The organism is Actinomadura sp. 21ATH, from assembly GCF_041951345.1.
Classification (GTDB): domain Bacteria; phylum Actinomycetota; class Actinomycetes; order Streptosporangiales; family Streptosporangiaceae; genus Spirillospora.
In genome coordinates this window covers 1-57,180 of record NZ_JBGNUR010000025.1, presented here as the reverse complement: position 1 = coordinate 57,180, position 57,180 = coordinate 1, and the positions used below count along the sequence as shown (strand labels likewise).

The following is a 57,180-nucleotide window of genomic DNA, read 5'->3' as shown; positions in this document are numbered from 1 at the left end:
GGGTTCAGCTCGTACATCCCGCAGATGCCGGCCGACCAGGGGCGCAGCAGCGGCCGGTCCTCCCGCGGCACGCCCAGCATCTCGGCGATCACGTTCACCGGCAGCGGCTCGGCCACCTCGGCCAGCAGGTCGCCGCCGCCCTTGGCCGCCAGCTCCCCGGCCAGTTCCCGAGCCAGACCGCGGATCATCGGCCGCAGCCCCTCCACCATCCGGGCCGTGAACGCCTTGGACACCAGCCGCCGCAGCCGGGTGTGCGCGGGCGGCTCCACGTCCAGCATCCCGGCCCTGACCAGGTCCCAGAACGGCGCCAGGAACGCCGCCTCAGGCTCCCGGCCGAACTCCTCGTGCGTCGCCACGTGCAAATACGACCGGCCCAGCCGGCGGTCGCGCAGCAGCGCGTTCACGTCCGCGTACCGCGAGACCACCCACTGCCCGGTCGGTTCGTGGAAGAACACCGGGCGCTCGGCGCGCAGCGCCGCGAGCGCGGGATAGGGGTCCGCGACGAAGTCCGCGGACCAGGGGTCATAGCCGAGATCGCTCATACCCGGACAATATGCCCAGCCCGGGCGGCTACCTCGCCCAGCGGCCCGGTTCCTTCGTGGTCCGGCGGGCCGCCAACGCGCGGTACGCCGTGGACTCGACGATCGCGCGGGCCTCGCCCAGTTCCCGGTCGGCCGCCGCCACCTGCACCGGGCCGGGCGGGGCGTCCACCCGGACGGTCGCCAGCCGCAGCATCCGCTGGAGCGGGTTCACCGTCATCCGGACGCTCTGCGCGCGGGCGTGCGCGATCACGTCCGTACGGCGGCAGAGCCAGCCGCGCCGGGTCACGAAGATCTGGGCGTCGGTGCCCGCGCCGTCCGCCCGTTCCAGCGCCACCGAACGGCCCGACGCGGGCAGCAGCGGCACCGCGTCCACGTTCGCGCCCGGGAAGATCTGCGAGATCAGGTGGACGGCCACCGGGCGCGGCGCCAGCGGCAGCAGCACCGACGACAGCGCCTGCCGCTCGCCCGCGTACCCGGCGACGGTCACGTCCAGGCGGGCCCAGCCGAACGGCCGCCACAGCAGCGGCTCGACGATCCCGATCGCCTGCACCCGGCCGGGCGGCAGGGTCTGCATCCGGGTCTCCAGCAGGCCGTACCGCAGCCGCACGCCGTCCGGCGACATCGCGACCGAGTGGTTGACGTACATGACCATCGGCGCGATCACCGCCCGGATCAGCCCGAGCAGCAGCAGGATCAGCACCACCAGCATCCCGCCCTCGGCGAACACGAGCAGGAAGAACAGCGACGCCAGGAAAGCCACCGCGGTACCGATCACGGGCAGCTTGAGCACCAGCGAGCCGAGCAGCGGCCCGAACGGCACCCTCCACAGCGGCCGCTCGGGCGCCTCGGGGGTGTGGCCCGGGAGCCCGGCCGCCAGGGCGAGCAGCTCGGCGCGCAGCTGCTGGGCCGTGTGCCGGCCCAGGTAGCGCAGCACGATCCCGCTGGCCTCGCCGCCCGCCAGCTCCACCCGTACCTCGGCCAGCGCGAACATCCGCGTCACCAGCGGCCGGACCAGGTCGATCGCCTGAACTCGCGACAGCGGGATCCGCCGCTTGCGCTTGCGCAGCAGGCCGGACTCCACGACCAGGTCGTCGCCGTCCACCCGGAAGCGCAGCGCCAGCCAGCCCCACAGGCCCGCGCCCACCGCGATCACGCCGACCACCGCGGTCACGACCGTGAACCTGACCAGCACCTCGGGCGACAGCACCAGCGCCACGCCCTGGTCGGTCTGCGTCAGCAGCAGCGGGAAGCCCAGCAGCACGAAGTAGATGACCAGGATGAGGAGGGCGCGCAGCGGCGCGGTCGCCCAGTGCAGCCGGTGCGTGCCCTCCGAGAACCGCACCGGCGGCGGCACGGGCCGGTAGCCGCCCGGCGGCTGCACGTAACCCGGCTGCACGTGCCCCGGCTGCACGTAGCCCGGCTGCGCGTACGGGCGCTGCGGCCCCGGGCCGTACCCGGGGTGCGGGGGCGGCGGGCCGTACGGCGGCCGTCCCGGCGGCGGGCCCGGGCGCGGGCCGTACGGCGGGCGCGGCCCCTGCGGCGGGGGCGGGCCGTACGGGCCGCTCACAGGCCCATGCTCCGTTCCTCGCCCTTCCGCGCCAGCCGGTCGCGGAGCTGCGCGGCCTCGGCGGCGGGCAGCCCGGGGATCCGGGCGTCGGTGGCCGCGGCCGCGGTGTGCATCCGCACGGTCGCGATGCCCATCCACCGCTCCAGCAGGCCCGCGGTCACGTCCACGAACTGCATCCGCCCGTACGGGACGACGATCAGCCGCTTGACGAACACGCCCTGGGTGACGATGAGGTCGTCGCCGCGCTCGGCGTACCCGTACGAGCGGTACGTCAGCTCGGCCACGATCCACGCGAGCACGACCGCCAGCAGGACCACGGCCGCCCACAGCACCATCGCGACGGCCCCGCCGCCGCGGAACACCACCAGCGCCCCGATCAGCCCCACGGGCACCGCCGTGAGCAGGCTGGACACGCCGCGGTGCCAGGTGAAGCGTCGGGAGACGGGAGCCCAGGCCAGGCCCCCTCCGGGCGCGAAGGCGTGGTCGGCCGGGTAGCCCTGCTGGGCGCCCGCCGCGTGTACGGGGACTGCCGCGCCCGGCTGCGCGGGCGGCTGCGCCGGCGCCTGCGGCGGCGGCTGCTCGTGGCCCGGGTTCATCTCACTCCGGCGGTGGTCGGTCGGTCGGTTGATTCCGATTACCGGACCAGTCAACAGGAAACGGACCCGGTACCGCGAGCCTTGAGCATGGCACGATATGACGCGTGACGCGTTGGTACCCGGCGGAGCGGGAGGGGGCACGGCCATGACCACCGAACGGATCGTCGGGGTCGGCGCCGGCGCCGGCGAGCTGGCCACCGAGGACATGATCCTCAACATCGGCCCGCAGCACCCGTCCACGCACGGCGTGCTGCGGCTGCGGCTGGCCCTGGACGGCGAGCGCATCAAGGCGGCCGAGCCGATCATCGGCTACATGCACCGCGGCGCCGAGAAGCTGTTCGAGGTGCGCGACTTCCGGCAGATCATCGTGCTCGCCAACCGGCACGACTGGCTGTCGGCGTTCTCCAACGAGCTGGGCGTGGTGCTGGCCGTCGAGCGGATGCTGGGCATGGAGGTCCCGCCCCGCGCCGTCTGGACGCGCACGCTGCTGGCCGAGCTGAACCGGGTGCTCAACCACCTGATGTTCCTCGGCTCGTACCCCCTCGAAGTGGGCGCGATGACGCCGATCTTCTACTCGTTCCGGGAACGGGAGACGCTCCAGCGGGTGATGGAGGAGATCTCCGGCGGCCGGATGCACTACATGTTCAACCGCGTCGGCGGGCTCAAGGAGGAGCTCCCGGCCGGCTGGCGCGACCGGGTCCGGGCCGCCGTCGCGGGCGTCCGCGCCGGGATGGCCGACATCGACGACCTGATCATGGGGAACGAGATCTTCCGCGCCCGCACCCGCGGCGTCGGCGTCCTCACCCGCGACCAGATCCTCCAGTACGGCGTCTCCGGCCCGATCGCGCGGGCCTCCGGCGTGGACTTCGACCTGCGCCGCGACGAGCCGTACCTGGCGTACGGCGAGCTGGAGACGCGGGTGGTGACCCGCACGGAGGGCGACTGCCTGGCCCGCTTCGAATGCCTCCTCGACCAGGTGCACGCCTCGCTCGACCTCGCCGACGCCTGCCTGGACCGGCTCGCCGAGCTGCCCGCCGGGCCGATCAACCAGCGGCTGCCGAAGGTCCTCAAGGTCCCCGAGGGGCACACCTATGCCTGGACGGAGAACCCGCTCGGCATCAACGGCTACTACCTCGTCTCGCGGGGCGAGAAGACGCCGTGGCGGCTGAAGCTGCGCTCCGCCTCGTACAACAACGTCCAGGTGCTGTCGGAGCTGCTGCCCGGCAACCTCGTCGCCGACATGATCGCCATCCTGGGCTCGATGTTCTTCGTCGTCGGCGACATCGACAAGTAGCGGCGGCCGGGCCGCACCGGTCAGGCGCGGGAGCGGCCGCGGTCGCGCGCCTCGTCCTCCGGGTCCTTGGGGACGCGGCACGCGTACTCCAGGAAGAACGCCGCGCCGACCAGCACCATCGCCGACAGGAACGTGCCGACGCTCACGACGAAGTCCTCGCGCGGCGTCTGCTTGTCGAGCGAGTCGGCCAGCGCCAGCGCGAACCCGCCGAACACGCCGCCGAGCACCGCGGCCGCGTGCGCGCTCGCCTTGGCCAGCGCCGCCATCCGCGCCACCACCATCGGCTCCACCGGGCGGGTGCCGGGCTTGCGGCGGAGGCGGCGCAGCACGTTCCAGCCGCTGAAGCCCTCACCCAGGGCCAGCAGCAGCAGCGTCGGCACGGCCGTCCACGGCAGCGGCGGCAGCGAGACGTAGGCGGTGTCCAGCACCGCCCAGGTGATCGCCGCCGCGACGACCACCAGAGCGAGCAGGAACGCCGGTCGGGTAGCCCTCATGAATCTTCCGGCCCGCTCACTGGGGCGGCTGGAGGCTCAGGTCGTCGCGCCGGCGGAGCTCGGGGGCGGCCACGGCCGCGGCCAGGTCGCCCACCCGGCCGTGCCCGGCCAGCAGCACGTCCGGCTCGATGTCGGCCCACGGCACCAGCACGAACGCGCGCTCGTGCGCGCGCGGATGCGGCAGCGTCAGGTCGGGGTCGTCGGAGGTCACGTTGCCGAACACCACGATGTCGATGTCCAGCGTGCGCGGCCCCCAGCGGACCTCGCGGACGCGCTGCATCGAGTTCTCGATGTTGAGGACCCGCTCCAGCAGGTTCTCCGGTGGCAGCCGGGTGTCGGCCACCAGCACGATGTTGAGGAAGTCGCCCTGCTCCGGGATCTCCTGGCCGGGGGGCGCGAACGGCGCCGTCTCGTACACCGGTGACATCGCCACGAAGGAGAGCCCGGGCGCGTCGAACAGCGCGTCCACGGCCTCCTGGATGTTGTCCAGGCGATCGCCGAGGTTGCTGCCGAGCGAGAACACGACGCGGTGGGCGACGAGCATGTGGCCACCGGTCGCGGTGCGGTCGGGCATGCGATCGGACGCTGTCATGGGCGACTCCTCCTGATCCTCACGGCCACGTCCGTGAAGGGGTGCGGCACCGGGGCGCCGGGCTTGTGGACGGTGACCTCGGCCTCCATCACCGCCGCGTCTTGCAGGCAGACCGCGGCCAGCCGGTCGGCCAGGGTCTCGATGAGGTCGACGGGCTCCCCCTCGACGACGGCGACCAGCCGGCCCGCGAGCGATCCATAGTCGACCGTACGCGACAGGTCGTCGCCGGCCGCGGCCGGACCGGTGTCGAGGCCGAGCGACACGTCCACCACGAACTCCTGCCCCAGCTCACGTTCTGCGGGCAGGACACCGTGCCGCCCCCGGGCGCGCAACCCGCGCAGCTCTATGCGGTCGAGAGTCATTCTTCCTCTGTGCCGTTCAGGATGGGAGACCCATGGTGCAGCAAAAGCCGCCATTCACCGTCGTAACGCACGAACACGTTGGTGGACACGATGCTTCCCCCGGCGAGGAACCCCGAATCGGTTCCCTCTTCGGCGGTGAGAATGTTCTCGTTGCACGTGACCACGGCCTGGTCTCCGTAGACGGACGTGTGGACGTCGGTCAGCACGAACTGGATGTAGCCCGTGTTCGCCATGATCAGCGCCCAGGAGCGCAGCACCTCGTCCCGGCCGCGCAGCATCGCCCAGCCCGGATGGACGCAGCTCACCCCGGAGGCGTACGGCCCGTCCGCCCACACCGCGGACATCCGGTCGTAGTCGCCCTCCTCGAACGCGGCGTAGAACTCGGCGTTGACCTCCTCGACCTGGCCGCGGTCGACGGCGTTGCTCATCGGGCGGCCCCTTCGCGCGCGGCGGCGCGCACGGCGGCCGCGACCCGTACGGCGTCGGCGTTGGGCCGGACCCGGTGGACCCGGACGCACCAGGCGCCGGCCGCGGCGGCGAGCGCCGTGACCGCGACGGTCGCGTCGTCGCTGCCGGTGAACGGGCGCGGCGCGCCGTCCGGACCGGCCAGCAGCCGGCCCAGGAAACGTTTGCGGGACGCGCCGACGAGGACCGGGTGGCCCGTGCTCGTGAGGGCGTCCAGTTCGGCCAGCAGCGACCAGTTGTGACCCGCCTCGGGGCTCTTGGAGAAGCCCAGCCCCGGATCCAGGACGATCAGCGAGGGGTCGACGCCCTCGGCCAATACGGCGTCCACGCGACGCAGCAGTTCCTCCCGCACCTCGCGGACGACGTCGGCGTACACGGCACGGGACTGCATGTCGTGGCTGTGCCCGCGCCAGTGCATGACCACGTACGGGACGCGCGCCGCCGCCACCGCGCGCGGCATGTCGGGATCGGCGAGCCCGCCGCTGACGTCGTTGACCAGCTTCGCCCCGGCCTCGACCGCGGCCGCCGCGACCTCGGCGCGCATGGTGTCGACGCTGACCGGCACGCCGCCGGCCGCCAGCGCCTCGATCACCGGGACGACCCGCCGCAGCTCCTCCTCGCGGGAGACGCGCTGCGCGCCGGGACGGGTGGACTCACCGCCCACGTCCACGATGTCGGCGCCCTCGGCGACCAGGTCGAACCCGTGCCGGATCGCCTTCTCCCGGTCGAACCAGGCGCCCCCGTCGGAGAACGAGTCGGGCGTCACGTTGACCACGCCCATCACCAGGCAGCGCCCGGCCGCGGGCAGTCCCGGGACGGGCTGCGGCGGGAGCGGGCGCCGGATCGTCATGTCCTCCAGCCTATGCCCCGCCCGCAACCGTCCGGCGCTCCGCCCCGGCCCGCCGCGATCAGCCGCGGCCCAGGATGAGGCCCATGGCCTCGGCCCGGGTCTCGGCGTAGTCGCGGAAGTCGCCGCGGACGGCCGAGGTCACGGTCTTGGCGCCGGGCTTGCGCACGCCGCGCATGGTCATGCACAGGTGCTCGGCCTCGATCACCACGATGACGCCGCGCGGTTCGAGGATGTTCATCACCGCGTCGGCCACCTGGCTGGTGAGCCGCTCCTGCACCTGCGGCCGCCGCGCGTACACGTCGACCAGCCGGGCCAGCTTCGACAGCCCGGTGATCTGCCCCTTCTTGTTGGGCGTGTACCCGACGTGCGCCAGCCCGTGGAAGGGGACTAGGTGGTGTTCGCAGGTGCTATATACCTCAATGTCCTTTACGAGCACCATCTCGTCGTGGTCGGCCTCGAAGACCTTGTTGAGGGCGTCCTCGGGGATCTGCCGCAGGCCGGCGAACTGCTCGGCGTACGCGCGGGCCACCCGGGACGGCGTGTCGCGGAGCCCGTCGCGGTCGGGGTCCTCCCCGATGGCGAACAGGATCTCGCGCACCGCCCGCTCGATGCGGGCATGGTCGAAACCGGAACCGTCCGCGGGGGGGGGCCGAGCGCCCTCCCCCGCGGACGGACCGTCGAACGAGTCGGTCACGTGGTCAGCTTTCGCCCTTGGACACGTCGGGCGACTGCTCGGGAGCGGTCGTCCCCTGCCCGTTGTTCTTGGTCAGGTCGGTGACGTCCTGCGGGCCCATCAGGGCCAGCTCCTTGGGCGTCAGCACCGGCGGGCGGTCGGACGGGAGCCGCTTGCCGTAGCCGGTGTAGGAGTTCTGGTGCGGCCGCTTGGTGATCGGCGCGAAGATCTCCAGCACCTGGTCCTTGGACAGGGTCTCCTTGTCCATGAGGTTGACCACGAGGTCGTCCAGGACGTCCCGGTACTCGACCAGGATCTCCCAGGCGGTGTCGTGCGCGGACTCGATGTAGCGGCGGACCTCGTCGTCGATCGCGGACGCGATGTCCTCGGAGTAGTCGCGCTCGTGGCCCATGTCGCGGCCGAGGAAGACCTCGCCGGCGCCGGTGCCGAACTTGCGGGCGCCGAGCCGCTCGCTCATGCCGTACTCGGTGACCATGTTGCGGGCGATCGAGGTGGCCTTCTCGATGTCGTTGGCCGCGCCGGTGGTCGGCTCGTGGAAGACCAGCTCCTCGGCGGTGCGGCCGCCCAGCAGCATCGCCAGCTGGTCGGACATCTCCGACCGGGTGGTGAGGAACTTGTCCTCCATCGGCAGCGTCATGGTGTAGCCCAGGGCGCGGCCGCGCGGCAGGATCGTCACCTTGTGCACGGGGTCGGAGTTCGGCAGCGCGTGCGCCACCAGGGCGTGCCCGCCCTCATGGTAGGCGATGATCTTCTTTTCCTTCTCCGACATCACCCGGGTCTTGCGCTCCGGCCCGGCCATGACGCGGTCGATGGACTCCTCCAGGGTGTCCATGTCGATCAGCTTCTGGTCGAACCGGGCGGTCAGCAGCGCCGCCTCGTTGATCACGTTGGCCAGGTCGGCGCCGGTGAAGCCGGGGGTACGGCGGGCGATCACGTCCAGGTCGACGTCCGGCGCGAACGGCTTGCCGCGGCCGTGGACCCGCAGGATGCCCTTGCGGCCCTCCAGGTCGGGACGGTCCACGGTGACCTGCCGGTCGAACCGGCCCGGGCGCAGCAGCGCCGGGTCGAGGATGTCGGGACGGTTGGTCGCCGCGATCAGGATCACGCCGCCCTTGACGTCGAAGCCGTCCATCTCGACCAGCAGCTGGTTGAGGGTCTGCTCGCGCTCGTCGTGGCCGCCGCCGAGCCCGGCGCCGCGGTGCCGGCCGACGGCGTCGATCTCGTCGATGAAGATGATCGAGGGGGCGTTGGCCTTGGCCTGCTCGAACAGGTCGCGGACGCGGGACGCGCCGACGCCGACGAACATCTCGACGAAGTCCGAGCCGGAGATCGAGTAGAACGGCACCCCGGCCTCGCCGGCGACCGCGCGGGCCAGCAGCGTCTTGCCGGTGCCGGGCGGGCCGTACAGCAGCACGCCCTTGGGGATCTTGGCCCCGATGGACTGGAACTTCGCCGGGTTCTGCAGGAAGTCCTTGATCTCTTCCAGCTCCTCCAGGGCCTCGTCGGCCCCGGCCACGTCGGCGAAGGTGGTCTTGGGGGTGTCCTTGGTGATCAGCTTGGCCTTGGACTTGCCGAAGTTCATCACCCGCGAGCCGCCGCCCTGCATCTGGTTCATGATGAACAGGAAGATCAGCACGATGACGACGATGGGCAGCAGGCTGAACAGCAGGTTCAGGAAAACGCTCTGCTTGGGAACCTCGACGTTGTAACCGCCGGGCAGCTTGCCCTGCTGGGCCTGCTGCTGCAGCTGCTCCTGCAGGCGGACTCCCTGGCCGTCGACCCAGGACGCCTGCTGCTGCTTGCCGTCCTTGAGGGTGACCTCGATCCGCTGGTCCTTGTCAATGATCTTGGCGGACTTCACCTGGCCCGCGGCGATCGACTGGACCACCTTGGAGGTGTCGGTCTTCTCGTAGGAACGGCCGGGGTTGACGCCCCACATGATGAGGGCGACCAAGAGGCCGAACAGCAGGATCCACAGCAGCGGCCCGCGAAAATAGCGCTTCACGTCCATTTATCCGGTTACCCCTTCGGGGCCCGTCCCTCCTGACCTTGCGATTCGCCCGTCCCGAGGGACGCGCGCCACTGTGAACCGGGTCCTTGCTCCGCGGGCTTCGCGGCCGGCTCGCCCGGCCGCCCGCGTGGATGCGTAAAGGTCCACCGTGACGGCCTCCTTAATGGCCTCCCGACACGAAGCCCGGGATATCGACGGTACACCGCAGGGCACAGCGGACGCAGCCAGGCGGCTGGGCCCTCCTCGCCTTCGATGTACCCGCATCTGATGTTCCCGCCGACGTTCCATGCAACGATCCGGTACGTCCCGTTGTTCCCTGGGGGTCACGTTCCCACGCTCCCGCCCCTTGCCAAACGGCACCCGGCCACGCTAGGGGGCCGGGTCAGCCGCCGTAAACATGCGGGGCGAGCGTTCCGACGAACGGCAGGTTCCGGTACTTCTCGGAGTAGTCGAGGCCGTAGCCGACGACGAACTCGTTCGGGATGTCGAAGCCCAGGTAGCGGCACTCGATCTCGGTCTTGACCGCTTCCGGCTTTCGCAGCAGCGCGCAGATCTCCAGCGACGCGGGCTTGCGCGAGAGCAGGTTGCTGACGAGCCAGGACAGCGTGAGACCGGAGTCGATGATGTCCTCGACGATCAGCACGTGGCGGTCGAGGATGTCGGTGTCGAGGTCCTTGAGGATCCGCACCACGCCGGACGACTTGGTGCCCGAGCCGTACGACGACACGGCCATCCAGTCCATCGAGGCCGGGGTGTGCAGATCCCGCGCCAGATCGGCCATGATCATGACGGCGCCCTTGAGGACGCCCACCAGCAGCAGGTCCTTGCCGGCGTAGTCGGCGTCGATCTGCTCGGCCAGCTCGCGCACCTTGGCCCGCAGCCGGTCCTCGGGGATCAGCACCTTCGCCAGGTCGGCGCCCAGGTCCTTCTCGTCCACGAATCCCACCCTCTTGTGACGGTCGCGGCCCGCGGGTCACGCCGGGCCGAAGAGCAGCCTGCCATATCGCCGGAACGCCCTGACGCTCCCGGGCAGGTCGACGTGCCGCTGCCCCCGCCACGCCGTGACCAGCCGGTCCACCTCCTCGACGTGGACCGCGGCGAGCGTCCCCGGCGGGCTGCCCGCCTCGATCGCCGCCATGCGCAGCACCCGCGTGCGGACGGCCCGCGGCAGTCCCGCGAGGCGCTCGACGTCGAGCTCGCCGGGCGCGGCCGCCGCCTCCGCGTGGGCGCCCGCGGCGAGCTCGTCGAGCGCGTCGGCGTCGTCGCGCAGCATCCGGCCGGTACGGGCCAGGGCCTCGGCGATCCCGGGTCCGAGGGCCTTCTCCAGTGCGGGCAGGGCATCGTGCCGCACGCGCACGCGCGCGTAGGCGCGGTCGTCGTTGTGGGGGTCGTCCCAGGGGTCCAGCCCCATCGCCTCGCACGCGCGCCGCGTCGTCGCCCTGCCGAGGTCGAGCAGCGGCCGCGCGTAAAGGACCTCCGCCCCGTCCCCGGCGGACCTGCGCACGAACGACGGCGGCATCCCGGCCAGGGAACGCGCCCCGGACCCGCGCGCCAGGCCCAGCAGGACGGTCTCGGCCTGGTCGTCCCGCGTATGCCCGAGGAGCACGGCGGCGGCCCGCAGCCGTACGGCGGCGCCGTCCAGCGCCTCGTAGCGGGCCTCGCGCGCCGCGTTCTCCGGCCCGCCGCGCTCGCCGACGGTCACCGCGACCGAGCCGGCCGGGTCGAGTCCGAGGTCGGCCAGCGTCCGGACGACCCGCGCGGCCCGCGCGTCCGAGCCCTCCTGAAGTCCGTGGTCGATCGTGACGGCCCCGGCGGGCCGCCCGTCCGGGCCCGACCGCGGCGCCTCGAACGCCAGCGCGCCCGCGAGGGCCAGCGAGTCGGCGCCGCCGCTGCACGCCGCGAGCACCATGGCGCCCGGCGGCAGCCCGTCCAGCACCCGCCGGACGGCGCTCCGTACCTGGGCCACCGCGGGGTCAGGCCCCATGGGCCTCCTCCGCCCGCGCCGGCCGCATGCCGTCGATCACGCGTCCATGCTGCCGTACGGGCGGGGGCGCGGGAAGCTCAGCCCTCCCCGGCGGCGGGCGGCGCGTCGATGGCGGGCGTGGCGGCGACCCGCGCGATCCACAGCGCCGGCTCCTTGATCTCGGCGTGGGTGGGGAGCGTCTCGGGCGACTCCCAGACCTTGTTGAAGCCGTCCATGCCGACCTCGGCGACGACGCGGCGGACGAAGCGCGAACCCTCGGCGTACTGCTTCATCTTCAGGTCGATGCCGAGGAGCCGGCGGATGGTCTTGTCCATCCGGCCGCCGCCCTCGCGGCGGCCCTGGAAGCGGGAGCGGATCTGCTGGACGGACGGGACGACCTCCGGGCCGACCGCGTCCATCACGTAGTCGCCGTGCCCCTCGACCAGCGTCATCACGGCGGTGAGGCGGTCGAGGATCTCGCGCTGCTCGGGCGACTGGATCGCGTCGATCAGGTTGCCCTCGCCGCCCCGGACGGCGTCCACGACGGCGTCGGCCGCCTCCTTGATCCGGTCGAGCATCGCGCCGGGGTCGAGGTCGGAGGCCAGCAGGAACCGCGTCATCTGGTCCTGCACGTACTCGCGCAGCCACGGCACCGCGGTGAACTGCGTGCGGTGCGTCTCCTCGTGCAGGCAGACCCACAGGCGGAAGTCGCGGGCGTCCACGCCGAGCTCCTGCTCGACCTGGACGATGTTGGGCGCCACCAGGGTGAGCCGGCCGGTCGGGTTGCGGCCCGACGGGTCCGGCGGCAGGAACAGCTCGTACTGGCCGAGGACGCGGCCCGCCATGTACGCCAGCAGCGCCCCGACCTGCACGCCCGTCACCCGGGAGCCGACCGCCTGGACCACCACGCCGCCCGCGCCGCCGCTCAGGCCGCCGGAGCCGCGGCGCTCCTGCATCTGCTCCATGAGCGGTTCGAGCACCACGCGGAAGCCGTCCACGTTGGCGCGGATCCAGCCGGGCCGGTCGACGATCGTCGCCGGGGCCGGATCCTCCTCCGCCGACCGCATCCCGGTGAAGTCGCGGACGTGCCCCTGCGCGGTCCGGGACAGCTCGCGGAGCTGCTCCACCACCGCGCGGGCCTCGTCCTGGGCGACCTGCGGACCGGGCCGGAGCAGCCGGGTGCCGGTCTGGACGGCCAGGTTCCAGTCGATCATTGAGGCGCTCATGTACTCCACCGTACGTTCGGGTCCCGGCGCCGGAGCGCCCGTGCTCGATCGTTCAACGAACGACCGTTCTGGTTATCTCCCGTACGGCGTTCGCCACACGCGGAGACGGCACCGAACCAGCCCGAACCAGCCGGATATCGCATATTTCCGCAGGCACTCCCCGATGCGGCGTCAGCAGCCGCAGGAGGCGGCCGCGGCGGCCAGCCGGTCGAGGTGCCCGGGGTCCACCGCGCCCTCGCCGTCGCCCATCATGAACGCGAACGCCAGCAACCGGCCGTCGGCGTCGTACGCGACCCCGGCGAGCGTGCTCACCCCGGCCAGCGTCCCGGTCTTCGCCCGCACCACCCCGGCCCCGGCCCGGCTGGACGGGGCGGTGTAGCGCGGCATGTTCAGCGTCCCGGAGAACCCGGCGACCGGCATCCCGGTGATCGCCGCGCGCAGCTCCGGACGCGCCGCCGAGGCGGCCACGGAGATCACCTGGGCCAGCGCGGCCGGGGTGATCCGGTTGGCGGTCGACAGGCCGCTGCCGTCGTTCACCTGGATGCCGGACCGGACGCCGAGCCCGGCCAGGACCTCCGTCACCGCCCGGGACGCGCCGTCGAACGAGGCCGGCCGGCCCATCTTGATCGCGACCTGCCGGGCCATCGCCTCGGCCACGTCGTTGTCGCTCTCCGTCATCAGGTGCTCGACCAGCTCGGCCGCCGTGGGCGACTGGACGGCCCCCAGCCGCGCGACCCCCTCCGGCGCGGTGACCCGGCGTCCCGCCTCGGCCTTCACGCCGTGGCGCGCCAGCAGCCGCGCGAACGTCGCCGCCGCGGCCGCTGGCGGGTTCGCGACGCGCGTCGGCACGGTCGGGTCCCCCGGCCTGACGCGGCCCTCGTCCACGGTCAGCGCGGACGGCGGCGCCAGCTCCCCGTCCGGGAGGTAGTTGGGCTTCCAGCCCGCGGCGGTACGGGGACCCTCGTACGCCGACACGTCGAAGTCCACCCGGACCTCGCGCACCCCGGACGCCTTCAGCGCCGCGGCGGTCTGCCGTGCCAGGTCGGGGAGGGAGGCGTACACCGGGCGTTCACCGTCCGTACCGTCCCCCGGTGCGGGCGCGGGCCGCGCGGTCACGGTAGGATCCCCGCCTCCGACCAGCACGACGGCGCCGCCGGCGCCCCGGACCGTCCGCGTGGCGATCCGGTGGGCGGGACCGAGCGTGGCCAGCGCCGCCACCGAGGTGATCAGCTTGGTGGTGGAGGCGGGCGTCGCGGGCCGGCCGGCGTCCGCGGCGAACAGCGTGCGCCGCGTCTCGACGTCGGTCACCACCGCGCCGATCCGGGTGCGCGCGTCCCGTACCAGCGGGGTCAGCCGCCCCGCCAGGGTGGCGGGGTCGGGCATCGGCGCGCCGGCGGCGTACGGTGCGAGGCCGCCCGCCGCGGCGGCCTGGACGGGCTCGCGCCCGGCGACGGACGGGGGCTGCGGCGACAGATGGCGCGCCGGTGTGAGTTTCGCCACTGCCACCCCGGCGGAGGCGGTGAAGACGATGAGGAGGGACAGCGTGATCGACAGCAGGCGGGTGGCCTGTTCCGGCACCTGACCGCCCCTCTCCCACTCACCACTCACCAACGTGCGACATCCTTATATATGGGAACACCCACCGTGAGGGTCGGCCTCACCCGCACGGACCCCGAAAGACTATGCACTGCGACCGCGCAGGGAGCGGAGGACACCTTGGATTTCGACGTCACCATTGAGATCCCGAAGGGCCAGCGGAACAAGTACGAGGTGGACCACGAGTCCGGTCGCATCCGGCTCGACCGGATGCTCTTCACCGCGACCCAGTATCCGGCCGACTACGGGTTCGTCGAGAACACCCTCGGCGAGGACGGCGACCCGCTGGACGCGCTGGTGCTGCTCCAGGAGCCGACGTTCCCCGGCTGCCTCATCCGCTGCCGCGCGGTCGGCATGTTCCGGATGACCGACGAGGCCGGCGGCGACGACAAGGTGCTGTGCGTGCCCGCGACCGACCCGCGCCAGGAGCACCTGCGCGACATCCACCACGTGCCGGAGTTCGACCGGCTGGAGATCCAGCACTTCTTCGAGGTCTACAAGGACCTGGAGCCCGGCAAGTCCGTCGAGGGCGCCAGCTGGGTCGGCCGCGTCGAGGCCGAACTGGAGATCGAGCGCTCCCTCAAGCGCGCCGCCGAGCAGGGCGGCCACTGAGGCGTACCGGCGCGCTTCCGCTTCCTGCCGCCCGGTGAGCCGGAACACTTCCGTACAGCACGGCCGTACGGGAGTGTTTCGCTTCACGGGGCGGTTTTCAGCCCGCGGGGCGCACGGCGCCGATGAGCCCGTCGCGCCAGATGCTCGACACGCGGACGCGCGCGCCCGTGTACGGCGCCTCCACCATCCGGCCGTCGCCGACGAAGATGCCGACGTGGTGGATCGTCGCGGGGTTCGACGTGTCGCGGGCGAAGAAGACGAGGTCGCCCTTGCGGAGCCGGTTCAGCGGGACGCGCGGGCCGGACGTCCACTGCGTTCCGGTCCAGTGGTCGAGGCGGACGCCGGCCTTCGCCCACGCGTGGAGGGCGAGGCCGGAGCAGTCGAAGCCGTGGATGCGGGAGCCGTGCGCGATCCCGTAGCTGGGGCCGCTCGCGTTGCCACCGCCCCAGGAGTAGGGCGTGCCGAGCCACCGGAGCGCGGCCCGCACGACGACCGAGCCGCGGCGCGCCGCCGCCACCGGACGGCTCGCGGTGCCGGAGGCGGCTCCGGCTCCGGTCCCGTTGGACGGCGCTCTCGCGCTCCGGATCTCGGCTCTTTCGAGGGCCTCCTGGCGTTCCCGCTGTAGCCGCAGCGCGCGTGCCTGCGCCTCACCGAGGCTCTCCTGCAGCCGCCGCTGCTCCGCCTCGATGCGCCGCACGGCCTCCCGCTGCTGGAAGACGGCGCGTTCGGCGGCCTGCCGGGCCTGGGCGGCGCGGATCGCGGCGGCGCGGCGCTCGTCGAACGCCGCCCGCGCCTGCCGCTGGAACAGGCCGGCGACGGTGCGGGCCGCGGCGGCCCGCTCGATCATGCCGGTCCGCTGCCGCGCGAGCGCCTGCACCATCCCGGCGCGGTCCATGAACCCCTGCGGGCCGCCCGTGCCGGACACGACGGCGGGCAGGGACGGGTCGCCGATCCGGTACGCGTCGGCGGCGAACGCGGCCAGTTCCCGCCGGGCCTCCTCGGCGCGGCGCAGCGCCTCCTCCTGGCGGAGCCGCGCCTGGACGTATCCGGCCAGCGCCCGGCGCATCATGACGAGCTCGCCGTTGTAGCGCTCGACGGCCTGCGCGGTCGCCGCGGCGAGCCGGTCCAGTTCGGCGCTCGCCTGCGCCAGCCGCGCCTTGGTGCGGCCGGCCTCGGCGGCCCGTTCGCGGACGCGCTCCCTGCTCGCGGCGACGTCGCGGGCGCTGGGCGCCGGGTCGGCCGCCGCCCGGGCCGGTGCCGCGGGCGGTGTCGCGGCGGTCAGCGCCGCCAGGGCCAGCGCGAGGGCGGCCAGGCGTGCCCCGGCGCCGGTTGTCCTCAGGACCACGGTTCCCCCTACCGCGTCGCACCGCTGAGCGAGTGATCAAGTACTCAGGGTAGTCATCGCTCTACCCGGAGTGCGGCCGAGGCACACCGCATGATCGACTCGCGTCGGGTCAACCCGATCCGGCGGGGGCGGCCGGCGTGCCGCCGGAGCCGGGCGGGGTCCCCGGATCGGACGGGTCCGGCGGCGGCGCGGAGGGCGGCGGGCTCGACGGCTCCGCCGGGGGCCGGGTGGGCGAGGGCGTCGGGGTCGGCGTCGGCCGCGGCCCGGGCGCCGTCGGCGACGGGTCCGGCGACGGGCCGGGGCCCGGGTCCGGAGCGGGCCGCCAGGTGACGCGGACCTCCGCGCCGCCCGGCGTGAAGGCGAGGCCGCCCTCCCCCTGGGAACGGGCCGTACGGGACACGTGCACCGCGATCCTGGCCGACTCGCCGGCCTCCAGGCGGCCGGACGCGCGGCTCGCCCGTACCGGGCCCCAGGTCGTGGCCCGCCAGTCGACCGGGCCGCCCTCGGCGCGCAGCTCGACCGTGCCGTCCGAGCCGTCCGCCAGGTCGAGGAAGAGCGGCGAGACGGCGAGCGCCCCTTCGCCGGGACGCGGCGCGTGCTCCCCGTGCGCCCCTCCGCCGGTGCCGCCGCCGGCGGGCGGGGACGGCAGCGCGGTCGGCGGCGCGGACGTGGCCAGCGCCCCGAGCGGGAACGTCGCCGAGACCGGCACGCCCGGACCGCCGGCGGACCGTCCGGGCCGGGCCGGGGCCGCGCCGCCCGGCGACCCGAGATCGCCGGTGACGACCGCCTGCGGGCGTCCGGCTCCGTGCCCGCCCAGCCGGAGCAGCGCCGCCCCCGAGCTGAGCAGCAGGGCGGCCGCGACCGCGCCCACCGCCAGCCACGCGACCGAGCGGCGCCGCCCGGAGTCGTCCGGGAGCGGGACGTCCGGCCGCCGCCCGCGCCCGTGGCCGCCGCCCTGGCCGCGGCCCCGCCGCCTGGAGCGCCGGCGCCGCCGGGGCCTCTCCGCGGACGCGGCGGCCCGGGCGCGGCGGGACCGCAGCGGGAAGCCGCTCGGCGCCAGCCCGTCCACCCGCGTCGCCACGAACAGCCGGTAGCCCACCAGGTCGGGGTCGAGGAACGCGCTCATCACGCGCACCCGCAGCTCGGCGGGCAGGTCCGCGCGCGGCAGCAGCCCGAACACCTTGGCCGCCGAGACGGTACGGGGCAGCAGCGCCGCGCACGTCGCGCAGTCGCGCGCGTGCCCGGCCAGCCGCTCGCGCAGCTCCCGGTCGAGCCCGCCGCGCCGCTCGCGCAGGAGGCGGCCGCGCTCGTCGCAGCCGTACGGGCCGCGGTGCGCGACGATCTCGGCGGTCAGCGCCGTCTCCAGCGCGGCGTGCGCGGCGTCGAGGGCGTCCTGCGCGTCCCGTACGGGCAGGTCCTGGACGGCCGCCAGGTCGTCCACCGACAGCTGGTGCCGGATCCGCAGCTCCAGCAGCTCCCGCTCGTCGGCGGCCAGGCCGAGCACCGCCTGCCAGGCCATCATCCGCTGGTCGACGTCGTCCTGGTCGTGGCTGGCGACGGGCAGGTCGGGCTCCTGTCCGGGCCGCGGCGGGCGGCGGCCGCACTCCAGCCGGGCCAGCGCGTACAGCCACGGCCCGAACCGGTCGGGGTCGCGCAGCTTGGCGGCGTGCGCCTCGGCCACGATGAACGTGTCGCGCAGGGCCACCTGGGCGGCGTCCCGGCAGCGCAGCTGGAACCAGCAGTACGCGTACAGCCGGTCGGCGTAGGCGTCGTAGACGGCACCGGCCGCGCCGGGGTCGCGGGCGCGGAGGGCCTCGACCAGGTGGTGGTCGTCCATGGAAAGAAAACTAAAGGGTCGGCGGCCGCTTGACAGCCAATTTCACAGATTCGAACTCAGGGACGAGCGTCGTTATGAGGCCGTTCCCGGAAACGGTTTGTGGATTGTGCTATTTATTCGGTCTTGTCGTACTACGTCCGCTCGTGCCCACGCCCGGAATAACCCCGAGTCAGAATGGGATCATGGGCGGCAGCACCCGCTCCGCCGCGGCCGCGATGGTCGTGACCTGCGCACTCGTGAAGATCACCGGACGCCCCGCGATACCGCCGGGAAGGGACCGGACCGAACGCAATTCCACTTCTCCGTGGCGCAGCCCTTCCCGCGGCACCCGCGCCCCGTGCACGGCCACGACCGCCTCGACCTCGACGACATGATCCAGCTCGTCCGCCAGCAGTTTCTCCACCAGGGTCGCGGCGTGCGCCGCCACGTCCACGCCGGCCGCGGGCCTGCTCCCCGCCCACAGCCGCCCCTGCTCCGACCGCAGCCGGACGCCCCGGCGCCACCGGCGGCTCGCGATCGCGTACACCCCGGTGAGGCCGATGACGAGATGGTCGAGATTGCTCTTCGAGTCCGGCAGCACCCGGTCGTGCAGGACGTGGAAGGCCGCCGGATCCAGCCGGGCCAGCCGGCGGCCCGTCCGGCGCTCGGCCAGCGCGCCCCGCCGCCACTCGGTCGCCGCGCCCGGCCGTGCCCGCCCGTACACCGCCTGGCCGGCGAAGACCGCGGCGGCGACGGCGATCCCCGCCCACCACACCGCGACGCCGGCCGCCACGACCCCGGCCCCGGCCGCCAGCACGGCCTGGACGACCAGCCGCTCGCGCCGGTCCCGCCCGGCGAGCGCGCGGTAGCGCGACCACGCCGAGTCGCCGGCGCCGGACGTGCCGCCACCCCCAACGCTGCGCACCGAAAGCCCCTTCCCGCCCACCTCTCCCGGCTCCTGCAAGCGTGCGCCGATGCTCCGCCGCGTTCAAGGGCTTCACCGGACTCGCGATATTGACAGTGTCATAATGACAGTGTCACTATCGGGGCATGGAGAGCACGTGGACCATCGCGGAACTGGCGGAGCGGGCCGTCGAGGCCCTTTCCGCCGGCGACTCCGTGCAGGTCAACGGCCGGGTGCGGGACATGCCGAACGAGCGGCTGATCCGCTGGTACACCACCATCGGGCTGGTCGACCCGCCCTCGGGCCGCCGCGGGCGCACCGCCCTGTACGGCCCGCGCCACCTCCGCCAGCTCGTCGCCGTCAAGCGCCGCCAGGCCGAGGGCCGCACCATCGCCCAGATCCAGGCGGAGCTGGCGGGCGCGACCGACACCCACCTCAGCCGCATCGCCGCCCTCCCCGCACCCGGCCCCGCCCCCGCAGCGGCACCCCCGCCGCTTGAGGCACCCGCCGCCGCGCCCAGCCTCGGCCGTTCCCGCTTCTGGACGCCCGCGGCCGCCCCCTCTACGGCCGCCCCCACATCAGCGTTCGACGGCGGCGGGGCAGTACCGCGGCCTCCGGTCGTCCAGGGGGTGCGGCTCGCGGACGGGCTCACGCTCCTGCTGGACGTCCCCGCGCTCGGCGACGACGACCTCGCCGCCATCACGGCGGCCGCCGGACCGCTACTGGAGGAGCTACGGCGGCGCGGCCTGATCGAACCCGCTTCGCCCCCACCGCCCGAAACCCCTCCCACGGAGGCCCTTCCCACCGACATGGCGCCCCCTCGCGCCACGTCCGCCGACGCCGCGCCCGACGACCCATCCGGGAGTTCACAGTGACCGTTCGCATCGATCCTCTTCCCGAGACCGCCGTACCGCCGGCCCCCGACGAGGGCGGGCTGGGCGCGCTGAGCACCGGGCGGGGCAACCTGCCCCTCGACAGCGTCGACGTGCGCGCGAGCATCGCCGGCCTGGCGGCCGGCATCGAGGTGGAGCAGGGGTTCCGCAACCCGTACGACGAGCCCCTGGAAGCGACCTACATCTTCCCGCTGCCGGCCCGCGCGGCCGTGACCGCGCTCCGGATGGAGGCCGCCGACCGGGTGATCGACGGCGTCCTCAAGGAGCGCGGCCAGGCCCGCCAGGACTACGACACCGCCATCGCCGCCGGGCGGCGGGCCGCCATCGCCGAGGAGGACCGGCCCGACGTCTTCACGATGCGGGTGGGCAACATCCTGCCGGGCGAGCGCGTGACCGTGCGGCTCACGCTGAACCAGCCGCTGCCGTACGAGGACGGCGCGGCCACGTTCCGGTTCCCGCTGGTCGTGGCGCCGCGCTACGTTCCGGGCGCGCCGCTCGACGGCGAGCAGGCCGGGGCGGGCGTGCGGGCCGACACCGACGCGGCGCCGGACGCCTCGCGGATCAGCCCGCCGGTGCTGCTGCCGGGCTTCCCCGACCCGGTACGGCTGTCGATCGCCGTGGACGTCGACCCGGCCGGCCTGGAACTCGCCGGGATCCAGTCGGCGCTCCACGTCGTGACCGAGGACACCGGGGACGCCGGAGACACCGGGGACACCGCGGGAGGGCGCACGAGCATCCGGCTGCACCCCGGAGAGCGGCTGAACCGCGACTTCATCCTGCGCCTGGCGTACGCCTCCCCGGACGCCCCCGCCCTGGCCGTCACCCCGGACACGGAAGGCGACGAGGGGACGTTCACGCTGACCGTCCTCCCCAGCGGCGAGAGCCGTCCGGCGCCCCGGGACGTCGTGCTGATCCTCGACCGCTCGGGCAGCATGCACGGCTGGAAGATGGTCGCGGCGCGGCGCGCGGCCGGGCGGATCGTCGACACGCTGACGGGCGCGGACAGGTTCGCGGTGCTGTCGTTCGACAACGTCGTCGAGCGCCCGCGCGATCTCGGGTACGGGCTCGCCGAGGGGACCGACCGCAACCGGTTCCGGGCGGTCGAGCACCTGGCCGGGCTCGGCGCGCGCGGCGGCACCGAGATGCTCGCACCGCTGGAGGAGGCGTGCGGGCTGCTCGCCGACCCCGGCCGTGACCGGGTGCTCGTCCTCATCACCGACGGCCAGATCGCGAACGAGGACCAGATCCTGGCCCGGCTCCGGCCCCGGCTGGAGGGCGTGCGCGTACACACGGTCGGCATCGACCGCGCCGTGAACGCCGGGTTCCTGCACCGCCTGGCCGAGGCCGGGAACGGGCGCTGCGAGCTCGTCGAGTCCGAGGACCGGCTGGACGAGGCCATGGAGGCCGTCCACCACCGCATCGGGTCCCCGCTGGTCACCGGGCTGCGGCTGGCGGCCGCGGGGCTGGAGATCGTTCCGGACACGGTGGCGCCGCGCCGCATCGGCGCCCTGTACCCGGGCGTCCCGCTCGTCGTCTCCGGCCGCTACCGCGGTGCCCCGTCCGGCGGTATCACCGTGCGGGGATCGGCCGGCGGCACGGGCTGGGAGCGGCACGCCACCGCCACGCGGGCGGACTCTCCCGCGGCGGGCGCCGTCTGGGCCCGCGCGCACCTGCGCGACCTGGAGGACCGGTACGCGACGGGCGGCCCCGCCGACCTGGAGCGGCGGATCATCGACACGTCGCTGCGCTTCGGCGTCCTGTGCCGCTTCACCGCGTTCGTCGCCGTGGACGGCCGGGTCGTCGCCGAGGGCGGGCGGCCGCACCAGGTCGTCCAGCCGGTCGAGGCCCCCGACGGCTGGGGGGCGGCCCCGGCCTTCGGTGCCGCGCCGGCGGCGATGCCGATGGCGGTTCGCGCGGCGGCCCCGGCGCCTCCCGGCTACGGCGGTCCGCCGCCCGCGCCGATGGGCCGGGCGGCGTACGACGCGGCGGACGACCTCGACGTCCCCGACTTCCTGGCCGGCGGGACGGACCTCGCCCAGTCCGCGCCGCCGCCCCCGCCCGCCGCGCCGGCCCCGCAGGGCGGGAGCGCCCGGGGCGCGGCCCGCACCGGCGGTCCCGGCCGTCCCGGCGGCCCGCCGCGCCTGCGCCGCCCGGAGCCCGCGTCCGAGGACAAGGCGCGCGAGGCGCTGCGCGACCTTCTCCAAGACCTCCGGGCCGGGCGCCTGGGGCGGCATCGCGACCGCACGGACTTCCTGACCGCGGCGGCGCTGCCCGCCCTGGCCGAGGCGCTCCGTTCCCTGGAGTCCGCCGGCGGCGCCGACCCGGTGGCGCTCGCCCCCCTCCGCGCCCTCGCGCGGGAGCTCCAGGAACTGCGCGACCGGATCGACCCCGCCATCGCCCGTCCCGCCGGCGAGGCCGACGCCGTGTGGGAGCGCGCGATCCAGACCCTGGCCGCGTTCCTGGGGGACGCCCCCGCCCCCGAGCAGCCGAGGGGAACGACCCGGCGCGCCTTCTGGAAGCGCTCGTGACCCCGTGACGTGACACGGTCGCGGCCGTACGGCCGACGCACGGCGAGGGCGCCCTTCCTGAGTAGAAGGGCGCCCTCGTTCAGTGTTCGGGCAGCGGGCAGGAGGCCGTCAGGCGTGCTGCGGCCGGTGGCGGCGGCGCAGCAGGAGCGGCACGACGTTCAGGGCCAGCCCGACGAGCGCGATGGCGGTGACCAGGTTGACGCCGGGGTGGAACGGGCCGAAGTCCGTCCCGCCGCCCGTGCCGGTGTGGGAGCCGCCCGCGACCAGGGCCGTGACCAGGGCCAGCACCAGCGCGGCACCGGCCTGGGCGGAGGTGTGCACCAGCCCGGAGGCCAGGCCCTGCTCGGAGTCGTCGATGCCGTCGGTGGCCTGCGCCATGATGGAGCTGAACCCGAACGCGAACCCGCCGCCGAGCAGCAGCATCGCGGGCAGGATCGTGACCGTGTAGTCCGGCGAGTTCCCGGCGGTGGCCAGGAACCACACGTACCCGAGGCTCAGGGACGCCATCGAGGCGAGGATGAGGCGCGGCGTCCCGTACCGGTCGATCAGGCGGCCGACGAACGGGGACGCGAACGCCACCAGCAGCCCGGCCGGGAGCAGGCCGAGGGCCATCTCCAGCGGCGACCAGTGCAGGACGTCCTGGAGGTAGAGCGTCATCATGAACTGGAAGCTGAGGTACGACCCGAACAGCGCGATGATGCTCAGGTTGGCCCGGACGATCGAGCCCGCCCGCAGGATCCCGAGGCGGACCAGCGGGTGCGCGACCCGCTTCTCGGTGGCGACGAAGCCGGCGAGCAGCGCGACGGCCAGCACCATCGAGCCCACGGTGAGCGGGTCGAGCCAGCCGCGTTCGGGCGCGGAGACGACGGTGTAGACGGCGAGCAGCATGCCGCCGGTGAGGGTGACGGCGCCGACGAGGTCGTGGCCGCCGCCGGCGGCGGGACGGTCCCGCGGGATCAGCGCGTAACCCGCGACCAGCGCCAGGATCGCCAGCGGCACGGGGGTCAGGAACGTCCAGCGCCAGCCGAAGCTGGTGAGGAGCCCGCCCAGGATCAGCCCGGACGAGTAGCCGCTGGCGCCGAAGACGGAGAAGACCGACAGCGCCCGGTTGCGGGCCGGTCCCTCGTGGAACGTGGTGGTCAGGATGGACAGGGCGGTCGGCGCGGTGAACGCGGCGGCCAGGCCCTTGACGAAGCGGGTGGCGATGAGCAGCGCGCCGTTGTCGACGAGTCCGCCGATGAGGGACGCGATCGCGAACACGGCCAGGGCGATCAGGAAGACGCGGCGCCGTCCGAGCAGGTCGGCGGTGCGGCCGCCGAGGAGGAGCAGGCCGCCGTACCCGAGGACGTAGCCGTTCACGATCCACTGCAGCGCGGTGGTCGACAGGCCGAGTTCGGCGCCGATGGACGGCAGCGCGACGCCCACCATGGACACGTCGAGCCCGTCCAGGAACAGCACGGCGCACAGCACGGCGAGGACGCCCCAGAGGCGCGGCGTCCACGTCTGCTCGTTCCGTCCGGCCGGCCGGGCGGCCGCTGAAGCGGGTGGGGTCTCGGTGATAGTCACGGCGGAGGACATTACATGCACACGCATCCAATGTCTACGCACTTAATGCAGATGCATCTAATGCGAGCGCATGTTAGGATGCCCGCCATGGAGTTGGTGGACCGGTGGCGGTCGCTGCTGACCTGCTACAACGAGATCGCGTGCCATCTGGACCGCGAGCTTCAGGCGTCCCACGGGATCACGATGAGCGAGTTCGAGACCCTCGACCGGCTCGTCGAGACCGCCTGCGACGACTGCCGCATGCAGGACCTCCAGTCCGGCATGTACCTCAGCCAGAGCGCCCTCTCCCGCACGGTCGCCCGCCTGGAGAAGCACGGCCTGGCCGAGCGCACGATGTGCGCGGCCGACCGGCGCGGCGTGTTCGTCAAGATCACCGACGCCGGCCGCGACCTGCACGCGCGGGCCCGCGAGACCCACCTCGCCATCCTCGCCGAGCACCTGGACCGGGCGCCGGCCGACGCCTGAGCACGCCCCGGCCGTCCCGGCACGGGCGGAAGTGCGGAGGGCGCGAGCGACGGGGCCGCAAGCGGGCTCGCGCCCTCCGCACGCCTTGCGGTCAGCCGGTGGCGAAGGCCGCCAGCTCGACCGAGATCCGTTCCGGCCGCCCGCCGTTCTGGACGGCCGCCGCGGTCAGCACGTCGAGGTGCTGGTAACCGGGCGCGACCACCTGCTTCACGCCCTCCCGCGGCTCCGGCGGCGGCAGCACGCCGTCCCCGGCCAGCAGCAGGATCGTCGGGTTCGCGGCGATCCCGCCGGCATGCACCGCGTCCTCGTGCTCGCCGAACGCGATGTCGGTGACCAGCCGGGTCGGGAAGTAGTCCTCGGTGAAGTCCAGCGGATGCTCCGCGAGGCTCCGCGCCAGCTGCCCGATGTCGGTCACCTCGTCGGCCGCCGTCGTGAACGGCTTCCCGTCCCTGCCCTTGTGGACCGGATCGTCCGGGGCGCCCACGCGGTCGTAGTTGCGCCACGTGTAGAGCGGCCCGCCCGGCTCGTCCGGGATCGCCTTCCTGCCGGTGCCGACCAGGCGCTTCAGCGGCTCCAGCGGCGGCAGCCCGGCCAGGTCGTTCGGCAGCGGGAAGTCCTTGTCGGCGATCCGCCCGCCGTCGAAGAACCCCACGCTCGTCTGGACGAACCCCAGCGGCACCGAGTTGTCGTCCATCAGCCCGCCCAGCGCCGCCTCGTTGCTGAACCGGAAGTCGCGCACGGTCGGCGTCCCCCTCAGGAACGTCGCGTAGTCCTTGGAGAACAGCACCCGGTACGTGGTGTCCTGGTTGAAGCTCGCCGGGATGTACGTGGACAGGTCGGACTCCCCGTCCGGATCGTTGCGCGCCGCGAGGCCCGCGATGGCCAGCAGGTTCATGGTCTCGGCGTTGATCACCGCGGGTGCCGACAGGGTCCGCGGGATGATCCCCAGCTCCAGCCCGAGCCGGATCAGGTCCGGGGTCGTCCCCTCTTCGGGGAGCACGTTGGACGGTACGAGCCGTTCCAGCCCGATGCCGCCCGCCTGGATCCGGCTGTCGAGCGCGAAATACCCCGAGCACTGGTTGTGGCCCGCGTCGGCCGTCGTCGAATGGTCACCGTCGAAATCCCAGACGGCGAAGAATCCGGTCACCATGCCGCCGAGGGAATGGCCGCCGCAGAGCACCTTCTCCTTGCGCACGGCCGGGTCGGGCAGTTCCCTGCGCATCAGCTCGTACTGGTCGCGGACGGTCCGCTCGATACCGACGTCCTGAAGGAAGCGGACCTGGTCGTTGCCGAGATAGCCGGCGAACGTGCGACCGCCGACGGGCTTCTTCCGGTAGTAGTAGTCGACGGCCAGATGGGCGTCGCGGGCCGCGAGTCCCGCCCGTACCCCGGTGTTGTCCTCAAGGCAGTTGGAACGGCGGTCCAGGGCCCACAACTCCACGTACCGGCCCTTCCCGGCCGCCGCGACGATCGTGTTGCGCGCGACGCCGTCGAACGCCGCGGCCCCTTCGAGCACGCCGGGCTGCGCGACGAGGATCCGGTCCGCGCGGGCGGCCTCCGCGGGCCCGTTCCGGTGCCGGAACCGCAGGTACGACACCCAGTCGCACTCCGGCGGATGCCCGGTTCCCGGAAGCGGGATCCGCAGCCGCACGACCGACTCCACCACCTCCCGGACCGGCGATGAGGTGGCGACCGGCGTCTCCACCCGCGTCGTCGCGTACCCGGGCACCGCCAGGCCGGCGACGGCGAGCACGACCGCGCCGGCCAGGGTGGTCCGTCTTCGAGGGGCCATGGCCGTTCCTCCCGCTCGACGGAGCTTTACTCTGAAGTAAAGCCCGCCCGGCCCCTAGGGTTAACGGCGTGGGCGACAAACTTCCGGCCCGTACTCCACGGCGAAGCACACGTTCGCGCCCCACCGACGGGCAACTCCTCGACGCGGCCCGCGCCGTCTTCGCCGAACACGGCTACGAGCGCGCCACCATGGGCGCCATCGCCGCGCGCGCCGACTCCACCAAACCCACCCTGTACGCCCATTTCGGCGACAAGGCGGCGCTGTACCGCGCCGCCCTCGCCCGCGAAGGCGACCGCCTCCGCGCCTGGGTCACCGACGCCTACGCCTCGGCCGCCGGCCGGCCCGTCGACCAGCGCGTCCACGCCTACGTGATGGCGCTGTTCACGTTCGCCGCCGCCCACCCCGAGGGCTTCCGGATCCTCTTCGACGACCGTGCCCCCGGCGACCTCGGCCCCGTACGGGAACGGATCGCCGGCACCATCACCGATGCCGTCGCCGCGCAGATCCGCGACCACCTCGCCGCCGAGGGCCGCCCGCCCGGCCCCAGCGCCGGCCTCCTCGCCGCCATGCTCGTCGGCATGACCGGCAAGGCCGCCGCCCACGCCCTCCGCGCCGGGCTCGACCCGCTCGCGGCCGGCGAACTCACCGCCCGCGTCGTCATGGCCGCCCTCCACCACCTCGACCCGGGCGCACTAGACCTCGTCGACACCTGACGCGATCTTCAGCAGCACCGCCGCGTGGCAGACGTCCGGCCGCCCCTCCTCCGGCAGCGGGCACCAGCACGCCAGATCCCGCCCCTTGAGCTCGCGCCGGATCTCCTCGTCCCCCGGGTAGCCGATCTTGTCGGTCCAGTCCGGCGGCGGGTCCCGCCGGACCCGGATGTACTCGGTGAACCGCGCGACCGACTCCTCCCGGGTCATCCCCTTGCCGATCCGCCACGGGTTGCCCCACCGGGACGGCCGCGCCACCACGACGGCGCCCTCGGGCTTGCGCCACCCCTTCGTCCGCTGGAGCCGGATCCGCTCCGCCACCGCACACCTCCGTCCCGCCGGTACGCACCCCCTCGTACCCACCGGCCGCGGGAAGTTCACGCCGTACCGCCGCACACCTCCACGATCCGCCCCTCCGGATCCCGCAGCACCCGCCGCCCCTCCCCGTCCCCCAGCACGAACCCCAGCCGTACCGCCCCGGTCCGCTTCTCCTCCGTCGCCGGATAGAGCTCGAACACGCCCCCGCCAGGAAGAACGGCGGCGTAATGCACGGGCCCGCCCCCATGCCGCTCCCGAGCGAACTCCAGCCCGAGCCCGCCATAGAAATCCACGCAAGCCTCAAGATCCTGCACATAAACAACCACCAGCGAGACCATTTCCCACCTCCCCGACAGCGCCGCCCGGACGATCCGCGGCGCACCGGCCCGCCGCCTTACCTGCCGTCGCGCTCCAGCAGCAGATCGGCGGCGCGGACCAGAACGTCGACCCGGGCACGCCCCTCATGGTCGGCCGTAATGGAATGGTGGGCGATCGCCACGCAGAACGCGATGAAGCCGCGCGCCTCGACCTCGTCCGGATCCTCGCAGAACGTGCCGATCATCTCGCGCAGCAGGTCCATCCGCCGGTTGTCCACCCGCCGCAGCCGGGCGGCGACCGCCTCGTCCCGCCGGGCCCAGACCCGTACCGCCATGTCGATCGGCAGCAGCCGGTCACCGGAGAACGTGAGCATCCCCGCCCGATGGATCTTGGCCTTCGCGTCGCCGCCCTCGCGCTCGACCTGCTCGATCACCTCGTCGGTGCTCTCCCGTTCCCAGGCGTCGAGCATCGCCTCCAGCAGCGCGTCGCGGTCGGCGAAATACCCGTAGAACCCGCCCTTGGTGACGCCGAGCCGCTTGGCCAGCACCTCGACCCTGACGGCGTCCGGACCGCCGTCGGCCAGCACCCGCAGCCCCTCCTCCACCCACTTCCCACGCGGTACGCGAGCGGCTCCCACGTTGTGCCCCACCTCACTCCGCCATCGAATATACGGAACCGTATATCCGGTCTAGTCTCGCCTTATACGCGAGCGTATAGAAAGGCGGCAGCGGCCGATGAAGCTTCCTCGCACGGCACACACCGAGCGGCCATGGCGGATCCACGACCTCGCCCGCGACTTCGAGACCGAGGACGTGTGGTCGTTCCGCACCCCCGGCGCCGGACCCGACGACTTCCCCGCCATGCTCGCCGCGATGCGCACCGGCGGCGGCTTCGCCAACCAGAGCCTCCCCGTCCGCCTCCTTTTCGCCATCCGCTGGAAACTGGGCGCCCTACTCGGCTGGGACAAGGACAAGGCCGGCCTCGGAACGCGCGTCACCCCGCTCCGCGACCGCACCCCGCCCGACCTCCGCGCGACCGTCGACGGGGCGTCCGACGGCAGCCCGTTCACCCCGGTCTACGAACTCCCCGACGAGGCCGCCCGCGAACTCGCGAACAGGACCGTCCACACGATCATGCATCTGGGCTGGGTGCCGTCCGGCGACGGCGACCACGAACTCCGGATGGCCGTCCTGGTCAAGCCGAACGGCCGCTTCGGACGGCTCTACATGGCCCTCATCGCCCCGTTCCGCTACCTGATCGTCTACCCGGCCCTGACCCGCCAATGGGAGCGCGCCTGGCGCGACCGGTGACCGCTCCACGGCGCGCCCGATGGGCTACGGTCGGCCGATGCACGCCGCCCTGTTCCTGCTCTCGGCCGTGGCACTGGCTCTCCTGCTGCTGCTCGCCCTGGTGATCTACGGATGGCTCGCGGTCCGCAACCAGCGCAGGATCCTGGAGGCACTGCGCCGCAACGGCCCCGCGTTCCTGTGCCGTCCAACGCTCGGCATGCGGCACGTGGCCGGATTCATCCTCAGCGTCGACCAGAACGCGGTCACCCTGTGGAGGGTCGGGCTCGGTCGCCCAGCGCCGCTGCGGTCCTTTCCCAGCGCCGGCGCCACGGTCGCCCCGGCCACGGTGAGGGTCAACGCCGCACGCAGGACGTCCGGGCTGTCCGTCGTCTCCACCGCCGGAGAACGCGTGGACGTCGCCATCTACCCGGACCCGACGATGGCGTACTCGTCACCCGCCGACGGCGCTTTCCTCGACCTCGTCAACGACAGGATCCGCGAGCACCTGACACGTTGACGGGCTCCCCGCGCTCATCGGGCCGGCACGGCGACTCCCGAAACGCCCTGTCAGCAAGCGCCCGCAAGCAAAAGGCCCCCTCCCGAACTGGGAGAGGGCCTCTGGCCTGGAGCCGCCTATCGGAATCGAACCGATGACCTGTTCATTACGAGTGAACCGCTCTGCCGACTGAGCTAAGGCGGCGTTCGCCGTACGAGGACGGCGGGCAGCAGTCTACCGGGTCTTGGGGAGTGCGTGCATCAGCGGCAGACCGTGCCGTCCGCGGGCGGCTTCGTGGTGACCAGGTAGCGGTCGGTGGCCCTGCTGATGCAGGGGTTGGCCTGGAGGTACGCGGTGTGGCCGTCGCCCTCCAGGGTGAGGAGGACGCCGGAGTCCAGCTGGGAGGCGAGGCTCTGGGACCACTTGTACGGGGTGGCCGGGTCGCGGGTGGTGCCGATCACGACGATGGGGGCCGCGCCCTTGGCGGTGATGGCCTGGGGCCGCTCCTTGGTCTGGACGGGCCAGTAGACGCAGGGCAGGCCGCCCCAGACGACGAAGGGGCCGAACTGCGGGGACGCCTTCGTGGCGGTGCCCACGTACCTCTCGTAGCCGGCCAGATCCGCGGGGTTGGGCTTGTCCACGCAGTTGACGGCCATGTTGGCGGCGGTCTGGTTGCTGTACGAGCCGTCCTCCTTGCGCTCGACCATCTGGTCGGCGAGGACCATGAGGAGGGTGCCGTCGTTCTGGTTGGCGGCCTGGTCGATGGCCTGGCGCAGGAGATTCCAGGTCTCCTTGGCGTAGAGGGCGGTCGCGATGCCCGTGGCGGCCCAGGACTCGGTGACCTTGCGGGTGTCGCGGCGCTGCGGCAGCGGCGCCCTGTCCAGCTTGGCGAGGAAGTCCGAGACGTAGTCGACCGCTTCGTCCTCGGTCTTGCCGAGGGGGCAGTCGGCGCGCTTGACGCAGTCGGCGGCGAACGCGCGGAACGCGGTCTCGAAGCCCTTGGCCTGCTCGACGAGCGTCTGCGTCGAGGACACCTTGGGGTCGACCGCGCCGTCCAGGACGAGCGCGCGGACGTTCTTGGGGAACTGCTGGGCGTAGAACGCTCCCAGGTACGTGCCGTACGAGGCGCCGTAGTACGTCATCTTCGCGTCGCCCACCGCGGCGCGCAGGATGTCCATGTCGCGGGCGGCGTTGACGGTGCCGACGTACGGGAGGCTGGCGGACGAGTTGTTCCGGCACGCCTGGACGAAGTTCCTGCTCTCAGCGGCGAGCGTGTCGACCTCCTGCCGGTCGTCAGGGGACGAGTCGGTACTGAAGTACTTGTCGAGGCGCGGGCCGTCCATGCATTTCACGGGGTCGCTGGCGCCCACGCCGCGGGGGTCGAAGCCGACGATGTCGAACCGTTCCTGCAGGTCCTTGCCGAAGCCCGCGGCGGCCTGCCGGATGAAGTCGACGCCCGAACCGCCCGGGCCGCCCGGGTTGGTGAACAGCGATCCGATGCGCTGGGCCTTGTTCTTGGCGGGCTGGCGGATGAGGGCGATGCGCATCTTCCCGCCGGCGGGCTTGGTGTAGTCCAGCGGGACCTCGGCCTTGGCGCACTGGAAGCCGCCCCCGCAGTCGGACCAGGCCAACCGCTGCTTGTAGAACGCGTCCGTTCCCGCGGGCGATCCGGCCGGTGGCGTCTTGGGGGACGCTTCGGGCCGCTCGGCGGCGTCGCTGCACCCCATGGCGGCCAGCGTCAGCGCCATCGTCACGCCGATCACACTCGTTGCGCGCACCTGGTCGTCCCGTCTGTCGTCCCCGGCAGTAGGCCCACGCTACGTCCCGGCGCGAGAGGGATTCCAGCGGCGCTCCGGTCACCGCCCGTATTCGTCGCGTCAGGGAGTCCGCCGTGCGGGAAAGGGAGTTGACGCGCGAGCAAGTTGATCTATATGTTCGGCGGCGATGATGTCCTTCCTGTGATCAGTTGGCGCGCCGCCGCGTCGAGCCCTGCTCCGCCGCCCTCGCGCCCCATCCGCGCACCTGCCCCTTGCAGCCCGTTCCGGGACGGTTCTGGCGTGCGCGGATTCGCCTCCATCGTTCGTTCTGACGGCCTGGCCGAGAACAGGAGGGCGCTCTTCATGCGCACTCGCCAACTGGCACTCACCGACATCACCAAGCGGTACGACGACCGCGCCGTGCTCGACCGCGTCTCGTTCACCGTCAAGCCCGGCGAGAAGGTCGGCGTCATCGGGGACAACGGCTCCGGGAAGTCCACCCTGCTGAAGATCATCGCCGGGGAGGTCCGGCCGGACGGCGGGGAGGCGGCCGTCGTCGCGCCCGGCGGGGTCGGCTACCTGGCGCAGACGCTGGAGCTCCCGGCCACCGCGAGCGTCGGCGACGCCATCGACGCCGCCCTCGCCGACCTGCGCGACCTCGAAGCGCGGATGCGGCGGGCCGAGGCCGACCTGTCCGAGGACGGCCTCGAAGCGTACGGCGAGCTCGTCGCGCGCTTCGAGGCCCGCGGCGGGTACGAGGCGGACGCGAGGGTCGACATCGCCCTGCACGGCCTCGGCCTGCCCGGCCTCGACCGGGAACGGCCGCTCGGAACGCTGTCCGGAGGCGAACGGTCGCGGCTGGCGCTGGCGGCCACGCTCGCCTCGTCCCCGGAGCTGCTGCTGCTCGACGAGCCGACCAACGACCTGGACGACCAGGCCGTCACCTGGCTCGAACGGCACCTCAGGGCGCACCGCGGCACCGTCATCGCGATCACCCACGACCGGGTGTTCCTCGACCGGGTCACCTCGACGATCCTCGAGGTGGACTCCGGCGCGGTGACCCGCTTCGGCAACGGCTTCGACGGCTACCTCGCCGCCAAGGCCGCCGACCGGCGCCGCCGCCTGCGGGAGTACGAGGACTGGCGGAACGAGCTCGCGCGCAACCGGCGCCTCGTGGAGAGGAACGTCGTACGCCTGGACGCCATCCCGCGCAAGCTGCCGCTGGCCGTCTTCGCGGCCGGCCCGTTCCGCGCGCGAGGCCGCGGGCACGGCGCGATGAGCCGGATCCGCAACGCCAAGCAGCGCGTCGAGAGCCTGACCGGCGCGCCCGTCCAGGCACCCCCCGACCCGCTGCACTTCAGGGCACGACTCGCCCCAACCCACGCCGAAGACAGGAGCGCGCCACAGACCGAGTCCGACACCGCCGCAGAGCCGGCCACGCACCACGACAGCGCGGGTGTGTTGCGGGCGGAGCTCGGTGACGTGCGGGTGGACGGCCGTCTTCACATCCCCGGCCTGCGTATCAATGCCGGGGAGCGGCTGCTCGTCACCGGGCCGAACGGGGCCGGGAAGACCACGCTCATGCGCGTCCTGGCGGGCGAACTGCGGCCGGACGCGGGCTCCGTACGGGTGACGGGGCGGGTAGGTCTCCTGCGCCAGGAGGAGTCCGCGTGGAGTCCCGGGCTGACCGTGCTCCAGGCGTTCGCGGCGGGCCGGGGCGGCGTGCCCGAGGAGCGCGCGGAGGAGCTGCTGTCGCTGGGCCTGTTCCGGCCCGGTGACCTGCGGCGGCGGATCGGCGAGCTGTCGTACGGGCAGCGCCGCCGGATCGAGCTGGCCCGCCTGGTGAGCGACCCGGTCGACCTGCTGCTGCTCGACGAGCCGACCAACCACCTGTCCCCGGCACTGGTGGAGGAACTGGAGGACGCCCTGGCGATGTACGAGGGGGCGCTGGTGGTGGTCACGCACGACCGCCGGATGCGTTCCCGCTTCACCGGCTCCCGCCTGGAGCTCCGCGGCGGCCGCCCGTTCGAGGCGGCCGCCGCGTAAAGCGGTCGGAGCGGGTCCCGGCCGGGCGCGCCGGCCGGGACCTGGCGGGTGGGCGGGGTTCCGGAGATCTGGATGAGAGAGCCGGGTGGTGTTGTTCACCTCACATGAGCTCTTCACAACCGCGCGTCGAGCAGAGCGCCAAGAGGGTCCGGGCCTACCTGGGCGGCCGGCTGGTGGCGGACACCACGCGGCCGTCGCTGGTCTGGGAGATCCCGTACTACCCGACGTACTACGTGCCGATCGCCGACATCCGGGCGAAGCTGGTGGACGAGCGCGAGGACGGTGACGACACCGTCTACACGGTCAGCGTGGACGGCGCGGAGGCGGCGGGCGCGGCGCGCCGGACCGCCGCGCTGCCCGAGCTGGTACGGCTGGACTGGGACGCGATGGGGTCCTGGTTCGAGGAGGACGAGGAGGTGTTCGCCCATCCGCGCGACCCGCATCACCGGGTCGACGTGCTGGCCTCGTCCCGGCACGTGCGGATCGAGGTGGACGGAGTGACGGTGGCGGAGTCGAGCAGCCCGCGCCTGCTGTTCGAGACGGGCCTCCCGGTGCGCTACTACCTGCCGAAGACGCATGTCCGGCTGGATCTGCTGGAGCCGACGGACTCGGTCACGCGCTGCCCGTACAAGGGCGAGGCCCGCTACTGGTCGGTGCTCGGGAAGAGGGATCTGGCCTGGTCGTACCCGGCGCCGCTGCCCGAGAGCCAGAACGTGGCCGGGCTGGTGTGCTTCTACGACGAGAAGGTCGACGTGTTCGTGGACGGCGTGCGGCAGGAGCGGCCGGTCACCCCGTTCTGACAAAAGCAGAACCCCGCTTTATCAACGGGCATTACACCAAGCACTGTTACATCGTGCGATGGTGTGATGCCCGTCGCTTTTGCGGGCTCCCCCCTTCCGATCGGACCTACTCGACCGTAAGTTACGGAAGCGTAAGTTACCGCGCCACGGGGAGGCCCTGTTGAGCACTCCGATACGGCGGCTGGCCGGCGCCGCGCGCCGCCTCACCACCCCGCTGCTGCCCGAGGACTACCTCACGCTGATCAACCCGCTGTGGTCCGCCGCCGACCCGCGCGGCCGGATCGAGGCCGTCAGGCACGAGGCGCCCGGCGCGGCGTCCCTCCTGATCAGGCCGGGTACGGGCTGGCCCGGACACCGTCCCGGCCAGTGGCTGAAGGTCGGCGTGGACCTCGACGGCGTGCGGCACTGGCGGACGTTCTCGCTGTCCTCACCGCCCCGCTCCGACGGGCGGCTGACCATCACGGTCAAGGCGGCCGGCCGGGTGTCCCGGCATCTGGTGCACGCGATCCGGCCCGGAACGATCATCCGTATCTCGCCCGCCGAGGGCGACTTCGTGCTGCCCGATCCCGTGCCGGAGCGGCTGCTGTTCCTGACCGCGGGCAGCGGGATCACGCCGGTGATGGCGATGCTCCGCCGGCTGGCCCGCGGCGGGATGCCCGACACGGTGCTGATCCACTCGGCCCGTACCGAGGACGAGGTGATCTTCGGCGCCGAGCTGCGCGGGCTGGCCCGGCGCGTCCCGGCCTTCCGGCTGCACGAGCGCCACACCGCCGTCCACGGCCGCGTCAAGCCCGCCGAGCTGGACGACCTGTGCCCCGGCTGGGCCGAGCGCGAGACCTGGGCCTGCGGGCCCGCCGCGATGCTGGACGAGATCGCGGCGCACTGGCCCGCGGACGGCGGGCGGCTGCACGTCGAGCGGTTCCAGCCCGTGCTGAACGCCGCCGGAGGCGGGGAAGGCACGGAAGGCGCGGAGGGCGGCCGCGTCCGGTTCACCGCCAGCGGCGTCGAGACCGAGGCGGGCGGCGCGACCCCGCTGCTGACCGCCGGGGAGGACGCCGGCGCGCTGCTGCCGAGCGGCTGCCGGATGGGCATCTGCCACAGCTGCGTCGGCCGCCTGCGTTCCGGCCGGGTCCGCGATCTGCGTACCGGCCGGGTGCACGGCGAGGAGGGCGACATCGTCCAGACCTGCGTCTCGGCCGCCGCCGGCGCCGTGGAGATCGAACTCTGAACCAGGGGGAACGACATGACCGACATCTCGCATCTCACCCCGGCCGACTACGAGGCGATCGGCCGCGAGCTGGACGCCCTCCGCGACGAGGTCTTCGCCGATCTGGGCGAGGCCGACGCCGCGTACATCCGGCGGGTCATCCGCTGGCAGCGCGGGCTGGAGATCGGCGGCCGGGCGCTGCTGATGGCCTCCTCGCTGCCGCCCGCCTGGATCGCCGGGACCGCGACGCTGGCCGCCGCCAAGATCCTGGAGAACATGGAGATCGGCCACAACGTCATGCACGGCCAGTGGGACTGGATGCGCGACCCGAAGATCCACTCCACCACCTGGGAGTGGGACAACGTCTCGCCCGCCGAGCAGTGGAAGCACTCCCACAACGTCGTGCACCACACGTTCACGAACATCCTCGGCATGGACAAGGACGTCGGCTACGGCATCCTGCGCGTCACGCCCGAGCAGCGGTGGCACCCCGCGAACCTGCCGCAGCCGCTCTACAACGTGCTGCTGGCGATGTTCTTCGAGTACGGCGTCGCGGTGCACGACCTCGAGATCGACAAGATCATGGCGGGCGAGAACGACCCCGAGGAGACCAGGGCGAAGCTGCGCGCGATCGGCCGCAAGATCCGCCGCCAGTGGGGCAAGGACTACCTCGCGTTCCCGCTGCTGAGCGGCCCGCAGTTCGCGCAGACCCTCGCCGCCAACTTCACCGCGAACGTCCTCCGCAACGTGTGGGCGCACATGATCATCTTCTGTGGCCACTTCCCCGGCGACGTGGAGGTCTTCGAGGAGGAGCGGCTCGACGGCGAGACCAGGGGCGAATGGTACGTCCGGCAGCTCCTCGGCTCGGTCAACATCAGCGGCGGCAAGGCGCTGCACCTGATGAGCGGCAACCTCAGCCACCAGATCGAGCACCACCTGTTCCCCGACATGCCCAGCAACCGGCACGCCCAGATCGCGCCGCGCGTCCGCGCCCTGTGCGAGAAGTACGGCCTCCCGTACCACACCGGCCCCCTCGCCCGGCAGGTCGGCAGCACCTGGAAGAAGATCGTCCGGTACGCGTTCCCCGGCCCGCGCGGCGTCGTGGCCGGGCCGCGCCCGAAGGCGGAGCGTTCCGTCGCGGCGTGATCCCGCGGCGTCCCGGAGACATCGGCTGACATAAGGCGACATGGCGTGCCGCCGTCCCGTCCTTGGGGCGGCGGCACGCCGTGTGCTGCGGCGACGAGCCGTTCCCTGTGCCCACAATGGGCTTCGCCCCTCGCCAAGCAGCAGGAGAACGCCTTGCCCGAGACGCCGCCCGTGCCGCCGCCTCCCGCCCCCGAAGGCGCCGCCTCCTGGACCGAGTACACCGCCGCCCTCCGCGCCCTCTACGCGTGGTGCGGCTCCCCGAAGTACCGCGCCCTCTGCGGGCGCACCCCCGGCCTCTCCCCCGCCGCGGTCTCCACCCTCATCGGCAGGAACCCCCTGACCCGCCCTCCGGAGACCGCCACGGCCCGCTTCACCGAGGCGTGCCTGCGCTACGGGGCCCACCCTGACGTCGAGATCGAGCAGGCCCGCTGGACGGCCCAATGGAAGACCCTGAACCGACCCGACTCCGCGGACGCGGCCGAGCATCACGCCGGCACGCCCGAGGACCAGACGCAGAGCGCGGACGCAACGCCTGGAGAGACGCAGCGCACGGGCGCGGACCCCGGAGAGGCGCAATGCACGGACGTAGAGCCGGGAGGGGCGCAGGGCACGGGCACAGAGCCTGGAGAAGTGGAGGGCGCGGGCGCGGAGCCTGAGGTGCGGGGCGCGGGCGCGGACGAAGAAGGTCGAGGCGAGGACGAGGGGACGGCGCGGCCAGCAGTCCCGGCCGGCCGGAGTGCCGGGCGGCGGGTCGCTCTGGGCGGGGTCGTGGGGCTCACCGCGGCGGCGCTCGCGGGAGGCGTGGTGGCGTTCGTGGCGGCGCCCGGGGAGCCCGCGCCGGGCCCCGCGGCGGGCTGCCGCCATCTGCGGGGGACCATCGAGGACGTGCGGACGGGCCGTACATGGGCGCACCTCTTCCAGTGCCCGAACGTGCCGGGAACGGACGTGTACCTGGAGGCGCGGGCGGGCGACAGGGTCGGGTTCCTCGACACCGATCCGAGCTGGTTCGTCTGCTGGGTGCGGGGCGGGCGGCACCGGGGCGGGAACGACGTCTGGTACTACACGCAGGGGGACCGGCCGAGCGGCCGGGCGGGGCTCAAGGCGTGGGGGTACGTGCCCGCGTCGGCGCTGCACGTGGCGCGCCACCCGGACCCGGCGATCACCGAGGAGTGCCCGTTCTAGCGCTGTGACCTGCCGTTTCGCTGTTCTGAACGGTCTTTGAACAACCGGACGCGCCGGCGCCCGAACCACTCCCCGTGAGCGGTGTCTAACTTCCTGCGGGTATCGAGGGCGCCCGGTACCCGGCACGACACCCCGCACCGGCGCCGAAGGCAGGAGACCGCCGCGGAGAGGGTGACGGACGGGGTGAGGGCGACGGACGGGATGACCGATCGGGTGCTGTTTCAGATGCTGGGCCCGCTGCGCGCCGGAACGGAGCGGGGACCGGTGGACATCGGCGGCGACCGGGCCAGGGTCGTCCTGGCGGCGCTGCTGCTGGAGCCGGGACGGGTGGTGCCGGTCGGGCGGCTGGTCGAGGCGGTGTGGGACGAGCGGCCGCCCGCCTCCGCGCGCACGCAGATCGCGATCGCCGTGTCGGGGCTGCGGCGGGCGTTCCGGGACGCGGGCTGCGCGCGCCAGGTGATCGAGACCGTCCGGCCGGGGTACCGGATCCCGCCGGGCGCGGGGACGATCGACGCGCTGGAGGCCGAGCGCGAGGTGCTGCGGGCGCGGGAGGCGGCGCGGGCGGGGCGGCGCGAGGAGGCGGCACGGCGGTTCCGGGCCGCGCTGGCGCGCTGGGACGGGCCGGTGCTCGCGGGCCTCGACCGGGTCGCGATCTCGGCGGGCGCGCTGCGCTGGGAGGAACTGCGGCTGGCGGCCGTCGAGGAGGCGGCCGAGGTCGAGCTGGCCCTCGGCCGCCACCACGAGCTCGTCGGCGCGCTTCTGGGGCCGGTCGCCGCGCATCCGTACCGGGAGCGGCTGCGGGCGATGCTGATGACGGCGCTGGCGCGCGCGGGCCGGCAGAGCGAGGCCCTCGGCGTCTACCGGGACGGCCGGCGCGTCCTGGCCGAGGAGCTGGGCCTGGAGCCGGGACGCGAGCTGCGCGGGCTGCACGAGGCGATCCTGCGCGACGATCCGGCGGTGTACGCCCGGGACGTCCCGGACTTCCCGAACATCCCGAACGCCCCGGAACCGGCGCGGCCCGCACCGGCGAAGCGCTCCGGACGTACGGGCCGGTGCGCCGGGACGGGCCGCCGCGGGCGCGGCACGGGCGGGCCCCGGCGCCCGGCCCGCCCGTACCACTGACCCGCGCGCCCCGCCTGCGGCCCGCGGCCCGCGTTACCGGACCCAGCGGTGGGAGCGGATCACCAGGTCACCGGCGGAGATCGGTCCCGGCGTGACCGGGAGCGGGTCGGTCACCACGTCGGTGTAGTTCGCCCCGTGGAAGAACTCGACCCGGTTGAGCGGATCGCCGGTGTGGCCGTTGTTCCAGACGGTGTTGACCCTGAAGCCGTGCGGGCGGCACTGGACGTCGCCGCCCTGCCAGTCGGGATCGTCGCCGCTCCAGTTGCAGCGGACGCCGGTCGCGTCGGGGCCGCTCCACACGCACACGTCGCCCTTGGGGCAGGTCGCGTCGGTGGTGCGCGGCGCGCTCGCGGCGGCGAGCGCGGCCGTGGGCGCCGCGGCGGCGGCGAGCCCCGCCGCCAGCGTCCCGGCGAGGAGGCCGAGCGTGATCTTGGACATGTTCCCCTCCGTTCGTCCGAACCGGACGGGAAAAGCCTAGGGAGGGGGCGTTATCGATCCGTTATCTCCGTTATCCGAGTGCCTGCATCACCGGGACGAACAGCCGCGACGGGTCGCCCTCCAAAGGGTCGCCGTACTCCATGAGGGTCGTGCTGAAGCTGGCGGTGAGGCCGCGCTCCCGCGCCCACTCGATCAGTTCGGGATGCCGGTGGTCGACATCGAGCCGTACCGGCCCGGTCGTCCGGAGCAGCGCCTCCACCAGGCCGATCGCGGTCGGCGCGTCCCGCGCGATGACCGGGCCGGCCAGCAGCTGGTCGCCGTTGCTCCACGCGCCGCCGAAGCCGGCCAGCTCGCCGGAGCCGTCGCGGACGACGCGGAAGTCCTCGCAGAAGGCCGGGAAGCGCCGGTACAGCTCGTCGCGCGGCGCCCCGAACACCTCCGTGTCGAGCGCGATGACGTCCGCGATATCAGCGGATGCGAAGGGCAGTGACTCGATCCGCGGCTCGGTGAGTTCCGGCAGCTCGCCCGTATAGCTGGTGCACTGGCCGACTCCGCGGAAACCGAGCCTCTCGTAGAGGACTCGCCCGTACTCCGTGGCGGTCAAGCAGGCGCTCACGGTCTCGCGCTCCTCCAGCGCGTGCCGCATCAGCCGCCCGCCGAGGCCGCGCCGCTCGTGGCGGGAGGCGACGAGCACCATGCTGACGGCCGAGACGACCTTCCCGTGCGGCGTGGACACCACCGTGCCGGCGAGCCCGCCGTGCTCGCGGTCGTCCAGCCCGTACACGGTGCCGAGGTCGAACAGCAGCCGCCACTTGCGCTCCTCGCGCGCCCAGGAACGGTCCTGGGCGAGGTCCAGGCAGGCCGCCAGGTCGTCCTCAGCGTTGAGCCGCCTGATCGGTCCGTCGACCATCTACGCCCGTTCCCCCTGTTCCTCTGGGTTTCCCTCTGGGTTCCCGTCGCCGTGCATGGCGTCGTGCTGCTTGCGGGGCGAGCAGACCGAAGCGGAGGGGCACGAGCAGCGCCCTCCGCTGTTGAGGCGGACGCTGACACTGTCGGACGGCACGTTCCGCCCGACCACCTGGCCCGGCCCGTTGGGCGTGTCGACGCGCGCGCCCAGCGCGGGCATGCGCTCGTGCGCCTTCACGTACAAGGGGTGCTCGTACTTCAGGCAGCACATCAGCCGCCCGCACGCGCCGGCGATCCGCAGCGGGTTGACGGGGAGGTCCTGCTCCTTGGCCATCCGTACCGACACCGGCTCGAAGTCCTTGAGGAACGTCGCGCAGCACAGATCGCGCCCGCACGGGCCGATCCCTCCTTGCAGGCGCGCCTCGTCGCGCGGACCGACCTGGCGGAGCTCGACGCGTGCCTTGATGTTGCGGGCCAGGTCGCGGACCAGCGCGCGGAAGTCCACCCGGTGCGGCGCCGAGAAGTAGATCTTGAAGACGTTCTCGGTGTCGAGGTAGTCGACGCCGATCACCTTCATCGGCAGCTCGTGCTTGCGGATCAGGCGCTTGGCGATGGACCGGCCCTCGGCGCGGCGCCGCCGGTTCTCCTCGTCCCGCGCCAGATGCTCGTCCGTCGCGGGACCGTCGCACACCGGCAGCCCGTCGATGTCGTCCGAGACCCACTGCGGCGCCCAGACGCACTCGGCGACCTCCGGCCCGGCGTCGGTCGGGACCAGCACCCGGTCCCCCACACGGGGCGAGTGGGGGCCGGGGTCGAGGTAGTAGAGGCGCCCGTAGCGGGTGAAGCTTACGGCCATCACCATGCCCACGGTTCCGCTCCATTCGCCCGGTTCGGTGGAAACACCCTACGTCGTTCCCCTTGCCCTACGACGTCACCCATCCTCCCGCCGGACGGCATGAGGCATGAGGCGGCGTAAGGCGAGCGGTGGCGCGGGACCGCTCACCAGGCGGCGTCGAGCAGATCCTCCGCCGGTACGGACTGGCCCGCGGGACCGCGCAGCCGCCCGTCGCTCCCCGCGGCCAGCACGTGCTCGCCGGTGTGGTCGAGGTCCAGCCGCGGCGCCGCACCGGCCAGCCTCCCCTTCCACAGCGCCTTCGCGGGGGCGCCGGTGGCGGCGGTCGCGGCGTCGTACGACTGGACGGTCAGCTGCCCGTTCCGGACGGCTCCCGCGAGCACGCTGCGGCCGTCCCGGCTCAGCACCGCGGCCGCCGTCCCCTTGGGCAGCCGCATGACCGCCTTGCTCGCCCGCAGGTCGCCGGGGGCCGCGTTCGTGTCGAGCGTGCGGAGCTGGTGGACGGTCCGGCCCGCCGCCTTCTTCACCGGCGTGTAGACGAACGAGAGCGTCGAACCGGCCCACGACAGGTTGCCGATCCGCGCCGGGGCCTTGGACGTCCACGCCTTGCGCCCCGTCCCGTCCGCCGAGACGACGTCGACCCGGCTGCCGCCGCCGCGCCGGTACGTCACGTACGCGATCCGGTCGGTCGCCGGCTCGACGGCCAGATCGGACCAGGCGGTGGAGGCGGTCGAGGCGCCGCCGACGGTCGCGTTCGGCAGCCCGGTGAGCTTCTGCGGCTCGCCGTCCTCCGACAGCCTCAGCTTCTGGAACGTGACCTGCGCCCCCGCCTTGGTCGCCACCACGAACGAGCGCTCGCCCGCCACCGCGACCCGCTGGAAGCGCTGCCCCCGGGGAGCCGCGATCGGGAGGCCGACGTCGTGTCCCGTACGGACGTCCCGCACGACCAGCGCGGCGCCCTGGTCGCGGACGCCGACCACGTGGCGCGGGCCGGTCTCGTCCTGCTCCGCGGCGGGCTTGGCGGCACGCTCCTTCTTGCCGGACGCCTGGTGCTGGTGGACGAGGTCCACGCCACCGCCGATGACCAGCGCCGCGCAGGACGCGACGCCGATGGGGACCAGGCCGCGCACGGCCGTGCCGAACCACGAATCCGAGGTCGGCCCCGGTTCCTTGTGCTTGCCGTCCATAGGGGTTAAGCCGCACCCGCCCTTCTCTGCCGGCCCCGTTCACTGCCCCGTAGATGACCCGTAGTTTCTACCTCATCTTCCAGATGACGGACAGCCGGGATCGCGGAGTTACCAACTCGAAGCCGACCGAGTCCGCTTCCGGTCGGCGGTTCCGGCCGGCGGCCGGCGGTGCCGACCGGCGGGGCGCCGTCAACCGGCCGCCGCCAGGGCCGCGCGCGCGGCCTCCACCGTCCGCGCCCGGTAGCCGGCCCCGAACAGCGCCACGTGCACGAGCAGCGGATGCAGCTGGTGCAGCGGTACGCGCTCGCGCCAGCCGTCCGCGAGGGCCGACGCCTCATCGTAGGCGGCCAGGACGCGCTCCAGGTACGGGGCGCCGAACAGCGCCAGCATCGCCAGGTCGGTCTCGCGGTGCCCGCCGTGCGCCGCCGGATCGATCAGCATGCCGCGGCCGCCCGTCCCCGGTCCCCCGCCCGCTTCCGCGCCCGTCCACAGGACGTTCCCCGACCACAGGTCGCCGTGGATCCGGCTCGGCGGCTCCGCCGGGCCCGCCAGCACGCCGATCTCCTCGATGACGCGCTCGACGAGCCGCACGCCGTCCGTTCCGAGCGCGCCCGCCCCGAGACGCAGGAACGGCTCCAGGCGGCGCTCCGCGTACCACGGGCCCCACTCGCCTCCCGCGGGCGTGTTGTCGAGCGGCAGATCGGCGATGAAGCCGTCCCAGGGGGCGCCGTACGCGGCGGGCGGGGAGGCGGTGTGCAGCGCGGCCAGCTCGCGCCCGAGCCGTTCGGCCGCCCCGGCGGTGGGCGCCTCGGGCGGCAGCCACGGCAGGACCAGCAGGTCCTCGTCCGCCGCCAGGACCTCCGGTACGGGCGGTTCCGGCCCGCCGCCCTCGGCCAGCCAGCGCAGCCCGGCCGCCTCCGCCGCGAACACGCCCCCGCCGGAACGCCCCGCACGCCCGGCGCGTCCGTCGCGTTCCGCCGCGGCCTTCACGAAGATCTCGCGGCCGCCGGCGAGGGTGGCACGGTGCAGCGTCCAGGAGTGGCTGGAGCCGAGGTCCGTGATCTCCTCGACGCGCGCGCCGCCGCCGACCAGCTCGGCCAGCCGTTCCGGAGAGGGCCGCGGCACGCGTCAGTCCTCCTTGAGCGCCGCGCGGATCTCGTCCAGCAGGCCCGGCATGGCCGCCTCCACCTGCTCCAGCACCAGGTCGAAGTCCGCCACGCCGCCGTAGTACGGGTCGGGAACGTCCAGATCGCCGGGATCGGCCGCCGGGTCGAACTCGCGCAGCAGCCGGATCTTCTCCCGCTCCTCTGTTCCGGGCGCCATCGCCCGCAGCGCCCGCGCGTGCCCCTTGTCCAGCGCGATGATCATGTCGTACCGGTCGAACCAGGCCGCCTCGAACTGCCGCGCCACGTGCGCCGACCGGTACCCGGCGCGCAGCAGGGCCTGCACCGTACGGGCGTCGGCGTCGTCGCCCACATGCCAGTTGCCGGTGCCCGAGCTGTCGACCTCGACGTCCAGGCCCTCCTCCTCCACATGGTGGCGGAGGACCCACTCGGCCATCGGGGAGCGGCAGATGTTGCCCGTGCAGACGAAGGTGACGCGGTAGGACATGACTCCATCCTGCCCGACCCCCGTCAAGGAGCAGGACGACCCCCGGCCGGACCTCCCCGGCCGGGGGTCGCGCTGGTCAGCGGGCGGTCAGCGCTTCACGGCGCTCAGCGCGTCGATGATGCCGTCGCCGTAGAACCCGTTCCGGCTCTTGGAGCCCTCGCAGGTCTGCTTCGACGTGTACTTGACCCACTCGCCCTCCTCCAGCCGGTACCAGACGTACTCGACCGTGTTCGGGCTCGGGCAGGACTTCGCGTTCGCGGTGCCGCGCAGGATCCGCTCGGTGGCCCGCGCGTCCAGCGTCAGCCCGCCGGTGCGGCGGTCCTTCTTCCCGTACCTGCTGACGATCAGGGCGGCGACCCCGGCCGCGTGCGGCGAGGCCATCGAGGTGCCCTGGATCGACTGGTAGTACGCGCACTTCCCGCCGTCGCAGTCGCGCAGCACGCGCGGGGTGTTCGGGGTGCCGTCCGGGTTCAGCTCGCCGCGCTCGCGGGCGATCGACTCGGGGTAGGCGGCCCAGATGCCGCGCCGGTCGTCCGGCCTGCCGTCGGCCGTGTCGACCTTGTCGCCGCCGGGGGCGGCCACCGCGACGTACCCGTTGCCGTAGCTGGAGTAGTACGCCTTGCGCTCGCTGATGCCGGTCGAGGACACCGGGATCACGTTCTCGCCCTCGGACGGCATCGAGACGCAGCTCGCCGGGACGGTCCGCTCGTACGGCTTCTCACCCGGCTCGGACGCGAAGTCCGGGCTGGACGAGTCGGTGTTGGTCCTGGTGTAGTCGATCGACTCGTTGCCGGCCGCCGCGACCAGCGTCACGCCGCGCCGGTGCGCGTAGTTCAGGGCGCGCTGCGTGGCCTGGACGATCACGCGCTGCTCGGCCTGGTCGGCCGGGGAGTCGGCCGGGTTCGCGGCGCAGTTGAACAGCCACGGGTCGATGTAGTAACTCATGTTGACCACGTCGATGCCGTTCTTGGCCGCGTAGGTCAGGCCGTCGACGGTCGGCTGCAGGAAGAAGTAGCCCGAGTCCTGGCCGACGCGGATGTTGACGATCTGCACGTTCGGCGCGACGCCGGCCATGCCCAGCCCGTTGCGGGGCGAGGCGATGGTCGAGGCCACGTGCGTGCCGTGCTCGTTCTCGTCCACGTCCGCGGGGTCGTTGCAGGACTTGTCCGGCTCGTCCTCGCACGGGCCGTCCACCGGGTCGCCGTTGGCGTCGGCCGGGATGTCGGTGGTGAAGTTCCGGCTGAGCTTCCCGTTGAAGTTCGGCTTGATGTCGGGGTGGTCGCCGTCCACGCCCGTGTCCATCACGCCGACCAGCACGCGGCGGTCGCCCGGCTCGGCCCTGTACGAGCCCTTGGCGGTCGCGTCGATCTGCCGCATGTCCCACTGGAGCCCGGCCAGCGGCTCCTCGCCCTTGCCGGGCTTCTTCACCTGGACGGCGCCCTGCGTGCCGGCCTGCTTCTCGACGCCCTTGCCCGCGGGAGCGGCGGGGGTCCGGGGAGCCTTCCCGATCACGCGGTTGGACGCCGCGCCGGCCAGCGCGCCCTGCTTCGCCGCCAGGGCCGAGAACCGCGCGTCGGACGACTTGACGGTCGCGACGCCGACATCGGTGTTCTCGCGGACGATCGTGCCGCCCGCCGCCTTCACGGCCGCCCGGGCCTGGTCGAGGGAAGCGCCTTCCTGGTAGAGGACGACGTACTCCGACGTCGCCCCTTTCAGCTGGGGATCGCTCGGTACTGCCGCGGCGGGCAGCGCGAGGGCCGTCGTGGTGACGACGGCGCACGCTGCCGCTGCTGTGATCACGGCGCGCCGCAATGCACACCTCCTGGTATGGGGGGATGAGTCCGTTTTGTGGACTCGGCCAGGAGACGCTACGCGTGTTGCTGTTGAGAGATGTGTACGGATAAGTAACGAAAAGAGCGACCGGATGTTGGCAAGATCACTGAGCCGCGTAGGTCAGCGCCCACGCGAAGCGCGCAGCGCCGCCGCTCAGGACGTGCGAAGCGCCGCCGCCAAGGATGCGCGCAGCGTCGCCGTTCAGGACGTGCGCAGCGCCAGCGTCAGCGCCTCCACGGCCAGCAGCGGGTTGACGTTCGCGCCGAGCCGCTCCCGGCAGTCCATGATCGCGTCGAGCCGGCGCAGCGTGGCCTCCGGCGACCCCTGCGACGCCGCCGTCCGCAGCTCCGGCGCCAGGTCCGTGTTGACCAGCTCCGTGCCAGCACCGAGCTGGAGCGTCAGCACGTCCCGGTAGTACGAGGCGAGATCCAGCAGCGCCCGGTCGATGGAGTCGCGCGTGACGCGGGTCGCCCGGGACTTCTGCCGGGCCTCCAGATCCTTGAGCGCGCCCGCCGTACCGCGCGGCATCCGGCCCTTGGCGCTCTCGCCGAGCGCCTGCCGCAGCGCTCCGGTCTCGGTCTCGTTCAGCTCCTCGGTCATCTCCTTGGCGTCCGCCTCGGCCGCCCTGACCAGCGCCTCCGCCGCGGCCACCGCCGGGCCCACGCCCGTCAGCCGGCGCGGGATCGACAGCACCTCGGCCCGCCGCCGGCGCGCGTCCGGATCGGCCGCCAGCCGCCGCGCCCGGCTGATGTGCCCCTGCGCGGCCCGCGCCACCGTCGCGGCCGTCTCCGGGTCCACGCCGTCCCGCAGCGCCAGCACCTCGGCCACCGCCGAGACGGGCGGCGTGCGCAGCGTCACCAGGCGGCAGCGCGACCTGATCGTCACCAGCAGGTCGTCCGGCGACGGCGTGCACAGCAGCCAGACCGTCCGCGGCGGCGGCTCCTCGATCGCCTTCAGCAGCGCGTTCGCGGCGCCCTCGGTGGCACGGTCGGCGTCCTCGAACAGCACGATCTGCCAGCGCCCGCCGCTCGGCGCGGACGAGGCGCGCAGCACCAGCGCGCGCGTCTCCTTCACGCCGTACGACAGGCCCGCGGGCCGTACCACCTCAAGGTCGGCGTGGGTGCCCTGGAGCACCTGGTGGCAGGACGCGCAGTGCCCGCACCCGCGCGGCTCCTCGTTGCACTGCAACGCGGCCGCGAACGCCCGCGCCGCCACCGACCGCCCCGCCCCGGGCGGCCCGGTGAACAGCCACGCATGGGCCATCTTCCCGTCCGTCCCGACGGCGGCCCGCAGCTGCTCGGCGACCGGCTCCTGCCCCACCAGGTCATCCCAGACGCTCATGCCGACAAGGCTACGGCCCCGCAACGGCCGCCGCGCCCGCGTCAGCGAGCCACGGCCAGGGAGCGGGCGCCGCGCCCTCTGGACTGAGGAGGCGTGAAGGGCGAGGAACGAGCCCTTCACGCCGACGAGGGAAGAGGGCGCGATAGAGCGCCCGCGACGAGCGAGCGGTAGCGAGCCATGGACACAGTGCCCGCGACGAGCGAGCGGTAGCGAGCCATGAACACGGTCACGCGTCGGTTATGGCGGGGAAGGTGCTCGTGATGTCCTCCGTGCCGGCCGGGATCGGGTCGGGGAGGATCTCGCGGATGCGGTACTGGATCTCGCGGGTGATCTCGGCCTGCGGGCGGCTCGCGTCCACGACCAGGTAGCGGTCCGGGTCGGCCTCGGCGAGCGCGCGGAAGCCCAGCCGCACGCGGTCGTGGAACTCCGCCGGCTCGGACTCGATCCGGTCGGCGGGCGACGCGAGCCGGCCGAGGCCGGTCTCCGGCGGCACCTCCAGCAGGACGGTCAGGTCGGGCAGCAGGCCGCCGATCGCCCAGGCGTTCACGCGGGCGATCTCCGACACGTCCTGCTCGCGGCCGAAGCCCTGGTACGCGAGCGAGGAGTCCACGTACCGGTCGCTGACCACGATCGAGCCCCGTTCCAGCGCGGGCCGGATGACGTTGGCGACATGGTCGGCGCGGTCCGCCGCGTACAGCAGCGTCTCGGCGCGGGACGACAGGCCGGTCGTCTCGCGGTCCAGCAGCATCGCGCGCAGCCGCATGCCGATCTTGGTCGCGCCGGGCTCGTGGGTGGCGATCACGTCGTAGCCGTGGTCGCGCAGCCAGATCGCGGCCAGCCGCGCCTGGGTGGTCTTGCCGGCGCCCTCGCCGCCCTCGAACGCGATGAACACGCCCCGGTCGCGGATCACCGTCGGGCCGCCGCTCTCGGCCTGCTCCGGCGGCGTGTACGTGTGCCCCGCCAGCGCCGCCCGCACGTCGGCGAGCAGCGGGATGCCGCGCCGGTCGTCCAGCCGCCGGTACGCGACCAGCGCGGCGATCACCGACAGCACGGCGACGATCAGCAGCGCGACGCCCGGGCCGCCGATCGTGTACGCGGCGCCGCCGAGCGAGAGCCGGTGGTCGCCGATGAGCCCGGCCAGCGGCGGTACGGCCGCGACCGCGATCAGGCCGGTGACCAGCGCGACCGCGTGCAGGAAGCCGAACGACCCGCCCTCGGGGTCCGGCAGCCGCACGCCGACCGCCCAGGCCACCCCGGCCGCCACGCCGAGGAACGCCGTCAGGAAGACCACGACGACGAGGTTCTGCACCAGCGCGGCCGGGATCAGGGCGAGCGCGGCGACGACGGCCGCCAGCCCGAGCACGCGGCGGCGGCTGAGCGGCAGCAGCATCCGCGGGCCGAGGAAGAGGCCGAGGGCCGTCCCGAGCGTCAGGCCGGCCAGTACCGAGCCGAAGCCGGGGTCGCCGCCGCCGAGATCGTTCGCGTACGGGCGGGCGACCGCGACGACCGACGCCGCGGTCAGCGCCGCCACGACGCCCGCGAGGCCGAGGCCGCGTACCGGCCCGGCCGCCTGGGCGCCCGCGACGGGCGTGTCGCCGCCCTGGCCGCCGCGCCTGCGGAAGATCAGCTTGAGCGGCGAGGGCGCGGTGGCGGCGTCGCGCGCGGGCAGCTCACCCGCCGTGAACGTCACCGCGGCCGCCGCCAGGAACACCACCGCCGTCACGTACAGCGGCAGGTCGGCGCGGTCGGCGGCCCCGTCGAACACCCCGCCCGCGATCAGCGCCAGCACGGCGAACAGCACCGCCGCCACAGGTGCCGTGCCGTACGCGCCGCGCAGCACGGAACGGCGGGCCTCCGCCACGCCGTCCTCGGGCACCAGCTCCGGCACGACCGCGCCCACCGCCGGCATCCACAGCACGGCCGCGCAGCCGACGAGGAACGCGGCGGCCAGCGTCCACGGCAGCGCGCCCACCAGCGGCACCGACGCCACCAGCGCGAACCGCAGCGCGTCGGCCACGGTCATGACCAGCCGCCGGTCGGCCCGGCCCGCCAGCTTCGCCGCCACCGGCCCGAGCAGCACGGCCGGCAGTGCCAGCAGCGCCAGCACGCCGGCGATCGCCCGCGCCTGCGCCGGCAGGCCGTCGTCCGCCGTCACGGTGCCGGCCAGCGCGGCCAGTGCCGGAACGCTCAGCCAGTGGCCGAGGCTGGACAGGGACAGCCCGAGCCACAGCCGGCGGAACGGCTTGTCCGCCGAAACTCCTGGCTGCGGCTCGACCGCGTTCAGTGACCGGGTGGCGCCCGTTCTGTTCATGTCGGTCAGGGTATCGGCGCGGTTGTCCTTAGGAGCCGGACTTTGCGGAGGTGCGACGCTTCGGAGCCGACTTCGCCGCGGTCTTGCCGGACTTGGTCGACTTCGTGGACTTCGCCGCCGGCTTCTTCCGCCCGCCGCTCGCGGCCACCTTCTCACGCCGCTCGGCAAGCAGTTCCGCGGCGCGCTGTATCGTCACCGACTCGACCTCGTCACCCTTCCGCAAGCTGGCGTTCGTCTCACCGTCGGTGACGTACGGCCCGAACCGGCCCTCCTTCACCACCACCGGCTTGCCGCTCGCGGGATCCTCGCCCAGCTCGCGCAGCGGCGGCGCGGCCGCGGCACGGCCCCGTCCCCGCTGCTTCGGCTGAGCGAGCAGCTCCTTCGCCTTCTCCAGCGTGACCGTGAAGAGCTCCTCCTCCGAGCCGAGCGAACGGCTGTCGGTGCCCTTCTTGATGTACGGCCCGAACCGCCCGTTCTGCGCGGTCACCGGCTCGCCGTCCAGCTCGCCCAGCGTGCGCGGCAGGCTCAGCAGCTTCAGCGCGTCCTCAAGCGTGATCGTGTCGAGCGACATCGACTTGAACAGCGAACCCGTGCGCGGCTTCGGCTGGTCCTTCTTGGCCCGCCGCTTCGGCGCCGGCTTGCCGTCCTTGGCCTCGGGCTGCTCCGGCTCCGGCAGGATCTCCGTCACGTACGGCCCGAACCGGCCCGTCTTGGCGACGATCGTGTGCCCGGTCTCCGGATCCGTGCCCAGCTCGCGGTCGCCGCTCGGCTGCGCGAACAGCTCCTCGGCCTTGGCGGCGTCCAGCTCGTCCGGCGCCATGTCCTCGGGGATGTTGACGCGGTCGCCGTCGCGGTCGAGGTACGGCCCGTACCGGCCGACGCGCACCATGATGTCGGTGCCCGCGATCGGGAACGAGCTGATCCCCTTCGCGTCGATGTCGCCGATGTCGTCGACCAGCTCCTTGAGCCCGTCGCCGCCGTCGTCGCCGAAGTAGAACCGCTCCAGCCACCGGACCCGCTGCGCCTCACCGCGGGCGATCTCGTCGAGACCGTCCTCCATGTGCGCGGTGAAGTCGTAGTCGACCAGGTTGCCGAAGTGCTGCTCCAGCAGGTTGATCACCGCGAACGCCAGGAAGGACGGCACCAGCGCCGTGCCCTTCTTGAACACGTAACCGCGATCGATGATCGTCCCGATGATCGAGGCGTACGTGGACGGCCGCCCGATCTCCCGCTCTTCCAGCTCCTTGACCAGGCTGGCCTCGGTGTAGCGGGCCGGCGGCCGGGTCGAGTGCCCCTCCGCCTGGATCGAGTGCGCCGCCAGCGAGTCGCCCTCGGCCAGCGCCGGCAGCCGCCGCTCCTGGTCGTCCCGGTCGGTGGACGGGTCGTCGGCGCTCTCCACGTACGCCTTCAGGAACCCGTGGAAGGTGATCGTCTTACCGGTGGCGGAGAACTCCGCGACCTCGCCCGCCGTGGACTCGCCGATCACCCGGACCGACACCGACTGGCCCTGGGCGTCCTTCATCTGGCTCGCGACCGTGCGCTTCCAGATCAGCTCGTACAGCCGGAACTGGTCGCCGCTCAGCCCCGTCTCCGCCGGCGTGCGGAACGTGTCGCCGGACGGCCGAATCGCCTCGTGCGCCTCCTGAGCGTTCTTGACCTTGCTCTGGTAGACGCGCGGCTTGTCCGGCACGTACTGCGGCCCGAACAGCGTCGCGGCCTGCGCCCGTGCCGCCGCGATCGCCGTCTCCGACAGCGTGATCGAGTCGGTGCGCATGTACGTGATGAAGCCGTTCTCGTACAGCTTCTGCGCCACCGACATCGCGTACTTGGCCGAGAAGCCCAGCTTGCGGCTGGCCTCCTGCTGCATCGTCGTCGTCCGGAACGGCGGGTACGGCTTGCGCGTATACGGCTTCCGCTCGACCGACTTGACCTCGTACGGACGCCCGGTCAGCCGCTCGGCCAGCCCGCGCGCCGCGGCCTCGTCCAGGTGCAGCACGTCGCGGGTCTTCAGCGTCCCGTCGGACGCGAAGTCGCGGCCCTGCGCCACCCGCTTGCCGTCGACGACCACGAGCCCGGCCTTGAACAGGTTGGGCTCGTCCTCGGTGCCCTTGCCGGTGTCGAACTCGGCCTGGATGTCCCAGTAGTGCGCCGGAACGAACGCGATCCGGTCGCGCTCCCGCTCCACGACCAGCCGCGTCGCCACCGACTGCACCCGGCCCGCCGACAGGCCCGGCATGACCTTCTTCCACAGGACCGGGCTGACCTCGTACCCGTACAGCCGGTCGAGGATCCGCCGCGTCTCCTGGGCGTCGACCAGCTTCAGGTTGAGCGTGCGCGGATTGGCCGCGGCCGCCCTGATCGCGTCCTTGGTGATCTCGTTGAAGACCATCCGGTGCACCGGCACCTTGGGCTTGAGGACCTCCTGGAGATGCCAGGCGATCGCCTCGCCCTCACGGTCCTCGTCCGTCGCGAGGAAGAGCTCGTCGGCCTCGGCGAGCAGCTTCTTGAGCTTCTGGACCTGGGCCTTCTTGTCGGTGTTGACGACATAGAGCGGCTCGAAGCCCTGCTCGACGTTCACGCCGAGCTTGGCCCACGGCTCACCCTTGTACTTGGCCGGCACCTCCGAAGCCCTGGGAAGATCCCGGATGTGGCCGATACTGGACTCCACGACGTAGCCGCCGCCCAGGTATCCGGCGATCGTCTTCGCCTTCGCGGGCGACTCGACGATCACCAGGCGGGTACCGGGGGAACCGTTCCCCCCGCCCTGGCCACTCTTCGCAGTGCCGTTCTTGGCTGGCACAGTCGCTCCAACCTCACTGTCTGGTCTTCTTGCACGGGCTAGCTAACAACGCTGCAAGACGCCGTTTTCATGCCCGAAAGCTCCCACCGCTGCCTGTCGATCACCGCAAGGTGCGGGCCATACGTCTCACCGCTACGAACCTCCGACAGGATGACACGTCGCCACGAGGGTTGCGGACCAAGGCCTCCCCTGCCGGTCACCGGCCGGTCATAATGGTTCGCGATGGTGGAGTACACCTACCTCGTTCTACGACTGCCGCGCGGCACCACCCGGGACGCCGCCAGGCAGGTCCTGACCGCGCACGCCGAACACGGCGGCTGGGAAATCGATCGGTTGCGCCTCTACCCCGACGGTAGCCGCCGAATCCAACTCCGCCGCAAGATCATCCGCCAGGTACGTACGTTCTAATCCGTTCTCGCCCGGAGATTAGCACTGCGCATCCCTTCGAGCACGCGTAGTAGTGATCTTGATTTGGATCACCACAGCCGGCGGACGACACCGGCCACCGCCACCATGATCGCAAGCGCCCAGGCGGCGCCCTCCCGGGCCCCCCGAGCGATCCCCGCGCCCCCACCGACCGGCACATAAGCCGCGACACGCGCCTCCTCTCCGGGCCCGGCGTCCACCGGCCATCCGCCCTGTACGCGACCTCCGACCGCATCCCGACCGTCCCCACCGAACGTCCGCCCCCCAACGATCTCTCCGGCGCTCCGAGTCCCGTCAGCGATCCGCCGCGACAGGAGCACACCCTCGTCCGCCCGAGCGGCCGGCCCTGGACCCACCTGCGGCGCCGCCGTCCCTCCGGTCCGGCGGGGGCTCCCGGTGAAGGGCGGCAGCGGTACGGGAGTGCCCGTGGTGCGCTGGGTCCTTCCTGCGGGGAGGTTGCCAAGAAGGGCTCCGGTGGCTCCGCCCGTTCCGTCGTCGACGAGTCCGCCGGCGGAGGCCGGCGGGATGTCCCGGGCGTGCGGTGGTCCCGCCCGTCCGGGGCCGTGCGGCCCGTCTAGCGCCACCTCGGGGGCGGGACGGGGCGTGCCTCGTCCCGGTACGGCCGTGATCAGAAGGCGGCGGCCGTCCGCCGCGGTGAGCGGAAAGCGGGACAGCCCGGGCGGCGGCGCCTCGGCGTTCCCCATCGAGGGCCCACCGGCGGCGTTCAACGTGGTGAGCAGGTCGTCCCTGGTCAGGCGGCGTGGCGGTGGCGGGTTCCGGTCGCCGGGACGGGTGGCGCCGTCTTCGCAGACGGGCTCGGGGTGGCCGGCGACCGCGCCCGCGTTCCCGCAGGCAGAGGCAGGGCTTCTGACGGCCCCATCGCCCTGGTTGCCGGTGATGATGCCGTTGTCGCCGGACGTCCGGGGGCCCGTTCCGTACAGAGCCGTCGAGCCGCCTTCGCAGGCCGCGGCCCCGTGCCCGACGACGAGGCCGGTGTTCCCGCATGCCGTGGAGGGCGCGCTGGACGAGCCGTTCGCCTGGTTGCCGGCCACCATCCCGCCCACGCCGCTCGTACGCCGGCCGCCCGTGCCGTGCGCCCCGCGCACATGCGCGCCGCCACGGCAGAAGGCCCCCGCCTCATGCGGGATCCCCGCGGCGTTGCCGCAGGCCGAGAGCGGTGCGGCCGAACCCCGGTCGGCCTGGTTTCCGCTCAGCGCGCCGGAATCGCCGCGGGTGACCTGGCCGCCGCCGTCCCGTACGGTCGCGCCGCCCTCGCACCCGGCGAACGCCGTACCGACCGCGTTGCCGCAGACATCGGCAGGGGCGTTCACCGGCGCGCCGACCTGGTTTCCGCCCCCCACACTCGACGTTCCGGAGGTGACCTGCCCGGCTCCCTCCCGTACCGCGGCGCCGCCCGCGCAGGACGCGACGGCCTTGCCGAAGATCGCCACGGCGTTCCCGCAGATGCTCACCGGCGCGGAGATCGGGGCCTCGACCTGGTTGCCGGCGATGATGCCGTTCTCTCCGGAGGTGACCCCGTTGGTGCCGCCCCGCGCGGACGCTCCGCCCTCGCATTTCGCCTCGGCGGTCCCGAAGATCGCCACCGCGTTGCCGCAGACGTTCACGGGCGCCGACACGGGGGCTCCGACCTGGTTGCCGGCGACCACGCCCCCTTCCCCGCTGGTCACTCCCCGGCCGTTTCCGCCCGGGACCAAGGCGCCTTCCCGGCAGCCGGCGTCGGCCGTTCCGAAGATCGCCACGGCGTTTCCGCAGACGTTGACGGGGGCCGAAACGGGGGCGTCGACCTGGTTGCCGGACGCGACACCGTCCGTCCCGGACGTCCGCCGTCCTCCGGCGGCGACAGGCCGCGGGTCGACCTCCTGGCACTCGCCGCCGCCCAGCGAGGCGGGGAGCGCCGGGCCGTCGACGCAGCGGCCGCCGCGCTGAGGGGCTGGCTCATCGCCCTGCTTTCCGAACGCGGCACTGGGCCCGCCGGAAAGGCGTCCTTGATCGCCTTTGGTCGAACCACCCGGGACATCCCCCTCGCAGCCGCCGCCCAGCGCCGCGGGGAGGGGCGCGCTGCCGCACTGATCGGCCGTGGTGGGAAGGGGGCCTCCGGCACGGCTCCCGGGGGCGGCGCTCGTCAGGCGAGGGGAGGCGGGCCCAAGGACTCCGGCGAGGAGCGGCGTCTCCTCCTGGCAGCCCTCGATCGGCGTCCCCTGGCGCTTGTCGGTGCAGGAACCGGCCCGGGCTGCTGCTCCCCCAGTCCGCTGCTTTCGGGAGGTTGCGCCTTGCGGGACCAAGGGCGGGCGCGCGTCGTTATCGGCGGCGTCCCGCCGCGCGGTCGGGGCCGGGACGCCCGGGGGGCGGGTCGTGCTCGCGGGGGCGTCGACGCGGAGGTCGGATGTCGCGCTTCCCAGGTGGGCGAGTCGCTGGTCCACGTACCGGGGGTCGGGGTCGGGGGCAGGGCCGGCCAGGGCGGTGGCGGGGATCACGGTGGCGCCCAGAGCCGCGAAACCGGCGGTCAGCGCGGCCGTGCGGGCGGTGGTTCGGGCCCACGTACGCATGGATGCTCCGAAAGGACGAGGGAATGGGTGGACGGCCCGAGTCGGAGGGGGCCGGAACGGCCGTGCTCGGGCGAGGCGAGGGGGCGGGCGGACGCATGGTCCGCTGACGGTGGCTAGTCGGGCGAGAAGGTGGGGGCGTCCGCCGCGTTGCGGACGGCCGGGACCGGCGCCTGCGGGACGGGCGGCTGCGCGGGCCGTGCGGGAGCGGCGGTATGGGGCTCGCCGGAGAGGGGGGCTCCTGGGAGGAACTGTCCCGGAGGCGGCGTCTCGGCGGCCCTGTCGCCCAACGGCACAGCACCCAACGGCACAGCACCCAGCGGCAGGCTGTCCAGCGGCGCGGTATCAAGCGGCGCGGCGTTCAGAAGTCCGGTGGGTTGCGTCGGCGGCACGGCTTGCGCGGGCGGCTGATAGAACCGGACGGTCGGCGGCGGGCCGGAATCGGCGCGGTGGACGCGCGGAGTTCGCGGGGCGGCCTCGGGTCGTTCGGCGGGGCGTTCTCGTACCCAGGAGATGCCGGAGCCGGTCGCGCCGCTGTTGACGGTGGGCTGCGCCGATGGGCGCATCGACGGCGTCTGGAGTGGCGCGGGCGGATGCGGCGGCAGCAGCTCGCCGGCCCGGCGCTCGGCCGTGTCGGTGACGGGCGCGAGACGTTCGGCGGCCGGTAGCGATGAGGGCGGCGCGTCGGCCTGAGCCTGAGCCGCGCCGCCCAGCAACCACCCGGCGATGACGAGCCCACCGAGTACGAGCAGCCGGCGTGACGCGGCGGTGACCGCCCGCTTCCACGTCGCGCCGTCCGCCACCGGTGCTCCCTGTCAGTCGCCGTACCCCCATGTGCGAGTCAAAGATCCGCACAGAAAGTAACCGTAGCACCACGCAGGGCGATACGGGGACTCTTTTCCCGGAAAATCTAGGCGCGATCGAGAAAACGGTCGAGGACCTTGACTCCGAAGCGCAGCCCGTCCACGGGAACGCGCTCGTCGATGCCATGGAACATTCCGGAAAAATCCAGATCCGCCGGAAGTCGCAGCGGCGCGAAACCGTAGCACCGCATTCCCAGCCGGGCGAACGCCTTGGCGTCCGTACCGCCGCTCAGGCAGTACGGTACGGGCAGCGCGCCCGGATCCTCCGAGGTCAGCGCCGCCTCCATGGCCGCGACCAGGGCGCCCTCGTACTCGGTCTCGATCGCGTGGTCGTGATGTACGAATTCCCGCTTGACATCCGGTCCGAGCAATTCGTCCACGGTCGCGAAGAACTCGTCCTCGTGCCCCGGAAGGAACCGGCCGTCGACCTGAGCCGTCGCCTCCTGCGGAATGACATTCGTCTTGTATCCGGCGTCCAGCCGGGTCGGATTGAGCGTGTTCCGCAGCGTCGCGCCGATCATCCGCGCCAGCGGCCCGATCCGCTCCAGGCACTCCTCCGGCCGCTCCGGGTCGAACTCCACCCCGTACGCCATGCACGCCCGCTCCAGGAACGCCCGCACGGTCTTCGTCAGCCGGACCGGGAACTCGTGCGACCCCAGCCGCCCCACGGCCGCCGCCAGCGCCGTCACCGCGTTGTCCGGATGCACCATCGACCCGTGCCCCGCCGTCCCCTTGGCGGACAGCTCCATCCAGCCGATGCCCTTCTCGGCCGTCTCGATCAGGTACATCCGCCGGTCGCCCGGAACGGTCAGGCTGAACCCCCCGACCTCCCCCACGGCCTCCGAGCACCCCTCGAAAAGCTCAGGATGCTCCTGGACGAGCCACTGCGCCCCCCACTTCCCGCCGGCCTCCTCGTCCGCCAGGAAGGCCAGCACCACGTCCCGCGGCGGCTTGCGCCCCTCCCGCATCCGCTGCCGGACGACCGCGAGGATCATCGCGTCCATGTCCTTCATGTCCACGGCCCCGCGCCCCCAGACGCACCCGTCGACGATCTCCCCGCCGAACGGGTCGTGCGTCCAGTCCTCCTTGCGCGCCGGCACCACGTCCAGGTGCCCGTGCAGCAGCAGCGCGTCCCGCGACGGATCCTCGCCCTCGATCCGCGCCACCAGGCTGGTCCGCCTGGGATGCGACTCGAAGACCTGCGCCTCGACCCCCACCTCGGCCAGCTTCCCGGCCACGTACTCGGCGGCGACCCGTTCCCCCGGCCCCGAGTGGTCGCCCGGGTTGCTGGTGTCGATCCTGATCAGTTCCTGGCAGAGCTGGACGACCTCGTCCACGATGATCACCTTCGCGCCGACGCTGCGTACCAGACCATCGTGCCCCTCCGGCGACGTCGCCGCGACTCCGGACCTTTGGTAAGGTGAAGCCCGCCGCAGCAGAACTGCGGCATGTCCGGGTGGCGGAATAGGCAGACGCGCTAGCT

At 73.2% G+C, this 57,180-nt stretch carries 51 protein-coding genes and 1 tRNA gene (1 of these 52 only partly in view); 15 read left to right on the top strand and 37 right to left on the bottom strand.

The genetic code is table 11. The features are described 5' to 3' along the window. The 3 genes in view from ACA361_RS39195 to ACA361_RS39185 are tightly spaced (at most 28 nt apart) and all read right to left on the bottom strand, a layout consistent with a single transcriptional unit that may run on beyond the window. Window positions 1–542 carry the start of a cytochrome P450 gene (locus ACA361_RS39195; RefSeq protein WP_375020206.1) on the bottom strand. The gene continues 670 nt to the left of window position 1, outside the view, so only the first 542 of its 1,212 coding nucleotides appear in the window; it begins with the start codon at window positions 540–542; the stop codon falls past the left edge of the window. Window positions 543–570: 28 nt separating this feature from the next. Then, on the bottom strand, window positions 571–2,109 hold the full coding sequence (locus ACA361_RS39190; RefSeq protein WP_375020205.1) for a PH domain-containing protein: 1,539 nt from the start codon (window positions 2,107–2,109) through the stop codon (window positions 571–573). After that, entirely contained in the window at window positions 2,106–2,705 is a 600-nt protein-coding gene (locus ACA361_RS39185) for a PH domain-containing protein (RefSeq protein WP_375020204.1), read from the bottom strand. The genes ACA361_RS39190 and ACA361_RS39185 overlap by 4 nt, the downstream gene beginning before the upstream one ends. A 145-nt stretch (window positions 2,706–2,850) precedes the next feature. Between ACA361_RS39185 and ACA361_RS39180 the strand changes: the two genes are divergently transcribed. Further along, window positions 2,851–3,999 carry an NADH-quinone oxidoreductase subunit D gene (locus tag ACA361_RS39180; RefSeq protein WP_375020203.1) on the top strand — a complete coding sequence of 383 codons (1,149 nt, stop codon included), beginning with the start codon at window positions 2,851–2,853 and terminating at the stop codon, window positions 3,997–3,999. Window positions 4,000–4,019: 20 nt separating this feature from the next. Here ACA361_RS39180 and ACA361_RS39175 read toward each other — a convergent pair whose 3' ends face one another. The 11 genes from ACA361_RS39175 to dacB all read right to left on the bottom strand — a co-directional run bounded on the left by ACA361_RS39175 (window position 4,020) and on the right by dacB (window position 14,234). Continuing rightward, entirely contained in the window at window positions 4,020–4,493 is a 474-nt protein-coding gene (locus ACA361_RS39175; protein WP_375020202.1) for a DUF3180 domain-containing protein, read from the bottom strand. A gap of 16 nt (window positions 4,494–4,509) precedes the next feature. Beyond that, entirely contained in the window at window positions 4,510–5,085 is a 576-nt protein-coding gene (folK, locus tag ACA361_RS39170) for a 2-amino-4-hydroxy-6-hydroxymethyldihydropteridine diphosphokinase (protein WP_375020201.1), read from the bottom strand. Beyond that, window positions 5,082–5,447, bottom strand: coding sequence for a dihydroneopterin aldolase (folB, locus tag ACA361_RS39165; protein WP_375020200.1), 366 nt, complete (start codon window positions 5,445–5,447; stop codon window positions 5,082–5,084). Before folB ends, folK begins: the two co-directional genes overlap by 4 nt. Beyond that, a complete protein-coding gene (locus ACA361_RS39160; RefSeq protein ID WP_375020199.1) occupies window positions 5,444–5,875 on the bottom strand; it encodes a nuclear transport factor 2 family protein in 432 nt (143 codons plus the stop codon). Before ACA361_RS39160 ends, folB begins: the two co-directional genes overlap by 4 nt. After that, window positions 5,872–6,693, bottom strand: coding sequence for a dihydropteroate synthase (folP, locus tag ACA361_RS39155; protein ID WP_375020232.1), 822 nt, complete (start codon window positions 6,691–6,693; stop codon window positions 5,872–5,874). Before folP ends, ACA361_RS39160 begins: the two co-directional genes overlap by 4 nt. A 127-nt stretch (window positions 6,694–6,820) precedes the next feature. Beyond that, a complete protein-coding gene (gene folE / locus ACA361_RS39150) occupies window positions 6,821–7,456 on the bottom strand; it encodes a GTP cyclohydrolase I FolE (RefSeq protein ID WP_375020198.1) in 636 nt (211 codons plus the stop codon). Between the two features lie 4 nt (window positions 7,457–7,460). After that, on the bottom strand, window positions 7,461–9,467 hold the full coding sequence (gene ftsH, locus ACA361_RS39145) for an ATP-dependent zinc metalloprotease FtsH (RefSeq protein WP_375020197.1): 2,007 nt from the start codon (window positions 9,465–9,467) through the stop codon (window positions 7,461–7,463). 382 nt (window positions 9,468–9,849) lie between these two features. Beyond that, window positions 9,850–10,404, bottom strand: coding sequence for a hypoxanthine phosphoribosyltransferase (gene hpt / locus ACA361_RS39140; protein ID WP_366619130.1), 555 nt, complete (start codon window positions 10,402–10,404; stop codon window positions 9,850–9,852). 36 nt (window positions 10,405–10,440) lie between these two features. After that, window positions 10,441–11,451, bottom strand: a complete 1,011-nt coding sequence (gene tilS / locus ACA361_RS39135; protein WP_375020196.1) for a tRNA lysidine(34) synthetase TilS — start codon at window positions 11,449–11,451, stop codon at window positions 10,441–10,443. Between the two features lie 77 nt (window positions 11,452–11,528). Continuing rightward, entirely contained in the window at window positions 11,529–12,644 is a 1,116-nt protein-coding gene (locus ACA361_RS39130) for a zinc-dependent metalloprotease (protein ID WP_375020231.1), read from the bottom strand. A gap of 183 nt (window positions 12,645–12,827) precedes the next feature. Beyond that, a complete protein-coding gene (dacB, locus tag ACA361_RS39125) occupies window positions 12,828–14,234 on the bottom strand; it encodes a D-alanyl-D-alanine carboxypeptidase/D-alanyl-D-alanine-endopeptidase (protein ID WP_375020194.1) in 1,407 nt (468 codons plus the stop codon). Between the two features lie 138 nt (window positions 14,235–14,372). Between dacB and ACA361_RS39120 the strand changes: the two genes are divergently transcribed. After that, window positions 14,373–14,864, top strand: coding sequence for an inorganic diphosphatase (locus ACA361_RS39120; protein WP_366619135.1), 492 nt, complete (start codon window positions 14,373–14,375; stop codon window positions 14,862–14,864). Window positions 14,865–14,961: 97 nt separating this feature from the next. Here the strand turns inward: ACA361_RS39120 and ACA361_RS39115 are convergent, their stop codons facing one another. From ACA361_RS39115 to ACA361_RS39105, 3 genes are all read right to left on the bottom strand, one after another. After that, window positions 14,962–16,209 (bottom strand): NlpC/P60 family protein, encoded by a 1,248-nt coding sequence (locus ACA361_RS39115; RefSeq protein ID WP_375020193.1) that lies wholly within the window; start codon window positions 16,207–16,209, stop codon window positions 14,962–14,964. 109 nt (window positions 16,210–16,318) lie between these two features. After that, window positions 16,319–18,046 (bottom strand): RNA polymerase sigma factor, encoded by a 1,728-nt coding sequence (locus ACA361_RS39110; protein ID WP_375020192.1) that lies wholly within the window; start codon window positions 18,044–18,046, stop codon window positions 16,319–16,321. A gap of 169 nt (window positions 18,047–18,215) precedes the next feature. After that, the gene (locus ACA361_RS39105; RefSeq protein WP_375020191.1) at window positions 18,216–18,950 is read right to left on the bottom strand and encodes a nuclease-related domain-containing protein; all 735 of its coding nucleotides are present in this window, start codon (window positions 18,948–18,950) and stop codon (window positions 18,216–18,218) included. 125 nt (window positions 18,951–19,075) lie between these two features. Here ACA361_RS39105 and ACA361_RS39100 point away from each other — a divergent pair, with 125 nt between their 5' ends. Together ACA361_RS39100 and ACA361_RS39095 are read left to right on the top strand one after the other, a co-directional pair. Beyond that, window positions 19,076–19,804 (top strand): MerR family transcriptional regulator, encoded by a 729-nt coding sequence (locus tag ACA361_RS39100; RefSeq protein WP_375020190.1) that lies wholly within the window; start codon window positions 19,076–19,078, stop codon window positions 19,802–19,804. Then, complete coding sequence (locus ACA361_RS39095) at window positions 19,801–22,350, top strand: VIT domain-containing protein (RefSeq protein ID WP_375020189.1); 2,550 nt, start codon at window positions 19,801–19,803, stop codon at window positions 22,348–22,350. The genes ACA361_RS39100 and ACA361_RS39095 overlap by 4 nt, the downstream gene beginning before the upstream one ends. A 108-nt stretch (window positions 22,351–22,458) precedes the next feature. Here the strand turns inward: ACA361_RS39095 and ACA361_RS39090 are convergent, their stop codons facing one another. Continuing rightward, window positions 22,459–23,916 carry an MFS transporter gene (locus tag ACA361_RS39090; RefSeq protein ID WP_375020188.1) on the bottom strand — a complete coding sequence of 486 codons (1,458 nt, stop codon included), beginning with the start codon at window positions 23,914–23,916 and terminating at the stop codon, window positions 22,459–22,461. Between the two features lie 87 nt (window positions 23,917–24,003). Here ACA361_RS39090 and ACA361_RS39085 point away from each other — a divergent pair, with 87 nt between their 5' ends. Then, the gene (locus ACA361_RS39085; protein ID WP_375020187.1) at window positions 24,004–24,381 is read left to right on the top strand and encodes a MarR family winged helix-turn-helix transcriptional regulator; all 378 of its coding nucleotides are present in this window, start codon (window positions 24,004–24,006) and stop codon (window positions 24,379–24,381) included. A gap of 91 nt (window positions 24,382–24,472) precedes the next feature. Here the strand turns inward: ACA361_RS39085 and ACA361_RS39080 are convergent, their stop codons facing one another. Next, window positions 24,473–26,173 (bottom strand): hypothetical protein, encoded by a 1,701-nt coding sequence (locus ACA361_RS39080; protein ID WP_375020186.1) that lies wholly within the window; start codon window positions 26,171–26,173, stop codon window positions 24,473–24,475. Between the two features lie 68 nt (window positions 26,174–26,241). Here ACA361_RS39080 and ACA361_RS39075 point away from each other — a divergent pair, with 68 nt between their 5' ends. Next, window positions 26,242–26,886: a TetR/AcrR family transcriptional regulator gene (locus ACA361_RS39075; protein ID WP_375020185.1), complete on the top strand. Its 645-nt coding sequence runs from the start codon at window positions 26,242–26,244 to the stop codon at window positions 26,884–26,886. Here the strand turns inward: ACA361_RS39075 and ACA361_RS39070 are convergent. The 3 genes from ACA361_RS39070 to ACA361_RS39060 are packed head-to-tail and all read right to left on the bottom strand — an operon-like array spanning window position 26,866 to window position 28,156. Further along, window positions 26,866–27,204, bottom strand: coding sequence for a DUF4326 domain-containing protein (locus tag ACA361_RS39070; RefSeq protein ID WP_375020184.1), 339 nt, complete (start codon window positions 27,202–27,204; stop codon window positions 26,866–26,868). The genes ACA361_RS39075 and ACA361_RS39070 overlap by 21 nt on opposite strands. 56 nt (window positions 27,205–27,260) lie before the next feature. Then, on the bottom strand, window positions 27,261–27,539 hold the full coding sequence (locus tag ACA361_RS39065) for a VOC family protein (RefSeq protein WP_375020183.1): 279 nt from the start codon (window positions 27,537–27,539) through the stop codon (window positions 27,261–27,263). A 56-nt stretch (window positions 27,540–27,595) separates the two neighbouring features. Beyond that, window positions 27,596–28,156 (bottom strand): TetR/AcrR family transcriptional regulator, encoded by a 561-nt coding sequence (locus ACA361_RS39060; RefSeq protein ID WP_375020182.1) that lies wholly within the window; start codon window positions 28,154–28,156, stop codon window positions 27,596–27,598. Window positions 28,157–28,253: 97 nt separating this feature from the next. Here ACA361_RS39060 and ACA361_RS39055 point away from each other — a divergent pair, with 97 nt between their 5' ends. Together ACA361_RS39055 and ACA361_RS39050 are read left to right on the top strand one after the other, a co-directional pair. Continuing rightward, on the top strand, window positions 28,254–28,829 hold the full coding sequence (locus ACA361_RS39055) for a DUF2867 domain-containing protein (RefSeq protein ID WP_375020181.1): 576 nt from the start codon (window positions 28,254–28,256) through the stop codon (window positions 28,827–28,829). A 37-nt stretch (window positions 28,830–28,866) separates the two neighbouring features. Then, complete coding sequence (locus tag ACA361_RS39050) at window positions 28,867–29,325, top strand: hypothetical protein (protein ID WP_375020180.1); 459 nt, start codon at window positions 28,867–28,869, stop codon at window positions 29,323–29,325. Window positions 29,326–29,432: 107 nt separating this feature from the next. Here ACA361_RS39050 and ACA361_RS39045 read toward each other — a convergent pair. Further along, a tRNA-Thr gene (locus tag ACA361_RS39045) sits at window positions 29,433–29,508 on the bottom strand. A 56-nt stretch (window positions 29,509–29,564) separates the two neighbouring features. Beyond that, a complete protein-coding gene (locus ACA361_RS39040) occupies window positions 29,565–31,082 on the bottom strand; it encodes an alpha/beta hydrolase (RefSeq protein ID WP_375020179.1) in 1,518 nt (505 codons plus the stop codon). A 342-nt stretch (window positions 31,083–31,424) separates the two neighbouring features. Here ACA361_RS39040 and ACA361_RS39035 point away from each other — a divergent pair, with 342 nt between their 5' ends. The 6 genes from ACA361_RS39035 to ACA361_RS39010 all read left to right on the top strand — a co-directional run bounded on the left by ACA361_RS39035 (window position 31,425) and on the right by ACA361_RS39010 (window position 38,564). After that, on the top strand, window positions 31,425–33,107 hold the full coding sequence (locus tag ACA361_RS39035) for a TlrC/CarA/OleB/SrmB family ABC-F type ribosomal protection protein (RefSeq protein WP_375020178.1): 1,683 nt from the start codon (window positions 31,425–31,427) through the stop codon (window positions 33,105–33,107). Between the two features lie 104 nt (window positions 33,108–33,211). Beyond that, entirely contained in the window at window positions 33,212–33,907 is a 696-nt protein-coding gene (locus ACA361_RS39030) for a DUF427 domain-containing protein (RefSeq protein WP_375020177.1), read from the top strand. A 160-nt stretch (window positions 33,908–34,067) separates the two neighbouring features. Then, window positions 34,068–35,135: a ferredoxin reductase gene (locus tag ACA361_RS39025; RefSeq protein WP_375020176.1), complete on the top strand. Its 1,068-nt coding sequence runs from the start codon at window positions 34,068–34,070 to the stop codon at window positions 35,133–35,135. A 15-nt stretch (window positions 35,136–35,150) separates the two neighbouring features. Continuing rightward, entirely contained in the window at window positions 35,151–36,260 is a 1,110-nt protein-coding gene (locus tag ACA361_RS39020; protein ID WP_375020175.1) for a fatty acid desaturase family protein, read from the top strand. A gap of 153 nt (window positions 36,261–36,413) precedes the next feature. Then, complete coding sequence (locus tag ACA361_RS39015) at window positions 36,414–37,442, top strand: hypothetical protein (RefSeq protein WP_375020174.1); 1,029 nt, start codon at window positions 36,414–36,416, stop codon at window positions 37,440–37,442. A gap of 213 nt (window positions 37,443–37,655) precedes the next feature. Then, window positions 37,656–38,564 carry a BTAD domain-containing putative transcriptional regulator gene (locus ACA361_RS39010; protein ID WP_375020173.1) on the top strand — a complete coding sequence of 303 codons (909 nt, stop codon included), beginning with the start codon at window positions 37,656–37,658 and terminating at the stop codon, window positions 38,562–38,564. A gap of 33 nt (window positions 38,565–38,597) precedes the next feature. Here the strand turns inward: ACA361_RS39010 and ACA361_RS39005 are convergent, their stop codons facing one another. The 10 genes from ACA361_RS39005 to topA form a co-directional block, all read right to left on the bottom strand. Beyond that, complete coding sequence (locus tag ACA361_RS39005) at window positions 38,598–39,002, bottom strand: peptidase inhibitor family I36 protein (protein ID WP_375020171.1); 405 nt, start codon at window positions 39,000–39,002, stop codon at window positions 38,598–38,600. 70 nt (window positions 39,003–39,072) lie between these two features. Then, window positions 39,073–39,912: a GNAT family N-acetyltransferase gene (locus ACA361_RS39000; protein ID WP_375020170.1), complete on the bottom strand. Its 840-nt coding sequence runs from the start codon at window positions 39,910–39,912 to the stop codon at window positions 39,073–39,075. Next, entirely contained in the window at window positions 39,913–40,770 is an 858-nt protein-coding gene (locus tag ACA361_RS38995; RefSeq protein WP_375020230.1) for a stage 0 sporulation family protein, read from the bottom strand. It lies immediately after the preceding gene. Window positions 40,771–40,907: 137 nt separating this feature from the next. Beyond that, window positions 40,908–41,948 carry a hypothetical protein gene (locus tag ACA361_RS38990; protein WP_375020169.1) on the bottom strand — a complete coding sequence of 347 codons (1,041 nt, stop codon included), beginning with the start codon at window positions 41,946–41,948 and terminating at the stop codon, window positions 40,908–40,910. Window positions 41,949–42,137: 189 nt separating this feature from the next. Then, window positions 42,138–43,073 (bottom strand): fructosamine kinase family protein, encoded by a 936-nt coding sequence (locus ACA361_RS38985; protein ID WP_375020168.1) that lies wholly within the window; start codon window positions 43,071–43,073, stop codon window positions 42,138–42,140. A 3-nt stretch (window positions 43,074–43,076) separates the two neighbouring features. Beyond that, window positions 43,077–43,559 (bottom strand): low molecular weight protein-tyrosine-phosphatase, encoded by a 483-nt coding sequence (locus ACA361_RS38980; protein ID WP_375020167.1) that lies wholly within the window; start codon window positions 43,557–43,559, stop codon window positions 43,077–43,079. A gap of 87 nt (window positions 43,560–43,646) precedes the next feature. Continuing rightward, the gene (locus ACA361_RS38975; RefSeq protein ID WP_375020166.1) at window positions 43,647–45,359 is read right to left on the bottom strand and encodes a S8 family serine peptidase; all 1,713 of its coding nucleotides are present in this window, start codon (window positions 45,357–45,359) and stop codon (window positions 43,647–43,649) included. A gap of 234 nt (window positions 45,360–45,593) precedes the next feature. Beyond that, window positions 45,594–46,733 (bottom strand): DNA polymerase III subunit delta', encoded by a 1,140-nt coding sequence (locus ACA361_RS38970; RefSeq protein ID WP_375020165.1) that lies wholly within the window; start codon window positions 46,731–46,733, stop codon window positions 45,594–45,596. A 226-nt stretch (window positions 46,734–46,959) separates the two neighbouring features. After that, complete coding sequence (gene tmk / locus ACA361_RS38965) at window positions 46,960–49,044, bottom strand: dTMP kinase (protein ID WP_375020164.1); 2,085 nt, start codon at window positions 49,042–49,044, stop codon at window positions 46,960–46,962. 28 nt (window positions 49,045–49,072) lie between these two features. Then, complete coding sequence (topA, locus tag ACA361_RS38960) at window positions 49,073–51,844, bottom strand: type I DNA topoisomerase (RefSeq protein WP_375020163.1); 2,772 nt, start codon at window positions 51,842–51,844, stop codon at window positions 49,073–49,075. Window positions 51,845–52,066: 222 nt separating this feature from the next. Here topA and ACA361_RS38955 point away from each other — a divergent pair, with 222 nt between their 5' ends. Next, window positions 52,067–52,252 carry a DUF5703 family protein gene (locus tag ACA361_RS38955; protein WP_366621234.1) on the top strand — a complete coding sequence of 62 codons (186 nt, stop codon included), beginning with the start codon at window positions 52,067–52,069 and terminating at the stop codon, window positions 52,250–52,252. A gap of 68 nt (window positions 52,253–52,320) precedes the next feature. Here ACA361_RS38955 and ACA361_RS38950 read toward each other — a convergent pair whose 3' ends face one another. The 3 genes from ACA361_RS38950 to ACA361_RS38940 form a co-directional block, all read right to left on the bottom strand. Beyond that, window positions 52,321–54,837, bottom strand: coding sequence for a chaplin family protein (locus ACA361_RS38950; protein ID WP_375020162.1), 2,517 nt, complete (start codon window positions 54,835–54,837; stop codon window positions 52,321–52,323). A gap of 113 nt (window positions 54,838–54,950) precedes the next feature. Continuing rightward, window positions 54,951–55,637 carry a hypothetical protein gene (locus ACA361_RS38945; protein ID WP_375020160.1) on the bottom strand — a complete coding sequence of 229 codons (687 nt, stop codon included), beginning with the start codon at window positions 55,635–55,637 and terminating at the stop codon, window positions 54,951–54,953. 107 nt (window positions 55,638–55,744) lie between these two features. Beyond that, complete coding sequence (locus ACA361_RS38940) at window positions 55,745–57,037, bottom strand: M20/M25/M40 family metallo-hydrolase (RefSeq protein ID WP_375020229.1); 1,293 nt, start codon at window positions 57,035–57,037, stop codon at window positions 55,745–55,747. Window positions 57,038–57,180 lie beyond the last annotated feature (143 nt).

Excerpts from the sequence above, each read along its gene's own strand:
- ACA361_RS38970 (WP_375020165.1), bottom strand. The coding sequence starts at position 46,733 with ATGAGCGTCTGGGATGACCTGGTGGGGCAGGAGCCGGTCGCCGAGCAG.
- tilS (WP_375020196.1), bottom strand. The coding sequence starts at position 11,451 with ATGGGGCCTGACCCCGCGGTGGCCCAGGTACGGAGCGCCGTCCGGCGG.
- ACA361_RS39110 (WP_375020192.1), bottom strand. The coding sequence starts at position 18,046 with ATGGACGACCACCACCTGGTCGAGGCCCTCCGCGCCCGCGACCCCGGC.
- ACA361_RS39000 (WP_375020170.1), bottom strand. The coding sequence starts at position 39,912 with ATGGTCGACGGACCGATCAGGCGGCTCAACGCTGAGGACGACCTGGCG.
- ACA361_RS39080 (WP_375020186.1), bottom strand. The coding sequence starts at position 26,173 with ATGGCCCCTCGAAGACGGACCACCCTGGCCGGCGCGGTCGTGCTCGCC.
- ACA361_RS38990 (WP_375020169.1), bottom strand. The coding sequence starts at position 41,948 with ATGGACGGCAAGCACAAGGAACCGGGGCCGACCTCGGATTCGTGGTTC.
- ACA361_RS39160 (WP_375020199.1), bottom strand. The coding sequence starts at position 5,875 with ATGAGCAACGCCGTCGACCGCGGCCAGGTCGAGGAGGTCAACGCCGAG.
- ACA361_RS39175 (WP_375020202.1), bottom strand. The coding sequence starts at position 4,493 with ATGAGGGCTACCCGACCGGCGTTCCTGCTCGCTCTGGTGGTCGTCGCG.
- ACA361_RS39065 (WP_375020183.1), bottom strand. The coding sequence starts at position 27,539 with ATGGTCTCGCTGGTGGTTGTTTATGTGCAGGATCTTGAGGCTTGCGTG.
- ACA361_RS39035 (WP_375020178.1), top strand. The coding sequence starts at position 31,425 with ATGCGCACTCGCCAACTGGCACTCACCGACATCACCAAGCGGTACGAC.
- tmk (WP_375020164.1), bottom strand. The coding sequence starts at position 49,044 with ATGAACAGAACGGGCGCCACCCGGTCACTGAACGCGGTCGAGCCGCAG.
- folB (WP_375020200.1), bottom strand. The coding sequence starts at position 5,447 with ATGACTCTCGACCGCATAGAGCTGCGCGGGTTGCGCGCCCGGGGGCGG.
- ACA361_RS39085 (WP_375020187.1), top strand. The coding sequence starts at position 24,004 with ATGGAGTTGGTGGACCGGTGGCGGTCGCTGCTGACCTGCTACAACGAG.
- ACA361_RS39185 (WP_375020204.1), bottom strand. The coding sequence starts at position 2,705 with ATGAACCCGGGCCACGAGCAGCCGCCGCCGCAGGCGCCGGCGCAGCCG.
- ACA361_RS39030 (WP_375020177.1), top strand. The coding sequence starts at position 33,212 with ATGAGCTCTTCACAACCGCGCGTCGAGCAGAGCGCCAAGAGGGTCCGG.
- ACA361_RS39055 (WP_375020181.1), top strand. The coding sequence starts at position 28,254 with ATGAAGCTTCCTCGCACGGCACACACCGAGCGGCCATGGCGGATCCAC.
- ACA361_RS38980 (WP_375020167.1), bottom strand. The coding sequence starts at position 43,559 with ATGTCCTACCGCGTCACCTTCGTCTGCACGGGCAACATCTGCCGCTCC.
- ACA361_RS38950 (WP_375020162.1), bottom strand. The coding sequence starts at position 54,837 with ATGCGTACGTGGGCCCGAACCACCGCCCGCACGGCCGCGCTGACCGCC.
- folK (WP_375020201.1), bottom strand. The coding sequence starts at position 5,085 with ATGACAGCGTCCGATCGCATGCCCGACCGCACCGCGACCGGTGGCCAC.
- ACA361_RS38995 (WP_375020230.1), bottom strand. The coding sequence starts at position 40,770 with ATGGTGATGGCCGTAAGCTTCACCCGCTACGGGCGCCTCTACTACCTC.
- folP (WP_375020232.1), bottom strand. The coding sequence starts at position 6,693 with ATGGGCGTGGTCAACGTGACGCCCGACTCGTTCTCCGACGGGGGCGCC.
- ACA361_RS38955 (WP_366621234.1), top strand. The coding sequence starts at position 52,067 with ATGGTGGAGTACACCTACCTCGTTCTACGACTGCCGCGCGGCACCACC.
- ACA361_RS39050 (WP_375020180.1), top strand. The coding sequence starts at position 28,867 with ATGCACGCCGCCCTGTTCCTGCTCTCGGCCGTGGCACTGGCTCTCCTG.
- ftsH (WP_375020197.1), bottom strand. The coding sequence starts at position 9,467 with ATGGACGTGAAGCGCTATTTTCGCGGGCCGCTGCTGTGGATCCTGCTG.
- ACA361_RS39100 (WP_375020190.1), top strand. The coding sequence starts at position 19,076 with ATGGAGAGCACGTGGACCATCGCGGAACTGGCGGAGCGGGCCGTCGAG.
- ACA361_RS39020 (WP_375020175.1), top strand. The coding sequence starts at position 35,151 with ATGACCGACATCTCGCATCTCACCCCGGCCGACTACGAGGCGATCGGC.
- ACA361_RS39005 (WP_375020171.1), bottom strand. The coding sequence starts at position 39,002 with ATGTCCAAGATCACGCTCGGCCTCCTCGCCGGGACGCTGGCGGCGGGG.
- ACA361_RS39130 (WP_375020231.1), bottom strand. The coding sequence starts at position 12,644 with ATGATCGACTGGAACCTGGCCGTCCAGACCGGCACCCGGCTGCTCCGG.
- ACA361_RS39180 (WP_375020203.1), top strand. The coding sequence starts at position 2,851 with ATGACCACCGAACGGATCGTCGGGGTCGGCGCCGGCGCCGGCGAGCTG.